Genomic DNA, 57,671 nt, shown 5'->3' with positions numbered 1-57,671 from the left:
ATAGCGGGGTGGGAGTCTGTGCGTCATTCAAATGAACTTCTCGTGCAAGCAGGTGGGATCCTTAAACTTTCTATGGACGATACAGGTGTGATGCCTTATATGCTTTCAAAACCGATAGAAATCCGTCAAGGGGATGTTGTAACCATGCGCCGGAAGGTGCGTATTAAACATGGGAATGACACATTTTCTGGTGGTGTTGCCATGTACCAAACGTCAGATGTGGCACTTGAACCGGAGCCAACTTCGGGAAGTTGGCAAACTTCATTTGGCGATGGTGTTTTTTTGGTGGAATATGCCTATGACCTAATCTATGAGCAAGAGCGACCTGGACGAGATGTGTTTCGGTTTTTAGCAGCAGATTGGGCATACAATGACAATTATGTTTTAGTACCATCTGTATACGATCAGTGGGTGGAAGAGGTGTTTACCTATGACACGAGAAACAATCAAATTTCCTATACAATAGACGACGACACCTACAAACTTTCCAGTTATAAACTAGACCTTGGAAATGTGAGATTTATGATGCATCCATTTGGGACAGGTAGAGGAAATTCTGTTGAAATTAAGGAAATAACCATAACAGTTGAAAATAAAAATATACGGTAATTGTGAGGGGAAAGTGAGTCAAAAAGAGTATGAAAAATGGCTGAATTACGCACTGTATCTTTTGACACTTAAGATGCGTACCGAAGCTGAAGTGAAACGAAAATTAAATGAAAAACAAGTCGAGGTGGAAACACAACGACTTGTTTTGGCTTTTTTAAATGACAATGGCCTTTTAGACGATGTGGCCTTTGCAAGGCTCTATATTGAGGCCAATGCCAACCGGTATGGCGCGTATCGCTTAAGAGCATATCTCAATCGGAAAGGGGTCAGTGAACGTGATCAGGAGGCAGCTTTTGAGTCGGCTGACATTGAAGCGTCACCAGAGGCGCGTGCCAGACATGTTTTGAGCCGAAAAGTTGAATCCCTTAATATTGACTGGAATCAAGTATCAAATGATTACGCTTATAGAAATAAGGTTTACGGAAAACTGGCCCGATTCTTAGCTGGTCGCGGGTTTTCCAGTGATATTGTTAAAACGGTGGTCCGAGAGCGGTTGTCCCATGAATTCTTCGATGAATTTTGAGTTTTGATTAAAGGCGCCATTGACAAATTCGCAGTGGAGCAATTCAAAATTATAGCGAGCCCTTGTGATGCCAACGTAGAATAGGCGACGTTCTTCTTCCAGAGCGTCGTTTTCAGTTTGCCTCAAGCCAGGAAACAGTTTAGGGTTTACATCAATCATATATACTGTATCAAATTCAAGTCCTTTTGAGCCATGAATTGTAGACAAAGTAATTTTACTGGATGTCTGCATATGCTCTTGAATTAGAGCGTCTAATTCTTGAACACGTTGAATCAATTCAACGGTTGTTTTTAAGGGTTTGGCAAGTGCTTTATAAGCATCTAAACGTGTTCTTGAATAGTGCATTGAAGTGCTGAGTCTTTCCGAATTCTTTTTTAGATAGTCCAGGTAGCCGAGCTCAGTTTCTATGAAATGAATGGCATCAAAAGGCCTTAGTTTAGCAAGGGCTTCAAAATTGGACTTAAGTTGTTCTTGCGTCCGGGTCTGATAGTCTTCAAGAAAAGGTGCTTGAATCAAGCAATCAAAAATATTGCGTCCTCTGTGATTGTCTTTGACGTACTGTAACATTTCTCTAGATATAAACCCATTCGTTTTAAAGGCAATGCGTTCAAAACTTTCCAAATCTTGAGGAATCATTGCAAGTGTTATAAAAGCAAGAATATCTTTAATCAGCCAATGGTTGAGTTCGCTTATAGGTGGGTCTTTAATGCTGAAATCAATGCCATTTCGAATAAGTTCATCCATAATGCTCAAAGCAGATATTTTGTTTCTGTATAAGACAGCTGCTGTTTGTCCATCTCCTTTTAATGCGTTTGCGAGGTAATGATTTCTAGTGTATAAGTCATCAAACCATACAACAGAAGGTAAATTAACAGAGGGGTTGTGGGCTGACATGGATTTGTGGTATCTGTTTTGATTTTTATCAATTATGCCAGACGCAACGGTAACAATATTTCCGTCAGATCTGAAATTTGTACTGAGATGGTACAACTTGGCTTTTGGATACTTTTGAGGAAATTCCAATAAGTATTGGGGATAAGCCCCTCGAAACCCGTAAATGGATTGGTCATCGTCTGCCACTAAAAAAAGATTTTCAGAAGGCCCGGCTAAAAGTTCAATCAATTCAAATTGAAGTTTAGAGGTGTCTTGAGCTTCATCAACTTGGATGTACGGGTATTTTTTATGAATAGACGCCAGAATCGTGGGGTTGTTTTTTAAGAGCTTAATGGCATAGTAGAGCATGTCGTCAAAATCGAAAAGATGGTTCCGATGCTTATAGAGATGATACGCTTCTGCCATCTTAAAAATAGAGTGCCATGTAAAATTGGGCAAATGCGCATCTGTTCGTTTGAGTTTTAAATTATAGATCAAGCTGATTTCACTTGAAAGAGATTCAAAAAAATCATCTGTTAGGAAGTCGTCTTCGTAGTGACGAAAAATTCCCGCCAGCAGTCGATATTTTTCAGACCCATCCTCTAAAAGCCTTTTACTTATATTTTTGGTTTTCAAGTAATGCGTATACAAGCGATAGGCAAATTTGTGGATGGTCATAAAGTCAAATTTTTCGGCTAAATTAGAGTCAATTTGGGCTTGGCACCGGGTTTTCATATCCGTCGCGGATGCTTTCGAAAAAGTTACAGTAAGAATTTCACCAGGGGAGACGCCATGGGTTTCAACGAGTTTTTTGAGTCTGTGGATTAAGACTGTTGTTTTTCCACTCCCGGGTATGGCTAGGGTTAAAGCTGGGCCTAGAAAATGTGAAACAGCAAGATTTTGTTCTGGTGTCAGATTGTTTTGAGTCATAAATTAGCGCCTCTTTCGATTGTTAAAATTTGTAAGATGTAAACGGATTGTGAATAGTTTAAAACAAATGTTTAATTTTTGCAAGTTGGGGTTGTTTAGAAGGGGTTTTAAGGTATAATGATAGTGGTTTTTTCTATTAAACTTTACTTTTTTGGCTAAATAAGGTACTATTATTTGGTTAATGCACTTATTTTGAATATTACTGGTGTGACCAGTAGAAATAGTTGGGAGGCAAAATCATGAGTTATGAGATTTTAAAGAAAGAAAACAGCCAAGTAACACTCAAAGTTGCAGTTTCTGAAGAAGCATTTCAAAAGGCTGTTCAGCAAGCGTACAACAAGAGTAAGAGCAAATTTTCAATCCCTGGATTCAGAAAAGGGAAAGCACCTAAAGGTATTATTGAGAAGCATTATGGGAAAGGTGTCTTCTTTGAAGATGCTATAAACGCTTTATTACCAGAATACTATGAAAAAGCACTCGAAGAATTGAATGTAGAACCTGTTGCAAGACCTGATATTGACATTGAAGAGATTGAAGATGGTCAAGGTATGGTGTTCACAGCAGTTGTTACTGTAGCACCTGAGTTTGAACTTAAAGGCTATAAAGGCATAGAAGTTGAAAAAGTTAGCACAGAAGTTACAGATGAAATGGTTGAAGAAGAAGTTGAAAAAACAAGAAATATGAACGCACGCTTGGTTGAAGTAGACAGACCTGTTCAAGATGGAGATACAACACTTATTGATTACAAAGGATTTGTAGGAGAAACTCAATTTGAAGGGGGAACTGCAGATAACCAAGAACTTGTTATAGGATCAAACAGCTTTATTCCTGGATTTGAAGCACAACTTATTGGTGCATCAGTAGGGGATGACGTGAAAGTGGCAGTAACTTTCCCAGAGACTTATCATTCAGAAGATCTTGCTGGCAAAGATGCTGTATTTATGGTAAAAATCAATGCGGTTAAAGTAAAAGAAATGCCAGAGCTGGATGATGAATTTGCGAAAGATGTGTCTGAATTTGATACATTAGCAGAATACAAAGAAAACTTAAAGAAAGAATTGGAAGTTTCAACGAAAGAGAGTGCTGAAGCGGCACAAAGGGATCGTGTTATTGAAGCGGTATGCAAACTTTTGGAAGTAGAGATTCCTGAAAAAATGATTGATGCTGAAGTAGATGGCATGCTTAGAGATTTTGATCAACAACTTCAATATCAAGGACTTAGCCTTGATCAATATGTTCAATTTACAGGCGGAAAGATAGACGATCTCAAGACGCAAATGCGTGGCGATGCAATTGAACGTGTTAAAACAAGTCTTGTGATTGAAAAAGTTGTTGAACAAGAAGCGATTGAAGTATCTGACGCTGATGTGGATGCAGAAATCGAGAGAATTGCTGAATCACAAAAAAGATCCGCAGATGAAGTTAAAAAACTTTTTGCTTCAGATGATTTTGAGTACTTAAAAACAAACTTGAAATCAAAGAAAGCAGTTGACTTTTTAGTAGCTGAAGCAAAACTTGTATAGACACCAGGAGGTGGGAAATGCCCAGTTATGTCCCTTATGTCATAGAACAAACCAGTAAAGGTGAGCGTTCTTATGATATTTATTCAAGACTTTTAAAAGACAGAATTATCTTTATTAGTGGTGAAATAGATGACTATATGTCAAATGTAGTCATTGCGCAATTGCTGTTCTTAGAATCAGAAGATCCAGATAAAGACATTAGTTTGTATATCAACAGCCCAGGGGGTTCTATAACTGCTGGGATGGCAATTTTTGATACAATGGAGTATATAAAACCAGACGTGTCCACAATTTGTGTGGGGATGGCTGCAAGTATGGGTGCATTTTTGCTTGCTGCAGGAGAAAAAGGCAAACGGTATGCACTCCCTAATGCTGAAGTTATGATTCATCAACCCTTAGGTGGTGCCCGAGGACAGGCTTCAGATATTAAAATTCAAGCAGATCGAATTTTAAAAATGAGAAAAGACTTGAATCGAATTTTGAGCGAAAAAACTGGTAAGTCTTTAAAGCAAATTGAAAAAGATACCGATCGTGATTTCTTCATGACATCAGAAGAAGCTGTTGCCTATGGATTAATTGATCAGGTTTTTGCTAAGCGAAAATAGTTGTGGAAATGAGGTAAAGGATGGAAAAACCGACTTTGAAGTGTTCCTTTTGCGGAAAAAGTCAAGAACAAGTGAAACGATTGATTGCTGGTCCAAATGTTTATATTTGTGATGAGTGCATTGAACTGTGCAATGAAATCTTAGAAGAGGAGTTAACCTTATACAAGGATGAAGCCTCAAATGATTGGATGATTGATGAATTACCTAAACCTTCGGAAATTAAGGAGATTCTAGACAGTTATGTCATTGGGCAGGAAAAAGCCAAGAAGACACTTTCAGTTGCCATGTACAATCACTATAAACGTATACAAACTGAGACTGGTGATGACGATGTGGAATTGCAAAAAAGCAATGTTCTTTTGATTGGACCAACAGGTTCAGGAAAGACACTTTTGGCACAAACTATGGCAAAAATTCTCAATGTGCCATTTGCCATAGCAGATGCAACGACTCTAACAGAGGCAGGTTATGTCGGTGAGGACGTTGAAAACATCATCCTAAAGCTTGTTCAGGCTGCAGATTACGATATTGAGAAAGCTCAAAAAGGGATTATTTATATTGACGAAATTGATAAAATAACGCGTAAGTCGGAAAACCCATCTATTACACGGGATGTTTCTGGAGAAGGCGTTCAACAAGCACTTCTAAAAATTATTGAAGGAACGGTTGCAAATGTGCCACCTCAAGGGGGCCGAAAGCATCCGCATCAAGAGTTTTTGCAAGTAGATACATCGGATATACTTTTTATTGTGGGCGGTGCCTTTGATGGCATGGCGTCGATTATAAATTCAAGAATTGGTGAAAAGGCCATGGGATTTGGTGCAAGTGTTCAAAGCAAGAAGAACTTGCCACTTGGCGAATTGTTTGACAAAATTGAACCTAAAGACCTTTTGAAATTTGGGCTGATTCCGGAATTTGTAGGTCGTGTTCCAGTGGTTGTATCCCTTCATGAATTAGATGAAGAAGCATTGGTTCGAATTCTTAAAGAGCCGAAAAATGCCATTGTAAAGCAGTATCAAAAAATGCTTGAAATGGATGATGTGGAACTGGAATTTGACGATGAAGCTTTGATAGAAGTTGCACGATTGGCAGTTGAACGTAAATCAGGTGCGCGCGGTCTTAGATCTATACTGGAAAGTATTATGATGGAAATAATGTATGAGATTCCTTCAAGGAAAGATATAAAAAAATGCATTGTGACAAAAGAAACCATCCGTAATCATCAAACGCCTACCTTGGTTTTGGTTGAATCCAAAAAGGAACCTACAAAAGCCAAAACAGATAAAGAAAGTGTTTCATAATAAAAGGAACGGGCGAGAGCTCGTTCTTTCGTTTAATTATATAAAATAGGGTATCTATAAAGAGTAGAAAGAGGTGATTGAATGGAACCGAATCAAAATAACATGAACCTACCCCTGATACCGTTGAGAGGATTGTCTATTTTCCCTTATATGGTTTTACATTTTGATGTGGGTAGAAAAAAGTCAATTAAAGCACTTGAAGCAGCAATGGCCAAAGACCAGAAAATTTTCCTAACGACACAGTTTGATATAGACAACGACGCGCCGGACTCTAAAGATTTTTATAAAATTGGTACGGTTTGTAAAATCAAACAGATGCTAAAGCTTCCAGGAGATGCCATTCGTGTTTTAGTGGAAGGGATTCAACGCGGTGAAGTGGAAACGTTTATTGATGAAACACCATACTTTAGAGCTGAAATTAAACCGTATATAGATGCCACAGAAGTGTCCAAAGAAACAAGAGCATTAATGCGGAGTGCGATTAATGCGTTTGAAAAATATATCTCTATTAGCAATCGCGTTAGTCCAGATGTGATTTTGTCAGTATCTACCATTGATGAACCGGGAAGACTTGCGGACATTATTGCAGCTCAAATTACTTTGAAAACAGATCAAAAGCAGCAGATTATTAATGCGCTTGATGTCAAATCAAGACTTGAACTCTTATTGACCATTATTTTGACTGAAATTGAAATTTTAGAAGTTGAAAAGAACATCAATGATAAGGTGAAAAGCCAAATTAACAAGTCTCAAAAAGAGTATTATTTGAGAGAGCAGATTAAGGCAATTCGAGATGAACTGGGTGAAGAAGAAGCGCAAGAAGATGAAATTGAAGATATGCGGGCTAAGCTTAAAAAATTGAAACTGTCGAAAAAAATCGAAAAGAAAGTTTCAAATGAAATCGATAGATATTCTAGACTTTCACCATCTTCTGCAGAAAGTGGTGTTATTCGATCTTATGTGAACTGGATTTTAGAGTTGCCATGGAAAAAAGAAACCAAAGACGAAATAGATTTGGTGAAAGCTCAAGGCATTTTGGATGAGGATCACTATGGACTTGAATCTGTTAAAGAACGGGTTGTTGAATACTTGGCTGTAAGAGATTTGACTCAGAGTATGAAGGGACCGATTATTTGTTTGGTTGGCCCTCCAGGTGTTGGGAAGACTTCAATTGCGAAATCAATTGCAAGGTCGTTGAACCGAGAATTCGTGCGGATGAGTCTTGGTGGTGTGCGCGATGAGGCGGAAATAAGAGGCCACAGAAGAACTTATATTGGCGCGATTCCAGGACGTATAATCAACGGCATCAAAGAAGCTGGAACTAAAAATCCGGTCTTCCTATTTGATGAAATTGATAAGTTGTCCAGCGATTTTAGAGGCGACCCAGCATCTGCGCTTCTTGAAGTCCTTGATCCGGAGCAAAACAAGGAATTTACAGACCATTATTTAGAAGTCCCATTTGACTTATCTAAAGTCATGTTTTTAACAACAGCAAACTCATTAAATACAATTCCAAGACCACTTCTTGACCGTATGGAAGTGATTCAGGTATCTGGCTATACAGAATTTGAAAAACTAAACATAGCCAAAAAATATCTTGTCCCTAAAAAAATGGAAGAACATGGTCTCAAAAAATCCAATTTAACGGTATCTGATGATGCACTTTTGGAGATTATTCGCAAATATACGAGAGAATCTGGTGTACGTGAACTTGAAAGAAAGATCGCAGATTTGAGCCGAAAAGCGGCTGTACGCATTGCAAAAGGTGAAGTAAAGTGCGTTCGTATAACAGATAAAAATATAGATAAGTACCTTGGCAAATCTAAATACCATTATGATTTGATTGCGGACGAAGACCAAATCGGAATTGTAACAGGTTTGGCTTGGACTGCAGTTGGTGGGGATACACTTTCTATAGAAGTGAATACCATGAAAGGCAAAGGGAAACTTCAACTCACAGGCCAGCTTGGCGATGTGATGAAGGAATCCGCGCAGGCTGGCTTATCCTACATTCGAACTGTTTCGAAAACCTATGGGATCGATGAGAATTTTCATGAAAAATTGGACATGCATGTTCATATCCCAGAAGGTGCAATTCCAAAAGATGGCCCTTCTGCGGGGATAACCATGGCGACGGCTATGATTTCTGCACTTTCTGGAATCCCAGTAGACCGTTATGTAGCGATGACGGGGGAAATAACCCTTAGAGGTCGTGTACTCCCAATTGGTGGGTTTAAAGAAAAAGCACTCGCAGCTAAAAGAGCCGGTATTCATAAGATTTTATTCCCTTATGAAAATTTAAAGGATTTGGAAGATATTCCGGAAACTGTACGTAAAGAAATTGAATTTGTTCCAGTTAAAACCATGGATGAAGTCTTAAAACATGCATTAAGCGGCGAACCGAATCAAGCAGAGGAGAAATCAAATGAAAATTAAAAACAGCAGTTTTGTAATTAGTGCTGTTTCAAAAAAGCAGTATCCGGAAGATGCCCTTCCAGAACTTGCCTTTGCAGGAAGAAGCAATGTTGGAAAATCATCATTAATCAATATGCTTCTGAACAGAAGAGGGCTTGCTAAAACAAGCTCTACACCTGGAAAGACTCAATTGGTTAATTTTTATGATATTGATGGCCTCTTTCGTTTTGTTGACTTACCGGGTTATGGCTTTGCAAAAGTATCAAAAACGCAAAAGGCGTCTTGGGGCAAAATTATTGAAACTTATTTGCAGTCCAGAGAAAATTTGTTGGAAGTTTTTCAGTTGGTTGACATTAGACATAAACCGTCTGGGGAAGACAAGCAAATGTATGACTGGATTAGAAACAGTGGGTTTAGTGGCATCGTTATCGCGACTAAAGCAGACAAGCTGGGCAAACAGCAAATAGCGAAACAGATGAAGGTTATTCGTAATGAACTTCAAATGACGCCTGAGGCTGTCATAATCCCTGTATCCGCATCAGATCGATCTGGGAAATACCAAGTATGGGATTTGATAAATCAAATTTTTGAAGTCAATGCGTTTGACATTCATTTGGAAAGACAAAATACATCTGAATAAGGAGAGTAATTATGGCACAGAATCCAATTGTTCAATTTGAACTTGAAAATGGCAAGCAGATTAAACTTGAGTTATACCCTGAAATTGCACCGAATACTGTGAACAACTTTATTAGTTTGGTCCAAAAAGGGTTTTATGATGGCTTGATTTTTCATCGCGTCATTAGAGGCTTTATGATTCAAGGCGGCTGTCCAGATGGAACTGGGATGGGTGGTCCTGGTTATGGCATTAAAGGTGAGTTTTTAATTAATGGTGTTCAGAACAACTTAAAGCATACAAAGGGCGTTTTATCTATGGCCCGTTCTCAAAATCCAAATTCGGCAGGAAGTCAGTTTTTTATTATGCATGAAGATTCACCGCACTTGGATGGACAATACGCTGCTTTTGGAAAGGTTATCGAAGGCATAGAAGTTGTTGATGAGATTGCAGAGGTTAAAACAGGATATGGGGATAGACCTAATGAAGACCAACGTATTTTAAAAGGTACTGTTGAGACTTTTGGTGAGACATACCCAGAGCCTGAAAAGATGTAGTTAAGAAAATGCATAAAAATAGCTGTTCCCAGTGGGAACAGCTATTTTTTCAGCATTTTTTATTTTTCGTTGCTACCAAGTACGTTTAAAATCTTGTGTTTAACCATACCGTAAATAGCATCTCTAGCAGGACCTAGATATTTTCTTGGGTCGAAGTTGCTTGGGTTTTCAGCAAACTCTTTACGGATGACGCCGGTCATGGCAAGTCTTAAATCCGAATCGATGTTGATTTTGCAAACGCCATATTGTGCAGCTTCTCTAAGCATTGGTTCAGGACATCCTTTTGCGTCTTTTAAGTCGCCACCGAACGCATTACACATTGCCACATATTCTGGAATAACAGAAGAGGCACCGTGTAAAACAAGTGGGAAGTCTGGAATTAGATTGGAGATTTTCTTTAAGCGCTCTATATCGATTTTAGGATCTGAATCTGCTGCGAATTTATAAGCCCCGTGGCTGGTTCCAATTGCAATGGCAAGAGAATCACAACCTGTACGCTTAACAAAGTCTACAGCTTGATCTGGATCGGTATATGTTGCGTCTTCAGCACTAACATTTACAGCATCTTCCACGCCGGCAAGTCTGCCGAGTTCGGCTTCAACAACAACACCTCTTGGGTGTGCGTATTCTACAACTTGCTTTGTAAGTGCAACATTTTCTTCATAGGAAAGATGTGAGCCGTCAATCATAACGGAAGTAAATCCGTCATCGATACACGCTTTACAAATTTCAAAATCTTCACCATGGTCTAAGTGAAGTGCAATGTCGAGTTCTGGATGCTCAATTAATGCAGCTTCCACGAGTTTTTTAAGGTAAACTGGACTTGCGTATTTTCTTGCACCTGCAGAAACTTGAAGGATTACAGGTGATTTTGTTTCAGCAGCAGCTTTAACGATTCCTTGGATGATTTCCATATTGTTTACGTTAAATGCACCAACTGCATATCCGCCTTCATAGGCTTTTTTAAACATTTCTTTAGTCGTTACTAATGGCACTTGATCACTCCTTTTTATGATTTAGTGCAAATCTTGACAACGCGGTATTACCAATATCCTGCTATATATGATATTATATAGCATGTTCATTGAAATTACAATTGGTATAACAGGAGTCTTATATGAAATTACCTATTCCATTTATTGAAAGAATGCAAAAACAGTTGGGGACCGATTTTCCCTTATTTATAGAATCCTATGACAAACCGGTTCACGTTGGACTTCGAGTCAACACATCCAAAATAAGCATAAGTCATTTCATAGAAATATTTCCTTATAAACTTATGCCAATACCATGGGTTACTGGTGGATTTTATTATAACCCCAACGATCCAGTTACAAAACACCCGTACTACCATGCAGGCCTTTATTACGTTCAAGAGCCCTCTGCAATGGCGCCAGCAGAAGTTTTAAATCCATCTGAAGGCAGTACATGCATAGACCTGTGTGCGGCACCTGGAGGCAAATCAACCCAGTTGGCAGTTAAGATAGGGCCCAAAGGTGTATTGGTTTCCAATGATATCAGCGACAAACGCATCAAGGCCATTGTTAGGAATGTAGAAAAATTCGGACTTGGAAATGTGGTTATTTTAAATGAATCGCCAGAACGAATCGCCAGTGTGATGGGAAATCGCTTTAATTATGTTCTAGTTGATGCCCCGTGTTCAGGAGAAGGGATGTTTAAAAAAGATCTTAAAGCTGTTCATGCGTGGGAGAATTTTGGGCCATCTCAATGCCAAATCTTGCAAAGGGAAATTGTTGACACTGTCCCTGATTTGATTCGAAAGAATAGCCGTTTGGTTTATTCAACTTGTACATTTGCCTTAGAAGAAAACGAAACTCAAATGGCATACTTAAAAGCGTCTTATTCGATTTTCAAGCCGGGCAAGTTCCCAGAACTGCCAATTGATATAGAAGGCGAATCTGCGCATATTTGGCCTCATAAACACAAGGGAGAAGGTCATTTTGTTGGATGCCTGGAAACGACAGAAATGGTTAATGAAGTGAAATTAGAGTTTTATGAGGCAAATCAACCGCCAACTCAACTTCAGGCCTTTTTCGACAGTCATATGCAAAAAACTGCGCCGGTTGGACATTTTGAAGTTATTAAAGATAGAGTTTATCTGAAACCTGACCATAAACTCCCTTTATCAGGCTTGAAAATCGCGAGAGAAGGTCTTTTGTTGGGTGAAATTAAGAGGGAAAAATTTATACCCCATCAAGCATTTGCACTTTATTTGAAGGCAGAAGATTTTGAGCCAAGAGTAGATTTCCCTTCAGATTCTTTGGAAGTTATAAAGTATTTAAAAGGAGAGACTTTGATACAAGACTTTAAAACAGATGGATTCCATTTGGTTACAACAGATGGATTTCCGCTTGGATGGGCAAAAATTTCAGGTGGTGTTCTGAAAAATATGTATCCGCCGTCTTGGCGGATGCTTTAGGAGGCGAAAAAAATGGGAGAAATGATTAGACTTGATAAATTGTTATCCAATATGGGGATAGGCTCTAGGAATGAGATGCGTGTTAGATTAAAGCAAGGTGGGGTTTCAGTGAATGGCACCGTTGTGAAATCTGGCAAGGAGAAAGTTGACCCGCAGGTTGACCAGATTCTTTATAATGGTATCCCCGTCGTATATCAGAAATTTGTCACACTTATGCTTAATAAACCAGCGGGTGTAATTAGTGCAACTCAAGATGCAATGCACCAAACAGTGCTGGATCTTTTAGATGAACCTTATGTCAATAGAAATTTATTTCCGGTTGGCCGATTGGATATAGATACAGTTGGGCTTTTGATTCTTACCAATGATGGGGCTTTATCTCATGAGGTATTGTCACCCAAAAAACATGTGCCTAAGCGATATCTGGCTCAAATCAATACACTTGTGACGCCTGAAGATGTTGTGGCATTTGAGTCCGGAATTACACTGGATGATGGCTACATGTGTAAACCAGCCATATTAGATAAGATAGAACCCCAATCAGATGGGACGTGTTTTGTTCAAGTGGTTTTATATGAAGGGAAATTTCATCAAGTAAAACGGATGTTTGAAAGTTTGGAAAAACACGTCATTTACTTGAAAAGAATTCAAATGGGTGGCTTAGAATTAGATCCTTTCTTGCTAGAAGGCCAGTATAGAGTGCTAGAGGACTTCGAAATTGAATTGCTGAAACAAAAATAAAAAAAGCGATTTGAGACGCTTAAAGCATCTCAGATCGCTTTTTAGCGTCCTTGGCCTGCCAATACTTTTATAAGTGTGTCCATATCATCCGTTTTGCTAAGTTTAAAGCTTCCAGACCGAAGTTTACTGTCAAAGCCCATTTGAATTAACCTTTGAACAAATGCGTTCACATCTGTGATGAATCCTTCAGCTTGAAGTTTTTCACCGATGCCATATCCTGTTGCGCCTTCGGGAACTGTAAAGGTCAGGAGTTCAGGTGCATCAGTTGGTGGTTCTGTTTCTGGGACCGTTGTTGCTTCAGTTGATTCTACAGGTTCTGTAGGGTCTGGTGTTACAACAATCACAGGGGATTCAGTGGATGGTGCATCTGAAGAAGATGTTTCGCTTGGCGACGTCATATCCACACTGAGCGTATCCGTAATCTTCCATGAAACAGAATAAAAAATAACGGCAATAATGAGTAGTGATAAAACAATGTCGCTTATGTCATAAAGAAAATCTTTTATTTTTTCGAACATGTTATGTGCCTCCTGAGTTCTTACTATCACTAGAATATCATAAATCATTTCATTCTCAAAGTATTGTTCTTTCCAAACAGATTACTTTCGTGTTACAATTTTATTGAGGTGTGCTATGTTTGGAAAATTGGAAACCAGTGATTTGAATGCAATTGTAAAATACATCAAGACCTATGAAAATGAAGTGGTTTATTTGGAAAAACCCATCGAAGAATTCAAGGCAGGAAATTTAAAAGGGACCTTATATGGTGAAATGCATGAAGGGGATTTAAGAGGTTTGTTTTATTTTTCAGATAAGAAAGTGTTGTGTATGCACTATAGTGATGAAAAGGTCCTTGGAAGTCTGGGCATCTTAAAAGCAGTTAAATTGCACAAACCTAAGTATATCAAAGGAGTTTTGTCGCAAATAGAGGCTATAGATCGATTGCTGTGTAGAGCAGTATCTGAGATGAAGTTGATGCATTCAAAATTGATGATTTGCAAATCATCTGAAAATCTACCCATGATAGAAACAGCCTATGTGTTGGTTGATGGCATGCATCTTACTCAGAAAACCAATGGGTTTATGGAAGAACTGCTTCAAGATTTAAAATTTTTTATTGAGGTGGAACGACATTTTGGACGTCCTGTAAAAGCCGTTAACGACATTTTAAAGGATTTCAAAAAAATGCTTCATTCTCAAAATTATCTATTATACCTTCATCAGAATAAAATTGTTGCACAGGGATTAATTGAAGAGGAGACCGATAGATTTGGAATTCTTGGGGGGATTTATGTCTCCAAAGCATATCGCGGACAAGGTCTTGGCCGTAATGTTTCTTCTTTCTTAACCAATCGTATTTTGGAACGGGGGAAAACGTCTTATTTGTTTGTTGTATCTGAAAATCTAACTGCGATTGGACTTTATGAAAAAATTGGGTATAAATTAGTATGTGATTATGGTGTTTTAACCATTGTTTATTGAAAGAGGCATTCATGAAGAAAATTATCATTAGCGAAAACGAAGCGGAACAGAGATTGGATCGCTTTTTAACGAAATATTTAAACGCCACGACGAGAAGCAATATTTTTAAAATGATTCGAAAAAAAGTTTTTAAGGTAAATGGTGTAAGAGTAAAGGAAGATTATTTTTTGAAGCTTGGAGATGAGCTAGAGATATTTTTGGCAGATGAGACCTTGGAAGGATTGATTAGAGAGGAAGAGATTCCTAGACCCGATCGACTTGGCCTAGATATTGTTTATGAAGATGCATCGCTTTTGATTCTTAACAAACCTAAAGGCATGTTAACGCACCCTGATAAGGATGAGTATAAAAATACACTTGCAACAAGTGTTCAGTTCTATCTTAAGGCCCTATGTACGCGAACATTTAGACCTGCACCAATCCATAGATTGGATAAAAACACAAGTGGTCTTGTGGTCTTTGCAAAAACATATGAAGCCCTTAAAAAGTATAATGAACTTATGCGAGATCGTGCTATTGAAAAATATTATCTGTGCGTCGTGGAAGGACATATAGATCAACCTGGTGAAGTCAAAGGGTACTTGGTTAAAGATCCTGAAAGAAATAAAGTGACGCTTTATAAGTGGGATTCGGATGACTCTAAATTTTGCCATACCAAGTACAAACCCATTCAGCATTTGTCGCATCATACTGTATTGGAAGTGGAACTGCTCACTGGAAGAAGCCATCAGATTAGAGCCAGCTTGGCTTGGATTGGGCATCCCATTGTGGGAGATGTCAAGTATGGTGGCCAGAAAACAAATGCGATAAACGCACAACTTTTACACAGTTATAGAATGGTTTTAGAAGGTGTTTCGTATAGTGCACCATCCAGTGAAATTGATGCATTTATTAAAATGAACCCATAAAGGATGATTAAATGATTTATTCCATGCAAGTGGTAAAAAAATTAATAGAACGGTATGATTATGGTGGGGCATTTGAAGTCTTAAAAGAAGTTGGACTTGAAAAGTCAAACGGAGGGGTAATTATAGATGCGTGCCGGTATGCGGTGAATTTCGATTTTGAAACAGCTCGAAAAAAGCTTAATACCCTTTCAGAAGCCATGATTAAAAATGAGGCATGTACCAAACTAAAAAAGGAATTTGATGCTTTAAATGAAGGCCAACCGGATGCGCTAATGTCCGAATTGCTTGAAAACTTGAAGTTTCAGATTGTTAATGAAGAATATATTGATTTTTTAGGACGGGTTTATCGGTTCAAAGAAGCAATATACAAGTATATGTTTATCCGGTCTCATATGAACAATCGTCCATTTTCTTTTCACATGAAGTTTGTTCAAAAGAAAGAAATTCTAAGAATATTGCGCAACCAATATCGAATCTTCAATGGAAATTTGACGTATGCTCTAAACGCTTATTTCAAAAAGCATGCAAAACCGGACAAAAACATAGATCATGTAATTGATGTCATGAATACTCAAAAGATGAATCAATTGATTGAGCTTAGACATGAATCCTTGGTCGGACATGGATTTAAGGGTGTAAGCATGGAGGAAATTCAACAAATATATGGAAACCCATATAGCATTTTAGATGATTTTAGAGAATGTTTGGAGTCTATGAACATAAAGTTGGATCGATACAAATATTCAAAGATAAACGATATGATTTTAAACTTTCTAGAAGCGGAATTTGAAGAGAAAGGGGGACGTAAACATGATTAAATTGAATCTTAAATCTTATGGCACAGTTGAAGTTGAGGCGGGCACAACCTATCAAGACTTAATAAAGGAGGTTGTTAAGGACAATGCGCCTCAAGTAGTTGCTGTTCGGTGCGGAAATGTGCTTAAAGAGTTGACACAAGAAGTTGAACCCTCTTGTGAAGTGTCGTTTGTGGATTTGAGTGAATCCGATGGGATTCGAATTTATCAAAGGGGCCTTTCTTTTATTATGATTCATGCGGCAATGTCTTGTTTTGATGGGATACGCGTCCGAATTGAACACTCACTGAGTAAAGGCTTATACTGTGAATTTGATTACCATAGACGGTTAACACATGAAGACTATTTTTTAATTAAAGAGAAAATGCAGAGTCTCATTGACCGTGACCTACCCTTTGTAAAGTTTACAAGCACACTTTCCGAAGCCTCTGAAGCATTTAAAAGACAGAATATGCATTCGAAAGTTGAACTTCTTAAATATCGGTCTAAAGATTACATTAGACTTTATGAATTGGAAGGCATTGTTAATTATTTTTATGGTTACATGGTCCCAAGCACTGGCTACATTCAAAATTTTGATCTGATCAAATATGATGAAGGTGTGATTCTAATGCACCCTACAGTACATTCGCCATTTGATTTGCCAGAATTTATTGAATCGCCTAAAATTGCAGACGTTTTCAAAGAATCTGAACGTTGGGCAGATATTATGAATATTGGTTACGTGAGTAATCTCAATGCTTTGATAGATGAAAACCGACATAGAGAATTAATCCAGATTGCAGAGGCCCTCCATGAGAAGAAAATCGCTTACATTGCAGATGAAATTACAAGAATGAATAAGCGGGTTATTCTGATTGCCGGACCATCGTCATCTGGGAAGACGACTTTTGCGAACCGGTTAAGGATACAGCTTAAGGTTAACCATCATGACCCAATTACACTTTCAACCGATAATTATTTTGTCAATCGCGAAAAGACGCCACGAGATGAAAATGGCAACTTTGATTTTGAGTCGTTGGCAGCTGTGGATGTGGACCAATTCAATGCGGATTTGATGGCGCTTTTAGATGGTGATTTGGTAAAATTGCCTGTATTTGATTTTCAAACCGGTACGCGGACTTATCCGAATCCACCCATTCAAATTAGGGAAGACCAGCCGATTATTATTGAAGGCATTCACGGGTTAAACGAGAAACTCACTTCTAAAATATTTAAAAGAGATAAATTTAAAATTTATGTAAGTGCCCTAACGCAACTCAACATTGATGAACACAATAGAGTTCCAACAACGCAAACACGTCTGTTGAGACGCATTGTCAGAGATAACCAATTTAGAGGCCATTCAGCTCGAAAAACCATTGGTATGTGGCCTTCCGTAAGACGGGGTGAAGAGTTATATATTTTTCCATTTCAAGAGATGGCGGATGAAGTTTTTAACACGTCCTTGCCATACGAGTTGGCTGTCCTAAAAAAACACGCGCTGACTTTATTAGAAGATATAAAACCAGATGAGCCGGAGTTTGCTGAAGCCCATATGCTCAGAAAATTTTTAGGCTACTTTCATTCAATTGATGAGGATGCACTTGTCCCTAGAATTTCAATTTTAAAAGAATTTATAGGTGGCAGTGGATTTGATTTGTAAACGGAGGACTTAAATGATTCAGCGCTTAAAGAAAACTCAAATGCATACTGTAGCGGTTTTAGCAGTCATACTTCTTTTGACGCTGAATCAAACGGTCCTTTTTACTGCGTTTGCCCCAGGGTTGACGGAATATCTGGTGACAATGCTTGGGATGGTTATCCTTGCCTTTGGTTTTTTAGTAAACGGACTTTATTTTAACAGTCAGATGGGGATAAAGAAATGGCATCACGTTACAGCCTATTCGACTTTTTTTATGGTCTTTAATTATGTGATTGGCCTTGTGTTTTTAAGTCGAGACAATTTATCAGAGATGGCATATTATCTGAGTATGGCAAGACTTTGGTTTGTAATTGGGAATGCGGTTTGGCTTTATGCGGACCGGCTGTCGCTAACTTTTAAAGACATAAAATACAAACATTTGGGCGTACTGGTCCTCTTGTTGTTGCAATTGATTGTTGTGCTCCTTGGGATGCCTTCTGTATGGGCAATAGAGACTGGCGCATTTTTGGCCGATGCCTTTACGGCTTCAATTCTTTTGATATATGTCCTAAACACTTTTTTTAGGGAAGATATGGCAGTGAGCAGAGGTTATTTTTATGCTTTTGTTGCTTTGTTTGTTGGACAAGTGGTTATGACACTGTCTGCTATGTCTGCTGAAACCCTTATTCAGGGACATTTGCTTTGGATTCTAGGGTCTGCATTTTATTGGAAAGAGATTCATGTTAGCAACTTGTTGGTGCCAAAACAAGAAACATTGCAACTTCAGAATCAATTTAATTTATATGCTAAAAATTTGAAGAAAATAATTGATAAGAAAACATTACAAGTACGCGAAGTTAACAAGAAACTTATAGATGAGTTAGAGTATGCAAAAATTATTCAGCAGTCACTCCTCCCTGATCGAAAGATGAACTATAGGGACGTAACATTTTATTCCGAATATTTCCCCTGTGAGCGCTTAAGTGGAGACTTTTACGACTTGTACCGATTGGATGACGACCACGTTGCACTTTATCTTTTAGATGTATCTGGCCACGGAATTTCAGCGGCATTAATGACAATGTTCAGCAGTAATTATTTAAAATCAAATGACCAGAATCTAATGCGGTATAGAGGGTTTAAACCTGAACGTAACTTGAGGCATTTTTATGATCAATTTAATCATATGAATTTTCCAGATGAGGTCCATATGGTGCTTTTCTATGCGACTTTGAATTTATCGACAAAAGTTTTAACGTATTGTTCCGGTGGAATGAATTGTGCGCCGATTAAATTCAGCAAATCAGGTGATGTACGTTATCTAGATGACTCTGAAGGATTTCCAATTTGCAGACTTGACGGTTTTTTCACACCTGAATTTAAGAGTGAGCAGATTCAACTTGAGAAAGGGGACCGCATTCTGTTCTTTACAGATGGACTAGTAGATATGGAAAAAAATGGGGTTTTTGACACAGATGAGTTGGTGGACTTTTTTAAGGCACATACGGCCCTCTCTGCAAATGAGTTGAACCGCGAAATCACACGCAGAATTGACCCTATAAAAAACCGATTAAATGATGATATCACATACATTCTTATGGAAGTATAGCTGGGACGTTTGTTGACGCAGGTGCGTCAAACGGATATAATGTGAATAGTAAAAATTAAAGAAGAGGATTTGATTATACATGAAAGATGCCATTGTTTTAAAAGACTTAGAACAGATTAAAGCTATTTCTCAACAGTACAGGTTAGATGTCATAGACGCATTTGACAATTTGCCAAAGACCGCAAAACAAGTTGCAGAAATAATGGGAGAACCCCACGGTAGAGTGAATTATCACATTAAAATGCTTGAAAAAGTAGGTATTTTGGAATTGGTAGAGGAAGTTTCTAAGCTAGGTGTTGTTGAGAAATATTATTGCCCTGTAGCCTATAAAATATTGATAGATAGCAGTGCAGTAACACTTGATGATGTTATGGACGACACCATAAGTAAAGTGTCGTTGGCCTTATTTGAATCAGTATCAAAAGACTTTTATGAGTCGATTGAGCTTTATACAGGCAATATATCCCGTAAAATAGCTTACTCTGCAGATTATTTTTTGACTGAAACGGAAGCGAAAACCTTGAATCATGAAATTTCAAGAATTGTCGAAGAATTCTTGAAGGATAAAACTGAGCCTAAGGCAGGCGCTGATCGATATACTGTAGCACACATGTTAATTCCCATGCCTGCCAAGAAAAATGTGGAGAATTCAAAATGAAACGTTTTAAGTGGATGATTTTTATTTTAATTGGTGTGAGCACTTTTCTTTATGGAGGGTGCTCCTCTTTTGATGTCGTAAAAGTTACCACGCCAACTGAAACGGTAGTGGATTCAACTGAACCCACACCTACACCAGTAGAATCTCTACCGCCAGAGATTATTGAAAATCCATCTATGCAAGTGGGAAAGCAAGTGCGTATTGGTGTGGATGGCGTGTCAAACACCATTAACCCTTTGAATCCGGTGGAAGATTTAGAAATTTGGGTTTCGGAGGCTATGTACGAAGGCCTTATTGGTTCAGATCAGTATGGGAAACCAGAACTTAGATTAGCAGAAACTTATTCTACAAGCGAGGATGGGCGAACATATACTTTTGTCTTAAAAGAAGGGCTGACCTATAGCAATGGGGATCGGGTTTTTGCAGACCACTATGTAAAAAGTTTAGAAAAAGCAGTGGAGAATACTTATTTTGAAGCCTATCACCCTTTGATTGAAGCGGTTGAGTCCATTGATGTTTTGGACAACCGAACACTTGAGGTCACTTTTGTCACAAGGAGTGTATACCATATTTGGCTTTTTGCCTATCCAATGTTGTCGGATGAAATGAGTGTCAATGGCCATCCTTTGGGATGTGGCCCATTTGTTGTAGATACCATTTATCTAAATGAAAGCATTGAGTTGCGTAAAAATCCTTTTTATTATCACGAAAACCAAATTAACCGGTTGAAATTTCAAGTTACTGACCCGACACAAAAAATGACTTCTTTAGAAAATGGTACACTAGATCTTATAAAATTGGACCCGCCTGAATCTAATGAAGCAGTTTTTGATTCAGTTTCTTATATCCGTGAACAGGCAGTTCCACAATTGAACTATACTTATATTGGGATGAATCATTTGGATCCCGTTACAGGAGATCTTTTGGTCCGTCAGGCACTTGGATACGCTGTTAAGCGTACAACTTTAATTGACAACGTATGGCATGAAAAGGCACTTCCTCTTGATGGTCCTCTTATGGAGCATCACGGACTATATCCCAAAGAACAAGTTTTAAACGATTATGCCTATGACCTTGAAAAGGCTGCGGCCTTGCTTGAACAATCAGGCTGGATATTGAACGTGGATAAGGGCATTCGAGAGAAGGAAGGCTCTGAGTTAATAATCGAAATTGCTGCGTTAAGCGATGTGGATTGGGCTTATGAGACAGCACTTTTACTGAAGTCGGATTGGGAGACTTTAGGCATTCGAGTTGTAATTAAGTGGATGGATTTTGAAAGTTTAAAAACCTACGCATTTGAAACTCAAGAAGCTCAAGTGTGGTTGATGTCGTGGGATACACCTGTTGACTACGACCAGGGACTTATCTTTCAGACACCTGAGTTTGTAGGTGGATTTAATAACACGCGTGCAAATGAACTTTTTGATAAAATCAGAACCAGTTCAGACCCTGAAGATCAGACTAGGTATTTGGGAGAATGGATAGGACTTGCAAATGAGGAACTTCCTTATATTTTTCTTGTAAATCCTATAGAAACTTGGGGTGTTAATACAAGAATAGAGAAGTTCGAATGGTCGCCTTACAATGGACTGATTCATGCGCTTTTGGATAGTGAAATTGAGGAAATAGAATGACTTCAATTGAAAAAATCTTTTCAAAACTTAAAATTGACTCCTATGGCATTTTAGAATTGACACCTTGTGTAAAAAAAACGATTTATGACCGTGAGGTACAACTCGAAAGTTGGCATCAAAAGCGTAAGATAAGTGAGTTTGAACCAGAAGGCAAAAATAGGTTTTTGGTTTTAAATCGCGACCATCCGGCGCAAACAATTGTGGCGATTGCCATTCCTTTTGATCTTAAGGGGATGGTTGGACAAAACACTCTTGGATGGGTTGATCCTTCTGCATGGGCAAGAGACTATCACGCGGTTTTAAAGCAGTTGCTTTTGGAAATCCACACCCATTTAAAGACAGTACTTAATAGACCACTTGAGACCCCAGAATATTGTGTAGATACAACACCTTATATTGACCGTGAGGTGGCCCTTTATACTGGACTTGGGAAATATGGGAAAAATCACTTTATGATTAATCCAAAACACGGGACACATTTTTATATTGGTTATTTGCTCTACAAGACACCTTTAAGGATAGGCCAAACGTCTCTTGATCTTACCAATATACGCTATGACGGATGTGAAACCTGTGATGCTTGTGTTCACGCATGCCCTAGTCAGATATGTTCGTTTGGAGAAATGGATGTGACCAAGTGTTTATCTGCCATTACACAAACCGGTTTTACAAGAACCGACTCAGACAGAGAGTTGCTTAAAAATCGTCTTTATGGGTGCAATACATGTCAACTTGTGTGCCCTGCAAATAAGGATAAAGGAGTTTATGAAGCACTTCAGATAGAGTCTAAAAACTACATTGATCCCTTTGAATTACTTTGTCAATCCAATAAAATGTTCAAGCGCCAGTATGGTGGACAAGGCTTTGCTTGGCGTCACGGGTGGATTTATAAACGAAATGCCTTAAACATTCTCGGGAATACGGGAGATTTGACAGTCTATAACCGGCTAAAAGAAATGACCTTTATGCGCAATGATGATAAACTTAAGTGGGATTATCAGTGGGCATTGAAAGCACTTGAAAAAGTGATATACTAAATATGAATAATTTTTTAGGAGGCAAAATATGTCTAATGTACATGAACTGAATTACCTGAAAGAACAAGTTCAAGAACTTAAAGATCAAGGTGTTTACCGTGTGTTACCAGTTCTTGAAGCTGCAAATGAAGCTGAAGTGCTACTCGATGGAAAAAAAGTCATCAACTTATCTTCAAATAATTATCTTGGATTTGCAAACCATCCAGAAATGAAAAAAGCTGCTATTGAAGCTGTAGAAAAGTATGGTGTGGGTTCAGGTGCTGTACGAACAATAATTGGAAATATGGATATTCATGAAATGCTTGAAGTGAAATTGGCTGAATTTAAACGCGAAGAAGCTGTCATGGTATTCCAATCCGGTTTTAACTGTAATGCGGGTGCGATACAAGCCATTACAAATAAGGGTGACCTCATCATTTCCGATGAACTTAACCATGCCAGCATTATTGATGGTGTACGTTTATCTAGAGCAGATAAAGCTGTGTTTAAGCATAGTGATATGCAAGATTTAGAGCGTGTACTTTCAGAGAAAAGAGATCATTATACAAACTGCTTAATTATAACAGATGGCGTTTTCAGCATGGATGGTGATATTGCAAAACTTCCTGAAATTGTTGAATTGGCTGAAAAATACAACTGTATGACATATGTAGATGATGCACACGGTTCAGGCGTTTTAGGAGAAAGTGGTCGGGGAACTGTGGATCACTTTGGACTTCATGGAAGAATTGATTTCACAATTGGAACACTTTCAAAAGCGATTGGTGTTATTGGCGGCTATGTGGCTGGTAAAAAAGTAATGAAAGAATGGCTCTTGCATAGAGGAAGACCACTTCTTTTTAGTACATCGCTACCACCAGCTGCAGTGGGTGCAATTACCAAAGCGGTAGAACTTTTAAGTACAACAACTGAGTATACAGACCGTCTATGGGAAAACGCAAAATTCTTCAAGGCTGAATTGGGCAAGTTAGGCTTTGATATTGGTCATTCTGAAACACCAATTACACCTGTAATTATTGGCGATGAAGCCCAGACTGTCGCTTTTTCTAAGCGTATGCTTGAAAAAGGTGTTTTTGTTTCCCCAATTGTATTCCCAACAGTGCCTAAAGGAACAGGCCGTGTTCGATGTATGGTAACTGCTGGACATACAGAAAAACAACTTTTAGATGCTGTTCGCGTGTTTGAAGAAGTAGGTAAGGAAATGGGACTTCTCTAAAAAATGTTTACAGCAAAGGGTCTAAAGGTATAAGGATAATATGATAATAAAATGGAGGATGAAGGATATGGAAAATAAACCGGGCATACTTTTGGAAAGTGGAACAGGCGAAGTGGAAATCCTGCATTTTACAGTAGCAGGTGTTCATTATGCGATTAACGTCGTAAAAGTCAAGGAACTCCTTCAAATTGAAAATATTTCTAAAATTCCAAATGCACACCCTGCAATATCTGGACTGTCTCTCATTCGAGGCGAAATGATATCCGTTGTGGACCTTTTGTATGTGCTTGAGGGTGAGAAAAACCCAAAGGTAAAAAATGGAATGACGCTCGTCTGTGAGTTTAACAAAATAAAAGTTGGATTTGCCATAGAAACGGTTCTTGGAATTAATCGAATTGGCTGGAATATGATTCACAAGCCGGATGATTTGACTTCAAATTCGCTGATTATTGGCAACATCAATTTGAATGATGAGATTATCATGTTATTGGATTTTGAAAAAATTGTTATGGACATTAATCCGAACACAGGCATCAACATAGATCGCATCAAGGATATTGAAGTTAAAGACCGGTCTAAGTTTAAAATTGCCTTGGCAGATGATTCACCAATGATTCGGAAGGTACTCCTAGACACTTTGACAAGAGCTGGCTTTACAAAATTGAAGTTTTTTGATGATGGTATGGAAGCCTTGGATTATTTGTCCATGTTGGTAGAAAAGAAAGCTGATGGGTTTTTGGAGGATGTAAATCTACTGATAACAGATATAGAGATGCCAAGACTTGATGGTCATGCATTAACTCGGCGCATAAAAGAACATCGCCATCTGAAAGAATTGCCGGTTATTATTTTTTCATCATTAATTACCGATGATTTGCTTCATAAAGGAGAAGCAGTGGGCGCAGATGCACAAATGAGTAAACCTGAAATTGAGAATCTTGTGAAATTGATAGATCAAATTTTAGGACAGTCGTAAATACAAACAAACCTTATATAAAATTTTAAAAAGATGTCAGATTTTCATTTGACATCTTTTTCTTTTCATGCCTTGACTGGCCAAATAGGATAAAGTATAATAAATCGAATGAAAAGTTTAGTAATAATAAACTAGCAAGGAGAAATGGTTGTGAATATTGGAGAAAAAATTAAACGTTTAAGATTGGAGAACAACCTCACTCAAGAAGAACTGGCCGATCGTTGCGAATTGTCCAAAGGATTTATTTCACAGTTAGAAAGAGACATGACATCGCCTTCTATAGCAAGTCTTGTTGACATATTGGAGAGTTTAGGCACGAATTTACAGTCTTTTTTTAGTGAGACTGTTGAAGAGAAAATTGTTTTTAAACCGGAAGATTTTTTTGAGAAGGAAGATGAAGTTTCTGGCTTTACTTTGGAATGGATTATCCCAAATGCTCAGAAAAACATGATGGAGCCAATCATGCTGACCTTAGCGCCAGAAGGCATGTATGAAATCCATGATCCGCATGAAGGCGAAGAATTTGGTTATGTTCTATCAGGGGCTGTAATTGTTAAACTGGGGCAAAAAAATTATGTGGCAAAATCTGGAGATACTTTTTACTATAAAGCTAACCGGTATCATCAGATTATCAATAAAGGGAAACGAGAAGCGAAAATCCTCATGGTGGGAACCCCACCAAATTTCTAGCATTGGAGGTAGCATTGAGCGATAAGATTATTAAAGGGGTCAGTGTGACCAAGGAGTACGGTGGTGTTGCCGTTGTAAAAGACATAGATTTTTGGGTCAAAAAGAATCAATTTTTAACCATTCTTGGACCAAGTGGATGCGGTAAAACAACAACACTTAGAATGATTGCCGGATTTGAACGCCCATCTGAAGGGCATATTTATTTTGAAGGCAGAGATATAACAGACTTACCACCATATATGCGTCCAATAAACACTGTGTTTCAGAAATACGCCTTATTTCCACATTTGAATATTTATGAAAACATAGCTTTTGGGCTTAGAATTCAAAAAATGTCTGAAAAGGATATTGAAATCAAAGTCTCAAAAATGTTAGAACTTGTAAATTTAAAAGGGTTCGAAAAAAGAAAAATCAACTCTCTATCAGGTGGGCAACAGCAAAGGATTGCAATAGCCAGAGCCTTGGTTAACGAGCCCAAACTCCTTCTTTTGGATGAACCTTTAGGCGCGCTTGACCTCAAACTTAGAAAAGAAATGCAAATAGAACTAAAAAATATGCAACGTGAGCTTGGCATCACCTTTGTTTATGTCACACATGATCAAGAAGAGGCCCTTACAATGTCTGATAAAATTATTGTTATGAATCAGGGAGAAATTCAGCAAATAGGATCTCCGACAGATATTTATAATGAACCTGAAAATGCCTTTGTGGCTAATTTTATAGGGGAAAGCAATATATTTGATGGACTGATGCATAAAGATTACGATGTTTCATTTAGTGACTATAGATTTGAATGTGTTGATGCTGGGTTTGGTGAAAATAGCCCTGTGGATGTGGTGATCCGCCCAGAAGATGTAAAACTTTCTGCAACTGGTGATGGACAGCTTAGTGGTGTTGTGGAATCGGTGGTTTTTAAAGGTGTACACTATGAAATGATGATTCAAGAGCAAGATCGGTCTTGGATGGTACATTCAACAGATATGTTCCCTGAAGGCAGTGAAGTGGGCATTCAAATTGATCCCGATGACATCCATATTATGTGCAAGGAGGCGTGAAGTGCTTAAAAAAATTGCTTCAGGACCTTATTTGGTATGGATTCTACTGTTTATTTTAATTCCAATTCTAATGATTGCTTTTTTTGGGATGGTTCGCATTGATCCTGAAACAGGAAATTATTTTTTTACAAGCGATAACTTTAAACGTGTTTTTGAAGGGGTTTACTTATCGGTGTGGACAAGATCAATTTTTATTGCACTGAAGGCGACTTTCATTTGTCTTGTTCTTGGTTATCCTATGGCAATGATTCTATCTAGAATGGATGTTAAGTATAGAACCATAGCGGTGATGCTTTTTGTTGTTCCAATGTGGATGAATTTTTTGTTAAGAACTTACGCCTGGATGACCATACTCGGGAAAAATGGTGTCCTAAATAAGATTTTGACTTTTTTTGGCTTGCCACAAATGACATTCCTTTATTCTGAAGGGGCTGTACTTTTAGGAATGGTCTATAATTTTTTGCCTTTTATGGTACTCCCGATCTATACAGTTTTGTCAAAAATGGACAATGGCCTCATTGAAGCCGCAGAAGATCTTGGTGCAAACAAATTTAACAGTTTTAGAAAGGTTATATTGCCACTTTCTATCCCTGGAATTGTCTCGGGAATATCTATGGTGTTTATGCCTGCAGTCAGTACTTTTGTGATTTCTAATTTATTGTACGGTGGCCAGTACATGCTGATTGGAAACTTGATTGAACAACAATTTCTCGTGGTAAATGATTGGCATTTTGGATCAGCGATTTCAATAATTCTTATGATTATTATATTGTTGACAATGGCAATTATGAACCACTTAAGTGGCAATGATCCAGAAGATGGAGGTGCAAATCTATGGTAAACAAGTGGATAAAACGCATTTACACAGCCATGATGTTTATATTCCTTTATGCACCCATTGCGGTATTAATTGTTTTTTCCTTTAATGATTCAAAATCGACAGCCAAATGGGAAGGATTCACTTTTGAATGGTATCAAGCGTTATTTGACAACAGTTATATTATGAAATCTTTGTATTATACGATACTTGTAGCACTTGTGTCGGCTGCCTTAGCGACATTGATTGGAACTTTTGCAGCATTTGGGATATATTACATGAAGGTTTGGAAGCAAAAACTTGTTTTGAATGTGAATTCCATTCCCATGTTGAATCCAGATATTGTAACGGGTGTATCCCTAATGACTTTATTCGTTGCTATGAATATCCAATTGGGACTGATGACAATGATTATTGCGCACGTAACCTTCAACATTCCTTATGTGGTGCTCTCGGTATTGCCAAAGTTTAGGCAGATGCCCGGTGAACTTATGGAAGCGGCACTTGATTTGGGGGCGACCCCTTGGTATGCGTTTAAAAAAGTGATTTTACCTGAAATTAAGCCCGGGATCATTACTGGGGCACTTATTGCCTTTACATTATCTATTGATGATTTTGTCATTAGTTTCTTCACGACTGGAAGTGGGGTTAGCAATTTATCCATCGCAATTTATTCTATGGCGAGACGAGGCATAAAACCTGAAATCAATGCCCTTTCCACCCTAATGTTTGGATCGGTGCTTGTTTTATTATTAATCATTAACAAAAGAACAAAAATAGAAGATATTTAGGAGGGTTTTTAAATGAAAAAGTTAATTTTACTGGCACTTGCTATGATGCTCTTGGTTACAGGGTGTGCAGGCGAAGAAAAAGGACAGGTTCTTAACGTTTACAATTGGGGCGATTATATTGATGAAGATATTTTTGAGATATTTGAATCTGAAACGGGTATTAAAATTAATTATGAAACCTATGCCACGAATGAAGAGATGTATACAAAAATTAAGACGGGCGGCACAAAATACGATATTGCCATTCCATCTGAATACATGATTGAAAAAATGATTCGGGAAGAAATGCTTCAAGAAATTGATTTGAGCAAGATCCCTAATATTAAAAACATCAACGACCGCTTTATGGATCTTTCTTTTGATCCAGGTAACCAATATTCTGTTCCGTACTTTTGGGGAACTGTAGGCATTATATACAATTCTGAAAGTATTCAAGAGCCTATCGATTCTTGGAGCGTACTTTGGGATGAAAAATACAAAGGTGAATTTACAATGATGGATTCACAAAGGGATTCAATAATGGTTGCACTTAAGGAACTTGGGTATTCTATGAATACAAGAAATCTTGATGAACTGGAAGAAGCAAAAGAACTTTTGGTTGCTCAAAAACCCCTTGTTTTAGCTTATGTAGGGGATAATGTTAAGGATATGCTTATTAGTGGAGAAGCTTCAATGGCTGTTGTTTGGTCTGGTGAAGCAAGTGCAGTTATCCAAGAATATCCAGAGTTTAAGTATGCACTTCCTAAAGAAGGTTCAAACCTTTGGTTTGACAATATTGTCATCCCAAAAGATGCTCAAAATAGTGATGCCGCACATGCGTTTATTGACTTCCTTTGTAGAGGGGATATCGGGTTCAAAAATGCAGACTATGTGGGCTATGCAACTGTGAATAATGAGACGATGAAATTACTAGATCCTGACCTCATGGATACAACATATGCTTATCCAAAAGATGAATGGATTGAAAATTTTGAAATTTTCAATGATCCTGGTGACTTTATCACGGAATATGATAGAATATGGACGGAGATTAAAGCAAACTAGAGGTGACTTATGATAATCGACGGAAGAGAGATTGCAAAAAAAATAAAAGAACGTGTAAAAAATTGTTGTGCCAATTGTACGAGAAAACCCAGTGTCGTGGCGATTATGCTAGGAGAAGATCCTTCTGCTGAAGCCTACCTTCGAATGCTGGAAAGAACTTGTAAAAGTGTTGATTTTGACTATACTTTAAAGCGATATGAAACGTCATTAACAGAAGCAGAACTATTAAAGATTATACAGGAAAATAATGAAGATCCTTTAATAGATGGCATAATTGTTCAAATGCCACTGCCGGGCCATATTAGCGAAGAACGCGTGATTATGGCCATTGATCCTAAAAAGGATTTAGACGGTTTTCACCCATTAAATGCTGGGCGGCTCTTTAAGGGGGAAAAGGCAACAAGACCCTGCACACCACTTGCTGTAATGACAATTTTTGACGAACTGGAGATTGACTTGAATGGCAAAGATATTGTCGTGATAGGGCGTAGCAATATTGTAGGAAAACCACTTGCTGTTATGCTAATGCACAAAAATGCAACTGTAACGCTTTGTCACTCACATACGGTGGATCTTGCGTCTCACACTAAAAAGGCGGACATTATCATTGTTGCTGTGGGAATTGCTAATTTTTTAACTTCAGAGATGGTAAGTGAGAAATCTATTGTAATTGATGTGGGCATGAACGAATTGGATGGAAAGCTTGTAGGTGATGTGGATTTTGAAGGTATCAAAGATCAAGTTCAAATGATCACACCAGTTCCAGGCGGCGTTGGGCCTGTAACAAATGCCGTCTTACTGCTCAATTTATTGGAAAATTTCGGGGGAATTTGTCAGTGAATTTTTTAGCGATATTATTAGCAATTGGCTCTGTAGCAGGAGCCATTGCTTTTTTAGGAAAAGACAAAACTGAAAATTCCAGAGATGTGTATGAGGATTATAAAGTAATTCTTGAAGCGATGACTGCCTATAAGGATGCACATAAGCAATATGCCAAATCACTTGACTTGTTAGAGGCTTATGTGGAAGATCAAATGATTACACAATATGCCTATTATCAGCTATCTTTGGATGGAAAATATTTGATTGTAGATGGGCTCACACCTGATGAGGCAAAGCAAATCGTCAACCTTGCAGGTGGAACATCTTATATAAATGGCAAATTGGCTTATTTGACCTTAAGGCGGTTCAATGATGTGAGTCAAGTGGTTCCTGTTGCACATTTTGCCATTAAACCGGATGAGAACATTACAACCACAACGCCATTGACTTATGATATTTCTGGGTGTGTTACAGAAAATAACGAAATTATTGAAAAAAAATGGGAAAATAAAAACCCTGTGTTTTTAGACCCTGGCATGTACACAATTCGTCTTAAGATAAAGGATAAAAATGGAAATTGGTCTGACTTTTATGAAAAGGAAATTCGTGTGATTGAAGAGCAGGGTATCCAAAGTATCAAAGGGTTTGATGGGTCACTTTTTCTTACGTATCGCAACGGACGGTCCCTGTCTTTAGGTAAAAATGAGTATGGTCAACTGGGTATTGGCTCTTTAACACCGGTTCCTGAACTTACATATAGCACAATGTATGATGGCGTTGTTCAAGTCGCTTGTGGAGAGGCGTTTAACGTATTTAGAATGTATGATGGCTCTGTGTATACAGCTGGAGATAACCGGCATGGCGAACTGGCATCAGGGGATAAGTCTGCGCATAAGTTAATGAATCAAATTTGGGGTCTTGAAAACGTCAAACAAGTTTCAGTTGGGAAAAAGTTTGGCGCTGCATTGGACTATAATGGAGATGTTTTTGTTTGGGGCGACAATTCAGATGACCAGCTTATGAATCCTGATTTTTTAGACTCGCCTTATCCCATAAAACTTCAAGGGGTTACTGGTGTTAAAGAAATTGCATGCGGGACAAACTTTGGATTGGCCTTACGCTATGATGGAACTGTTATTGGTTGGGGCGACAATTCTTATGGTCAATTGGCTTTGGGTTATAAAGGGGCCATAACTGAACCGATGATAACCCTATATAAAAATGCAAAACATGTTGCAGCTGGAGACCGGTTTTCTTTGGTTGTTACAGAAACAGGAAAAGTATACGGTGCAGGGAATAATGCCTATGGCCAATTGGGGTCTCGAGGGAAAAATGAATTTTTATTTCCTGAAGAAGTTCTCAAGGTTAAAGAAGTCAGCGAAGTTTCTGCATGTGAATCCCTTGTGGTTGCCTTAACCCAGACAGGAAAGGCACTGATCTGGGGGAATTTCAATGGGCCAAGTACCAAACCCATATATGAAGCTGTAGAAATCCCTGGTGTAATGTACATTAAAGCATTTGCAAATACAGGGAAAAAGTGTTATTTTGTAGATGGTAAATCGGATTTGATTACAGTATCAGATTTATCTGGAAAGTTTGAAAAAAGAAAAATACACGAGAATTTTAGCGAAATTCGTGAATTAATGGCAACGGAAACCGAATAATCCTGTATAATAATGTCAAGACGATTGGCTGGGAGGTTCGTATGAAGGAAAGAAGACGAGACAGTAGAGTACCCTATAATGCGGTGATGACAATTGATGAAGTGTATAATCAGGAAACGTCTCTTAAAGAAGAGCAAGTTGTTCAAATTAAGGTAACAGATATTTCAAAGGGTGGCATGGGGTTTGAAACAGATGCAGAACTGCCGCTTAATTTTTATTTTAATGCAAAAATTGATTTGGGAAATGAACGTTTCTTTTACAGTGTTTTAAGAATTATTCGTAAAAATCCCATTGAAAACGGTTACGATTATGGATGTGAATTTACAGGATTAGCAGATATTTTGTCCTTGTATATTGAAGACTTTGAGGAAGAAGTTCAAAAGAACTAATGAAATCTTGGGGGTGACTGGTTAAATCAGTTACCCTTTTTAATTAGGAGGTGGGTCGGTGAAAGATTTAAGAAATATATCTTTGGCTGAACTGGAAGCGTATATCATTGGCATTGGTGAGAAAAAATTTAGGGCAAAGCAAGTGTTTGATTGGGTGACTAAAGGAATTGCTACTTTTGATGCCATTCATAATTTGCCCCAAGGGTTGGTAAAACGGTTGGAAGAAGATTTTATTTTGGACAATTATAAAATTGTGGATCAATTGGCATCAGAAGACGGCACTTTAAAGGTGTTGGGCGCACTTTATGATGGCAATATAGTAGAATCAGTATTTATGACTTATAAGCATGGACACAGTTTATGCATTTCAACCCAGGTTGGGTGTAAAATGAAATGTTCTTTTTGTGCATCAACTTTAAATGGTGTGGTTCGGAATTTATCTGCTGGTGAGATGATGGGGCAAATTTTTGCACTTCAAAATCTAACGGGTAAGCGCATCGACAATGTCGTTCTTATGGGCAGTGGCGAGCCGCTGGATAATTATGATGAAACATTAAAATTCATACGTTTGGCAACATTTGAAAAAGGGCTGAATTTATCTGGCCGTAGCATTACCCTATCCACTTGTGGCTTAACGGATAAAATTCGGAGGTTGGCTGAAGAAAAACTGCAGATTACCCTGGCCATATCTCTTCATAACGCAATTGAAAGTGAACGTCTTGAGATTATGCCGGTTACACAAAAAAACAGCATACAAGACCTGATGCGCGCAGTAGACTACTATATATCTATGACCAATAGGCGGGTTACATTTGAATACGCTTTAATCCAAGGGGTCAATGATTCTGAAAAGCATGCACATGAGCTGGGGTGTCTATTAAAAGGAAAATTGGTTCACGTCAATTTGATTCCGATAAATGCAGTTCAGGAGTTTAATTTTCATCCGTCTACAAATTATCAAATTAATGGATTCAAAAAGATATTATTGGATAAATATAAAGTAAATACTACAGTTCGTCGTGAGTTGGGTTCGGATATCAACGCAGCATGCGGTCAACTGAGAAACAAACACCTTTAAAACGAATAATAAACCCTAAAAAAAAAATAATGTTTTGAAGGAGTTTGTGTCGTGTACCTAGAATAATACAATAAGTGCATAAAGATGAAGGAGGAGATTCAAATGGTTACACTAATTGCAGGTAAAAAAGGCTCTGGTAAAACAAAAGATATTGTTAAGAAGGCCAATGAAGCGCTGGAGTCCGGTAAAGGCAATATGATTTTTATCGATGATGATAAACGTGCCATGTATGATTTGCATCACGATGTGAGATTTGTCGATTTGTCTGAATTCCCCGTCAAGAGTTCATGTGAGTTTCTAGGGTTTATATGCGGTTTGATATCCAATGATTATGATATTGAAAAGATTTTTGTAGACAGCATTATGAATACTGTTAAAATGACAGAAGAAGAATTAGTAGAATGGTTTAACCGAATTGAAGAAGTTGCAAAAAAATATGAAATTGAATTTGTTGTCACTTTGAATTTTGAATCGGATCTTCCTGAGGCGCTGAACCGATTTAAGAAATGATTGTAAAGGGACTTGATATAGGTGATTTAAGATATGCTCGGCTGTGGTGTGGTTTTGTTTGCAGCCGGGCATTTTTTTGACTGCTAGAAATGCCCAAATACTGTGTTGCAGGATAACATTAAGTTCAGTTACGACGCTAAGGTCGCGCCTTCACTTCCTTTTATCCGCGCCTTGTCTTTGAACATTTCTAGCAGTCAAAATGGAGATAGAAATGCCAAAATACTGTGTTGCAGGATAACATTAACCTACAAATTTCTTGCCAAGGTATTTTAGAATCGTTTCTTGATCTGAAAAATCATCCACAAATATTTCAGTGTCAGTTTCTTCGAAATATACCATGATTTCAGTATTGCCGGCTTTAAAAGTTTTGGCAACAGTGTCTTCGTTGAGTTCCCGAATTTTATTTTTATGATGTTTAATCTTCTCATATTCTTTAACATAAATGGATCCTGTAAGGCCTATAATTTTTGTATATCGATTCATTTGATCTCCTCCTCAATTTATCCTATTATACCGAATCAAATCATTTTTTGAAAGAGATGCATAATAAAAAAAGTTTACGAAATCGATAGAATTTTTTAATTAATTGTGACGGATGTTTTGATATAATAGGGGTGAACTGATGAGAGCGACTGGAAGGAGATTTATATGAAGCGCAAAAAGAGAGTATTGGTGTGTGTCACGCAACAAAAATCGTGTGAACGGCTGATTGAATATGGTGTAAGTCTAGTCAACTCAGAAAAAGATGAATTGCATGTCATTCATGTTGTTAAAGAAAATTGGAAGTATTTTGGTCAATTGGAAGAAAAAGACGCATTGGACTATTTGTTTGAAGTGGCCAAAAAAAATAACGCCATGCTCACAGTATTGAAGGCTAGAGATATTGAAAACACTTTATCAAATTTTACAGCAAAACATAAAATAACAGATGTCGTTATGGGAGAGTCTCTTGAAAAGACAGAACAGCAAAACATGATTCATCGGTTACAGGATCAATTAGAAACAAATGTAAGGTTTAATGTCGTTCCTGTGAATTTAGAAGAACATTCAGACATTGTCGTTTTAGAAAATGTCATGTCATCTTAAATAGACGAATTTAATTAAATGCGGATCTAAAGCATCCCTTTCCACCACGGAAAGGGATGCTTTATTGTGGTGTGTATGATAAAATATAGGGGGCAAAATGACAGGAAATGAGGAATGGACAACATGAAGAAATACATAAGTGGACTAATATTAGTTAGCATAATTGCAATTACAGCAACTGTTTTAGGAGACTGGTTAATGAAGTGGTTTCAACTGGAGGCTTTGACCATAGCCATTATTATTGGCATGCTTGTTCGGAACACCTTAAGTTTACCGGAATCATTAAACCCAGGTATAAAATTTGCACTGAAAAAACTACTGATTTATGGAATTGTACTGTTGGGATTCAAACTAAATTTTGATGCCATTATGAGTCTTGGGTGGTCTGTAATTTTATGGATTGTACTGTATATGATTTTTGTGTTTTTTATGGTATATGTCTTGAATAAACGGTTTCAAATGGGTACTAAACTGGCGACTTTGATAGGTGTTGGATCAAGTGTATGTGGTGCAGCTGCAGTGATTGCTTTAGCACCGAGTATTGAAGCAGACGAAGAGGATGCTGTGATTGCAGTGTCTATTGTGAGTTTTTTAGGCGCAATTGGCGTTGTGGTTTATGCAATGGTTGCGAGCACCACTCAAATTACAGATGCGCAATTTGGTGTATGGTCCGGTATGACCCTTCATGGCGTTGCGCATGCACTTGCAGGTGCATTTTCAAAAAGCAGTCTTGCAGGTGAGATTGGAACTTTTGTTAAAATGACTCGAGTTTTGATGCTTGTCCCTGTTTCCTTGATTTTAGGTACATTTTTCGCAGGCGAAAAGACAACACAGAAACGGGCAAAGGTGCCTGCTTATGTTTGGCTGTTTATTCTTATGGGGGCTTTAAATGCCACTGGCATCGTTCCAATTCGATTTCAAGAAGTGGCAAAAACTTTAAGTGATGTGTTTATTTTGATGGCCATGACAGCAATGGGGCTTGGTGTGAATTTTAGAGATATTAAAGGCAAGGGCGGTAAAGCGGTGGTATTTGGTTTGGTTTTATTTGGAATCACCAGCAGCATTGCTTTTGTAATGATTGCTAAAGGATGGGTGATATGAACTATCTAAAATACAGTGCTTATTTGAAAGAAAAATATGGGGAAAAAGTATATAAAATTCCAATAAATTTGCCCGGAACATGTCCAAATCGTGATGGTGCCTGTGGCACAGGTGGGTGTGCCTTTTGTGGTGAAAGTGGTGCTGGATTTGAAGCTCAGTCTTCGATTCTACCGGTTAGGGAACAGCTTAAACGTAATATTGAGGTAATTTCACCCAAATATAAGGCCAATAAATTTATAGCGTATTTTCAAAATTATACTGGAACTTATATGGAACTTTCAACATTTCAAAAAACTGTAAATGAAGCCTTAATAGAATCGGTTGTAGGGGTCAGTATCTCCACAAGACCCGATTATGTTGGTGAACCATATTTGGAAGTCCTTGATAAAATAAAAGAAAAAGGGATTGACGTGGAAATTGAACTTGGACTTCAATCTATTAATATCAATACTTTAAACCGAATTAATAGGGGACACGGACTCGCTGAATTTATAGAGGCTGTAACCCGGATTAAACGACATGGCTTTACAATTTGTGCCCATCTTATAGGAAATTTACCTTGGGATACAGAGGCTGATTTTATCGAAGCGGGGCGTATCATGTCTGTCCTTGGTATTGACAGCTTAAAAATTCACTCTCTGTATATTTTAGAAGGGACAGAAATGGGTAAATGGTATAAAGAAGGTGCTTTTAATATAATTGACCCTGAAACGTACATTGACCGTGTGATTTATTTTTTAAGGTGCATCGATCCCAATATTGCCATACAAAGACTTTTTGCCAGAGGCCCAGAGGCGGAGACCTTGTTTTGCAATTGGGGGATGAGCTGGCGCAGACTTCAGAATCAATTGGATGCAAAAATGATAGCAGAGAATTATAAACAAGGAGATTTATATAAAATCGGAGGAGGCAATTGATGAAAGTAATTCGAGAATGGAAAACCATGCTGATCCCATATGAACAAGCGGTAGAAGAATTGAAAGTTAAATTAAAAGCAATTCGAAATCAGTATCGTGAATTAAATGAATACTCACCCATTGAATTTGTTACTGGTCGCGTCAAGAAAATTTCAAGTATTATTGAAAAAGCTGAGCGTAGAAATATTCCTTTGGATAACATCGAAGAAGAGATGGAAGATATTGCTGGACTCCGAATTATGTGTCAGTTTATTGATGACATCTATGAAGTTGTAAACTTACTGTATGACCGAAGCGGGAAAGATTTTACGGTTTTGTATGAAAAGGATTACATTAAAAATCCAAAAGAGAGTGGCTATAAGAGTTACCATGTGATTATAAAATATCCAGTTCAAACAGCACTTGGAACAAAAGAGATTTTGGTTGAACTTCAAATCAGAACTTTGGCCATGAATTTTTGGGCCATTATTGAGCACTCACTCAGTTATAAGTACAAGAGCAAAATTCCTGAGGATATTCGGGAAAGACTTAGAAATTCAGCTCTCGCAGCCACGAGGCTAGATGAGGAAATGACTGAAATCAGTAAAGAAGTACGAAATGCACAACTGATGTTTGAGGAAAAATCAAATACTGTGCGAGATATTATTACCAATATCCAACTTTTGTTTTCACAGGGGAAAGAAAAAGAGGCGATGGATTTTCAGAAACGTTTTGATCGAATTAAGAACGAAGACAATATGTTTGAGTTTGATTTGTTACTTTCTGAAATAAAACATGAACTTCCAAGGTATAATTTTTTCGAAAAAGGGAATCTCATATGAACAAATGGGAATCTAATGTTTACCTGAAAAAATTAAGACAAGCTGTAGACCACTTTCAACTGATCAAACCGGGAGATCGAATTTTGGTTGGGGTATCAGGGGGGAAGGACAGTACCCTTCTGCTATATGGACTTAGTCAGTTGCGTAAAGTCCATCCCTATAATTTTGAAGTAGAAGGGTTGATTGTAAATCATGGCATGCTAGGAAACATGGAGACTTACCTAACGTATTGCAAAGATTTGGGCCTTAAGCTCACTGTACATACGGAATTATATGCAGAATCACTCGGAGAAGAAAACGGGTTTTCGCCGTGCTATACCTGTTCGAGGTTAAGAAAAGGAATTGTCAAGCGTATTGCGCTTGAAAAAGAGTTTAATGCCATTGCTTATGGACACACTTTAGAGGATGTTGTGGAGACCTTTTTCATGAACATTGTTAAACAGGGGAAAATAGCGGGTATTCCGGCTCTAAGCCAAGAGTCGGAGTCAGACATCAAATTAATTAGACCTTTGATTCTTCTGGATGAAGTAGCAATTCAAAAAGCGATTGAAATTTTGGGAATTCCACTTATGCACGATACCTGTACCTTTGCACATGGGCGTGTTAGGGACGAGGCGGAAAAGGTTATACAAAGGATTGAAGAAACATATCCAGCCTTTTCTGAACAAGTGGTTAAGGCGTTACAAAATGTAGATTTAAACCGATTATTATAGAAATGGTGAACTATGGCACTTTATGCAATTGGAGATTTACATCTCAGTTTTGGAACAGATAAACCGATGGACAAATTCGGTGAAAATTGGACCTTACACTACGAAAAAATAAAAGCAGATTGGACATCAAGGGTAACGGAAACAGATGTTGTGGTCCTTCCTGGTGACAGTTCATGGGCAATGTCCTTTAGCGCTGCAGAAGCTGATCTGAGATGGGTAGATGGCTTGCCAGGACGTAAAATTATTTTTAAGGGCAATCATGACTATTGGTGGGTTTCAAAAAATAAGATGACAGGCATGTATAACAGCATTGAATTTATACACAATGATTTTGCGGTCTATGAGGATTATGCGATTTGTGGAACAAGAGGATGGATTTGCCCCAATGATGCTGTTTTTACTGAACAGGATGAAAAAATCTATAAACGTGAGGCTTTAAGGCTTGAAAATTCTATTCAGATGGCTCAAAAAGCGGGTTTTCAGAAGATACTGGGTGTTTTACATTATCCACCGACAAATGATTTAAAAGACCCTTCGCTGTTTACAGAACTCTTTGAAAAGTATGGCATAGAAGAAGTGATTTATGGCCATATACATGCGGCTGTAAATTTCAAGTATGGGGTAAAAGGTTGGTTTCGTGGTGTTAATTATCATTTGACGTCTTGTGATTTTTTGGATTTCAAATTGTTTAAATGGCTTTAGAAAGGTGTGACTGTTGAAGCGTGATGAAATTGGGACACTGTGTTTGAAAAGGTTGGAACTGATTGATCGATTGGACAGTGGGGAGTTGGACAAAGAAAATTTTATTTTAGAAAATTATAAAATGATAGCGGCATATGACCGGGTTGGATTTAACGTCTTAAGCGTTGACGAAGGCATAATGAAGTATCATTATTTCAATACACTTGCGAAAAAGAAAATGCTTGAAGCCGATGCGTTAGAATACAAGGATCCGAGACGGTCAAATCAGTTAAAAAACGAAGGCTTTGACTACTATATAAAAAAAGATCGAATTACTTTAAATATGTTGGCACTTGTTGATTATCAAGGGGTTAACGCTTATTATATCCACATGAATTCTAAATCTTTGGAAGGCAGTATCTATGAAATTGACTTTTTGGAATTTGACCGAGTGATTCTGCATTCAAAAGATCGGAAGATACTTCACAAGCTAAAGACAGCAGGCTGTTTTCAAGGTGTTTATCGTGACTCTTGTATTAAGGGGTATGTAAACACGAAAGTATATTAAAGAAGGAGGATGCCAGATGATTGAAATGAATCAAATTAAAGCGGGAATGACAGAAACCATTCAGAAAAGGGTAACGGAGTCGGACACATCCCTGAATTATGGGAGTGGAAAAATCGAGAATTTATTGGCGACGCCAAGGATTGTGTCACTCATGATTGAAGCGAGTTCCATGTTGATTGATCCTTTGCTGCCAGAAGGATTTGTTTCAGTAGGCAAGCATGTGGAGGTAGACCATTATAAGGCCACTTGCCTTGGGGCTACTGTTACAGTTGAAGTGCGTGTTGATTATGCTGCGTCTGGCAAGGTCATTCTTTCAATGAATGCTTATGATGAACATGGCAAGATTGCAGAAGGCAAGCACAGCCGTATGATTGTGAATTATAAAAAGTTGATGGAACGTGCAAATGAACGTGATATGGAGGCAAAAAAAGATTGAAGACACTAAATTTTAAAGACATCAAAGGGGTAATATTTGATTTAGATGGAACCTTAGTGGATTCAATGTGGATTTGGCGGCAAATTGATATTGAGTTTTTGGAAAAACGGGGTATTGACTTGCCCGATGAGTTGCAAAAGGAGATTGAGGGCAAGAGTTTTACAGAAACAGCCCACTATTTTAAAGACCGATTTCAACTGCCTGAAACCATTGAGTCCATTCAAAACGAATGGAATGAAATGGCACGACTGTTTTATAAAGAGCGGATTCCACTAAAAAATGGCGTTTTGGAATTTTTAGAAAAAGTACATTCAAAGGGTCTTTTAATGGGGATAGGCACCAGCAATTCAAGGGAACTTTTGGTTGAAATTTTAAAGTCAAAAGGGATTGAAAAGTACTTTAAGACCATACGGACTTCTTGTGAAGTCCCAAGAGGGAAACCCTATCCTGATATTTTTTTAAAGGTAGCGGAAGATATGGGGCTTGATCCTTCTGAATGTGTCGTATTTGAAGATACCCATGCTGGGGTTACAGCAGCAAAAAGCGCCGGTATGCAGGCAGTTGCCATTTACGACGCTTTGTCTGAGCCTTATACCGACGCTATAAAAGAATCCGCAGATCATTTTATGGATGACTTTATGGTATTTGAGCCACTTTTTTAAATTTAGGATAAATCTTGATTTCTTCATCGAGCATGAGCTTGATGAAGTTTTCTTTTTGTAAAGGCAGGGCATAAAAATAACCTTGAACATAATGAAAATCATCAGAGTTGAGGGATTCAGCTTCTTCTCGCGTTTCAATATTTTTCACAATCACTTGAATGCCAAGTGCGTTTATGATTTCCAAGAGTGAAGCGACAATCCGTTCATTTTCAAAAATAAGCTTGTAGTCAATCTTAATAAAATCCACAGCCATTTTTTTTAGAAAATTAATGGACATAAATTCTGTAGCAAAGTCATCTACAATCAACCGAAGGCCCATAGATTTTAACTTTTCAATTTGCCTTAAGGTGAAATCGTAATTGCTTTCAATGGATGTGCCTTTAATCTCCATACAAATAGAGGAGGGGTCTACAGATTTTTCAGATAAAATTCGATCAATATCATCCACTAAAGTTGGGCTGGTAAGGTCATGCATGTTGAGATTAAAAGTCACTAATATAAAGTCGTCAAGTGGTTTTAAACTCTCTGTTAAGTCACATGTGGCTTCAAAAACAGCCGCATTCAAGTTGGAAACTATGTCCAATTCGTTTGCAAGTCGAATCATTTTGGGTGTGGAAATTCTGTTTGCATCTTCTTCCCAAAATAAGGTGGTTTCTACCATTGCAACCTTTTCAGATTTTCGATTGTATATGGGTTGATAAAGAAAATCCAATTCTTTTTTTGTAACAGCTTCCTGAAGGGTGTTTTTTAAATCAACCAATTGATCTTTAAGCTCTTGAGATTCTTCTTTATAGAAAGCATATTGGCCTTTTCCTTTGCTTTTGGCATGATACATGGCCATATCAGCACAACTTATAATTTCGTCATAAGTGTTTGCATGAATTGGCAAAAGTGAAATGCCCATTGAGAATTTCATTGTAAAAGGATTGTCCATGACTGAAAGTGGGGTTGCAAAATCATCTTTTATCTTTTGTGCTATAAATTCAATGGAGTCCATGTCGCCAACGGTATCCAGAAGAATAATAAATTCATCACTTCCAAAACGATAGGCTTTGCCATAGCCTTCAACAGATTGAGACAGTTTAGAGGCAATGAGGATTAAAAGACCATCTCCAATTGCGTGACCATAATGATCGTTTATGGATTTAAAGTTGTCAAAATCAATAAATAAGACGCCACCTTTAATTATTTTTTTTGAAGGGGCTTCAATTAAATTTTCAAGATCTATTTTAAGTGAATGTCGATTGGGAAGTTTAGTGAGTTCATCATAGTACGCAAATTGCTCAATGTGCGCTTGATGATCTAAAAGTATCTTTTGCTGGTCGTTTAAATTTTTGATGTGCCGTTCTAAATCTAAATTTCTCGACTTTAGGGCTTCTTCTGACTGGACGTGTTTAAGATACAGAAAATTGAGTTCTTCTGTTTGACGTTTCAGAAATTTTTCGTTTTTTTTGCTCTGATAAGTCATCATGATAGCAATTCCCAAAGCAGTTGCTAAAATGGCATAAATTAAAATATCCGTCCCTGAAACCTCCATGGTGTCAGTCCCCCCCGTGATTAATCTTATCTAAAAGATTACCCGAAATAGATGCAATCAATCAGGGGATTTGGTATAATGAAGGGCAAATTAACATGAGGAGAATTGAATTTGAAGCGAAATGAACTTTTGGAAGTGAAAATTGAATATAATAAGTACCCCAATGTAGGAATTGGGACTTATAACAGCAAGAAAATCCATGTAAAAAACGCCATTGAAGGACAATGGGTCAGTGCCAGATACAAAAGGGCAAAAGGTGGGAAAGCCGAAGCAAAATTGGTGGAAGTTTTAGAGCGTAGCCCAATTGAACAGGCTTCTTTTTGTGAGCACTTTGACTTGTGCGGTGGCTGCATGTTGCAAACACTTAATTATGAAAATCAAAAGCAGCTTAAAAAGCGGATGGTAGAAAATCTTTTTCAAGAAGCTGGACTGGATATAACGTTTGAAACAATACACTCAAGTCCAGAAATTTTTGAGTACCGCAATAAGATGGAGTTCTCTTTTGGAGACGCTTACAAAGGTGGACCTTTAACGCTTGGGATGCACCGAAAAGGTAGACACAATGATGTGGTTACAGTAGACCATTGTCACTTGGCAGATGGCGATTATAGAGCAATTATTAGAAGTGTCCTCGATTATTTTTCAGCGTCTAAATATCCAAAATACAATAAGCATACACATGAAGGCTTTTTAAAGCATCTTGTCGTGCGAAAAGCTAAGAAAACCGGTGAAATCATGGTTGCTTTATCGGCGACAACACAGTTTGATTTTGATGGCGCTGAATTTGTGAGAGTGCTTGCTGGGATTCCTTTTGAAGGGACACTAACAAGTGTTTTATATGTAAAAAATGATGGTCTTGGCGATGTGGTTTCTGGGGATGTTGAAGTGTTATATGGACGAGATCATATTTTTGATGAGATTCACGGATTGAAATTTAAGATTACGCTGTATTCGTTTTTTCAGACCAATACACTCGGCGCGGAAATGCTCTATGAACAAGCCCTTGCCTTGATTCCAAATATAGAAGGAAAACTGTGCTTTGATTTGTTTAGTGGTACGGGTACAATTGGTCAAATCATGGCTCAAAGTGCCTCCAAGGTTGTTGGCATTGAAATTGTACCCGATGCAGTGACATCGGCCAACGAAAATGCCAAATTGAATAGGCTCGACAACTGCACCTTCCTTTGTGGGGATGTTTTTAAGGTGCTCGAGACAGTATCAGACAAACCAGATGTAATTGTCGTAGATCCTCCCCGTGTCGGCATGGGTGAAAATGCAGTTTTTAAAGTTGCGTCTTATGGCGTAAATGAAATTGTATATATTTCCTGTAATCCTAAGACTTTACTTGAAGACTTAATTATTTTTGAAAAGCAAGGGTACACTGCTGGGAAAGCAATGTTACTTGACACCTTTCCCTGGACCGGCCATGTAGAGACGGTGGTATTGATGTCAAGGGTGAAAGAGTGAGTGTGTGGAAAGGGCTTGATATAAGGGATTTTCGAGATTTGAGAATAAAAATCTGATGTATAAAATCATATAAATATCGGTTCATGGGAACAAGTCCAGAGGCATGATATTTTAGGTGACAGAGCGATTTGGATGTCGGTGTTTAACGAGTGGTCGATTTAGATAACACGAACTAACGAGTGGTCGATTTAGATGTTTTTTGAATTTGGCAGGGTTGTGTGGTCAGGTTGAATGTTGAAGTTATAAAGTTGTAGAATAGGCTAACCAACATTAGTAAAACATACTCATATGTTTATTAGTCGTGACGCTGAACGGAAGATGAATTCATGTTTATGGGAAATTAAGCAGTTCGACAAACCAGAGTTGAGGAGGAGTATTGATGCTGACAGAAAATAATTTAACTTGGAAAATGCGATTAAGAGAGTTGTTTATTGATTATATTTGCATTCTTATATATTTAATTATACTGTTTGGAATTACTATGGGGATATACTTGGTTGTTCTAAAAGGCATTCCGGAATTTAATGAATTGCAATCACAATTGGTGGCACTTCTCACTTCGGTTATCCCTATTGTTTTAATATTTTCTTTTTGGGATTATTCTAAAGGTAGTATCGGCAAACGAAAAGCAGGACTGGAATTGTATTACGCCAATAAAACCTTTGGTGCAAGTTTGGTACGAAATATTATTAAGTTTTTACCTTGGCAGTTAGGACACATAGGAACAATTCGTGGTATATATACAAACTTTGACACGGTAGCAATCATATTTACAATTTGCAGCATGGTATTGGCTATTGTGCTGTTGGTTATGGGGCTGGTAAGAAGGGATAAACGTCATTTGGGCGATCTAATTGCGGGAACGCAAACACAAGTACGATAAATTCCAATTTGTCAAAGAGTCTGTAATTATGGAGGTGTTGTCGTGGCTGATAATAAAAGAATACACTTTATTCCTCCGTTGCCACAGAAAAGAGAAAAACGAGTTGGCATTTATTGCCGTGTGAGCACGAGCAGTTCGGATCAGTTGAAAAGTCTAACCGCTCAGGTATCGGCACTAACAAGATTAACAGCTGCCAATCCCAAATGGCTATTAGTGGATGTATATATAGATATTGCTTCAAGCAAGACAGGTTCCTCTCGAAAAGAGTTTACCCGTATGCTGCAGGATTGTAAGTCACGTGATATAGAAATTATACTGACCAAGAGCATCAGCAGATTTGGCCGAGATACGGTAGAGATTCTTGATGCGTTGAACCAGCTAAGGGTTCTCGGAGTTCGTGTTATATTTGAACAGGAAGTACTTGATACAGCCGATACAGATAATGACTTGATGATTTCAATTATCGAGGCAGTTGCTCAGGCAGAAAATGAATCCCGCAGCGACAATATTAAATGGGGTATTAAACGACATGCAGCACAAGGCACTTCAAAGCTATATAACAGAAAGTGTTATGGATATATAAATGATGCAGAAGGTAAGCTGGTAATTGATAAGAAAGAAGCAAAAAATGTCCAAATGATATTTAACCTCTATCTTCAGGGTAAGAGTGTTTTAGGTATAGTGAAAGAACTGGAACGGTTGGAGATCAAGTCTCCTACCGGAAAGGCTAAATGGCCTAAGAGAACAATTGACGTTATGCTCAGTAACGAAAAATACACAGGAAATGTTCACTTACTGGATAATGGAAAACACGATGCATACTATCGGGCAGAGAATAACAATCCTGTGATAATATCTAAGGAAACATTCCAAGCGGTGCAGATTGAAAAACAGCACCGCAGCAATGTAATAAAGGGCGAGGAAGGAAGCCGTCGAAAGAGCAAAAAATACAGTTCGAAGCCTTAAAAAACGAAAATAGCCTAATCGAGAATTATTTCTTGAGAGGACAGGATGGATATCAAACCAGCATAAACACAGCATTTTCACTGTATTTATGAGAAAGTGCGAAATAGCCTAAAAACTTCACGTTGAGACGGTAGTATTGATGTCAAGGGTAAAAGAATAAGGGTAATAAGAAGCCTGTAAATAAAGGCTTTCCGGGGGTTTAGAGCAAAAATCTGATTTGTTAGAATCGTGAAAATATCTGTTCGTGGGAACAAGTCCAAAGGTATGATTTTGAACGTGACAGAGCGATTTAGATAACATGGGTTTGCGTGTGGTCGATTTAGATTACATCGGCTTGCAGTGGTCAATTTAGATGTTTTACATATTTACACCTTTGCAGTATGCTTGTTATAAAGGTGGGGGAGAATGGAGGTATTCCTATTGCAATTTTTTGATAGTTTATACAACTTGATTAACATCGATGTCAAAACAACAATTCTCATCTTGTTCTGGGGCAATTTGTTCTTTCTGATGATGGCATTTGCTTTTTTAATAAGCAACACTCACATATCTGAGAAGGAGCTGTTTAAAAAATTTATCTTTTCCAAACTGGTGCAGGCTCTGGGTTGGATTGCTTTCGCATTTCGGGGACAAATCCCTGAAATAGTTTCGGTAAACTTGGGTAATTCACTTCTTTATTTTGGGTTTTATCTTGAGTCCATGGCTTTGATTACGATAACAAAGGACATCACATCAATTATTAATCGGATTCAATTCGGGATAATGTTAGCTGGGGTTGTCACTTTCAATTTTATAGTTATATGTGGTGCATCACCTAGTTATTGGGTGGGTGTAGCGTCAGTAATTATAATATCCATATATCTGATCCCTGCCATTGCCTATGTTTTTAACAAAAACGGCAGCCAGTTCAAACGATTTCTGGGAAGTTTACAACTAATGATATGCATTGCGATGGTGTTCCGAGCAACAATAGGTTTTATGAATAAAAGTGTATCACTATTATCAAACAATTTTGTGCAATCGGTCACATTTTTGATTTTTATATTTTTAATGATGATTAACAGCAGCGGATTCATGTTAATGATATACGAAAGCGTTAATGACCAATTAAAAAAACTTGCCAACATGGATCCCTTGACACATGTAAAAAACCGAAGAAATTTTATGGAAACCGCTTCAACTTATTTTAGTTTTTGCAAGCGTCAGAATTTGCCATTGTCTTTTCTTTTCATCGATATCGACTATTTCAAAAAAATTAATGACCAATTTGGACATCAGGTAGGAGATGAAGCACTAATTCAAACTGCAGAAATTATATCAAAAAACATTCGCGAATCAGATGTTTGCGGCAGATATGGCGGGGAGGAGTTTGTCGTTTTGCTTCCCGATACCGATTGTCAGACGGGAATCGAAGTGGGTAACCGGATTAGAAAAATTATAGAAAATACTCCTTTTCATGAGAAGGACACCATAAAATTCACTGTTAGCATAGGATTGTTTTCTGATATTCCTAAAACAGATGGCGATTTGGATAAATTCATAGCCAACAGCGATAATGCCATGTATAAAGCAAAAAGGACAGGCAGAAACCGCTTGTGCGTCTATGATCCGACTTTTGTGACAGATTGATGATATTTTAAATCCTATGGGATATTAGACAATCAAGTGAAACAATAAAAAAGCTCTGCCGACCGTAATGGTTAGCAGAGTTTCGTGTTATATGGAATTATTACTCAATATCCACCATCAAGCCGGACTTAAATTCCACGGTGAATTTGTCCTCGTAGACAGTGACCTTTTCAATCAGCCGCCTGACAAGCGTCTCGTCATATTGGGCTAGGCCAATTGGTTGCTCCTTAAGAAATGCGCTCATGTCGGTGATACGTTTTTGCATTTCATCCCGGCCGAGGTTCTCGACCTGAGCCTTTTGCTTCTCCTCACGTAGGCGATAGATTTCATCGCCGACCTTCTCGTAGTCAGCCTTTGAGCTGGCGAGCTTCAAGAGCTCTGCTTGAAGTTCTGTAAGCCGTTTATCGATTGCGGTAAGGGTATGACTGTTTTCGTGACAAATTACGGTTTCAATATTTTTCTGCAGCGTGATGAGAAAATGGTCTTTATCACATAATGCTTGATTGATGGCCGTGACCATCACTTGCTCTAAGGTGCTCTCAAGTACCGTTCGGGCCTCGCAGAACAAGCCGGTGTTCTCTAAGCGGCTGACACACCGCCAAACAATTGATTTCTTGCCTCGGTTGTTCCAGTGAACCCTGCGGAACACCTCGCCGCAGCCACCACAGACAATCATGTTAGAGAAACAGTGGATGCAGCTGAAGGTCCTGCTCTTTCCGTTCGGGCTGGTGTGGACGATGCGGCGTTGGATGAGTTCCTCCTGCACCTGCATGAATATTTCACGCGGAATGATGGCCTCATGGCTGTTTTCCACATAATACTGTGGGACGACGCCATGGTTCTTTACTCGTGTCTTTGTGAGGAAGTCGGTGGTGTATGTTTTCTGTAAAAGGGCATCCCCAATATACTTTTCATTTCGTAGGATTTGATTGATATTGCTGGTATGCCATTTTTCATTTCCGGCACCATTAAGAATGCCGTCTGCTTCAAGACCACGCTTAATTGTAAGCGTCAAATAGCAAACACATACCCAGCCGTCATAAGTTTTGAGATAATCAACCCATGGAGGTTGATAAAATATGACTTATAACACAAAATACACAATCGAAGACAAAATTAGAATGGTGTCAGAGCAGAAAAATAGTGGCTTGGTTGCAAAAGACTGGTGCTTGAAAAACAATATAACACATGGTTCTTTTAAGAATTTTTCTCACGATATCAAAAAATACAACAATGCTAATAATGTAAAGACAGAGGCATTTAAAAAAGAAGGATCTTCCAAGGCAGTAACGTGGATCAGCTCGCCAATGATATCGCCAACGCAACCTAAGAATATTGACTTTTCTCAGTCGCAAGAATCTGTTGATTCAAATGTTCACTATACGATAGAGAAGGGGTTTTTCAAGATTCGAGTTCCAGAAGTCATTAAGGCCGAGTCCTTAAAAACCCTTTTGGACGTACTTAGCCGATGTTCTTAAAAGAGCATCACGCTAAACGCGTTCACATTGCATGCGGCTCTACGGACATGCGTTACCATATCAATAGTCTTGCATCAATAGTAAAGTACAAATTTGACCTTGATCCTTTTTCGTGTGAATTATTTGCCTTTTGCAATAAAGAACGCAACAAAATTAAAATACTTGTATGGGATCATAATGGATTTTGGCTTTATTACAAGCGCCTGGAAAAAGGGACCTTCAAATGACCAAAAGTTTCAGAGGCTACTATGTATACCTCTTTTTCTATGCGCCAATTTAACTGGTTGTTAGATGGCTTAGATCCTTTTAAAGTAAAATCACATCATGAAGTTTTCACGCGACAAATGTTTTAAAACTGCTTTTAAATGAGCAGTTTTTTCTTTTTTTGCTCTTCAAAATGTGTTATAATTAAGTATGGCAAAACCACATGAAAACATTGAAAATAAGAGCTTTTCTAACTCTTCTGATTTGGATAACACCGTCGCAAAGCTTCAACACGAGGTTGAAGTATTAAACCAAGAAAACAAGTGGCTGAAAGAGCAACTAGGTCTTTTAAAAAAAGAACAGTATGGTAAATCTAGCGAGAAAGTCAATCCAGATCAAATCAACTTTTTTAACGAAATAGAAGTTGAACAACGCTCAACTATTGAAGAACCTACCCTTGAACAGATTACTTATAAGCGACGCAAAGCAGCTAAGCGTGGCTTAAATCGTGATGCCTATAAAGACCTTCCCGTTGAAATTGAAACCTTTGAACTGCCACAAGAAGATTTAACTTGTGAATGTTGTAAGGGCGAGATGCATTCCATCGGTACGCAGGTCAAATCGACATTGGAGTTTGTTCCGGCGCGTCTTTTTATTAAAGAGGTACATAGGCATAAATATGCTTGTCGCCATTGCCAGATAAACGAAATGCAAACCCCCATTAAAATTGCTAAGGCTCCAGAGCCTTTAATTAAAGGGAGTGTTGTTTCTTCTAGTCTTTTGGCGCAGATTGTGAATCAGAAGTTCAACGGTGGTGTTCCTTTTGATCGACAAGAACGTCTTTATAGTGAAATGGGAATTGAACTCACAAAGCAAAATATGGCCAACTGGTCTATTAAAGTCTCCGAACTGTGGCTAGAACCGTTGTATGATCGGCTGAAATGTTTCTTAGTTAAAGAAAACTTTTTACATGCGGATGAAACGTCTCTTACGGTTTTGGATAAATCCTTTGAAGAGTCTTCAAAAAAAACATTTATGCGGGTATATGGTACGGGAGAGATGAGTCGTTACCGAATTGCTATGTACGACCATTGTATGGGTCGTTCAGGTTCTTTTGCCAAAGCTTTCTTAAAAGGGTTCAGTGGTTATCTACAAACCGATGATTTTGGCGGTTACAACAAAGTTGAAAATGTGATTAGGGTGGGCTGCCATGCACATGCGCGTAGATATTTTTACAAGGCCTACGAGGCGACTAAAAAACATGGCCCGGTTGAAAGCGGACGCGCCTATGAAGCGCTTATGTTTTTTAAAGCGCTCTTTAAGATCGAAGCCACCTTTCAAAAAGAAGGACTAACGGCCTTTGAGCGATATGAAAAACGCCTAGAAATTTCCAAGCCTGTTCTAGAGGCTTTTTTGGTGTGGCTAAAAGAAAACGAAAAAATAACATTGCCGAAAAGTTTGCTCGGCAAAGCAATTGCATATAGTTTGTCCAATTGGGAGCTGCTTACAAATTATCTTTTAGATGGCCAATGTGCGCTTTCAAATAATCGAGCGGAGCGAATTGTAAAACCATTTGTGATTTCAAGAAAGAACTTTTTGTTTTCAAAATCTGCGGTAGGCGCTAAAGCGAGTGCCCTATACTTTACTTTAATAGAAACTGCAAAACTCAACGGTTTAAACCCATATCTATATTTAAAGTACATTTTAGACCATCTTCCAAACACACCTCTTGCCTCTGATGACGCTGTTGATTTTTTACTCCCCTGGAGCGACTCAGTTAAAAGTATGTGTAAAGCCTAATGAGAGTTTGACCGATAGCCCATACATTTTCGATGTGTGGGCTATTTGACGCTTACATAAGCATGTACATGTATCCGGACAACTTAAAAGCGAAAGCGACTTTGTGGCTTTGGGAGCTTAGAGATATTGGAATCATTGGAGTTGGACTCCTGATTCCAAGCGTAATAACAGCAGCCTACGCATTTTTATCCATTCGATTCGAAGACACCAGCATTCTGGATTTCATCCGTTATGCCTGTGCCTTTTTTATTTTCAAACAACAGCTATATGAATGGAGGTTCTAAATTTGAAAAATAATCGACAGAAAGAAAAACAGAAGCAGTCCACAAGAGATCTCATCGGCATCGATGACCTCACGGACTACAGTATCAAAACGGCATACGGAGAGCTGGTTTATTTTATTATTCATCCCACCAATATCTCTGTGCTGTCTGAATCGACTGTCAGCGCAAGGATCTACGCCTTGATGACGGTGCTAAAAGGGATTGAGGTCATTGAAAAGAATGGTCTGCATGGTACGGAAGAAATGAATACAGCATTAGAAGGATCTGACCTTGAGTTGACTCTGGCGATTTTAACTGGATATATCCGGCAAGAACGATTTTGTGATGGACTGTGGGAATCAGCAGTTAAAGACAAAACATTTTTAAAGATTTTGAGAAGGCTTGAGAAGCTGCTGCTGGATGGTAACTAGAAACGTAAGCGTCAAATAGCCCACACATCGAAAATGTATGGGCTATTTGACGCTTACAATTGAAATATGAAAACCAGAAGTAAATAGCCCATGACTCTACAGTAGAGTTGTGGGTTTTCTTTTGTTTGCTGATTATAATAATATTTTAATAACTATTGTTCTTATCAACCAAATGGTTTATAATATTCTTAGCGTAAACTTGGAGGTGCTGTATGACTACGGCAGAAATGATTAAAGAACTGTGTGAGCAAATGAATATAAGTGTTTCCGAACTTGCTAGACGTATTGGCCAGACTCCTCAGAATTTCAATAAGAAATTGAAACGCGAAACGGTAACCTTAGATGAGTTGAAAGCCATTGCTGATGTGCTAGGTGTCAAGTTTGTGCAGGCATTTATTTTACCAGATGGAGAAGAAATAAATATATCTAACGAATAAAGGAGGCAGTCTAATATGATGATTAGTCCGGAAAGTTACTATGAAGAGTATCTCAAAGGAAAGACAAAGGAAGAAATAATGACCGCCATCCGAGGACTTAAGCAAGAAATAGGACGTCTAAAAAGTACACTGGAAAATCCTGACTATGATGATAACGCAATTATTCATCCGGATAAGTTTACCTGCATTTACTGGACTCGTGGGTACTTGGAAAAAGCTAAAGAGACCTTATGAGAGAATATGAAAGGGGCATTCAAATGAAAAAAAAGGATTTGATGCATGAAATTAAAAATCAATATATAGAAAAACAAGGGTATCACGATGTTACTCACACTCATCATCAAGGACATGAGTCAGCTTCACACGCTTCATGTATCACTGTAGTTCCGATCTTTAATCATTTAGAAGGAGAACAGATGGAGGAAATTATGAAAGTAACGAAATCGACCTCTTTTAAAAAGGGTGAAGTAATTTACCGAGAGGGAGATATATCCGACTTGTTATATATTGTAAGTAAAGGGAAAATTCGAATTTACCGTTTGTCTGAATCAGGAAAAGAACAATTAGTGAGAATATTAAATCCAGGCGATTTCACTGGAGAGCTTGCCTTGTTTCGCGAATCAATTCAGGAAGCATATGCAGAAGCAATGAGTGATACCGATGTATGTATGATTAGTAGAAATGATTTGCAAGAATTTTTATTAAAGTACCCTACTATATCTTTGAAGATTTTATCGGAATTCTCTAACCGATTAGAAGCATCAGAAAAACAAACAACGAGATTTGCCACAGAGAAGGTAGATACTAGATTAGCACTGTTTCTTGCAGAATGCATGGAAAGCGGAGATGCTCCAACGGAAATTGAATTGCCAATGAGTAAAAAGGATTTAGCCTCTTATCTAGGAACTACTCCAGAAACTATTAGTAGAAAGTTAGCTGACCTTGAAAATGAAGGATATATAAAACAAAAATCAGGTAGAAAGATTGAGATTTTGGATTTAGATGGATTGTTGTTGGTATAGTAAAACATTTAAAAAAGACTAAACTTGATTTAGATCAATTTAATTTCTTTCAATCTATAGTATTATATAATCAAGATAAAGAAAAAATAAAACAAGAAAGAAGGAAAAAAATATGTCAAGACAATTAAATTTTAATCAAGTAAAGGAAACTCATTTAAAAACATTAGCACAATATGTTCCAGTTGTAGCAAAAGTTCATGGAGGAAATCATCCAGAATTCTACCAGGTTCGTAAAGTATATGATGAACTTGCAAAGAAAGCAAAAGATGCGGGAGTAGAAAAGCCGGACTTAAAAGAGGAGTTTGTAAAATTACGTGAAATCACAGATAATTATACAGTTCCAGGTGATGTATGCGAAAGTTATGAAGCAGTATATAACATGTTAGCAGAATTAGATAAAGCATATGAAGCATAAAAGAAAATAAACAAAGCAATGAAAAGATATAAAAAATCTAATAGGGAGGAGTATGAATATGCAAAAATTTATATTAGGAAGAAAAAACCATATTACAATAGTAAGTGCAATTTTAATAATAATTGCATTTGTCAGTAAATTAGGCTTCGAAAACGAACAAATAGCCATATGGGCATTAGTAATTGCTTCAATTTTGGGAGTTTCACCTATTGCGATTCAAGCGTATCAAGCATTAAAAGTCAAAGTAGTTAGTATTGATGTTTTAGTTACCATTGCAGTTATCGGAGCCTTTATAGTTAGAAACTACGAAGAATCAGCAATTGTTACATTTTTATTTCTATTTGGAGCTTATCTAGAACAAAGGACACTTAATAAAACACGTTCTGCAATTAAAGAATTAACTCAAATGGCACCAGAAAGTGCCTTAAAACAAGTGGAAAATGGTGAGTTTGAAGAAGTAGAAATAGATGAAGTTGATGTAGGAGATATTTTGCTTGTTAAAACGGGTGCAAAAATCCCAGTTGACGGTACAGTGTTAACAGGAGAAGGGCATATTAATGAAGCAAGTATTACAGGAGAAGCGGTTCCTGTAAGTAAAAAGAAAGATTCGGGGGTATATGCCGGAACAATTTTAGAAAATGGAACTATTCAAATCACTGCTGATCGTGTAGGTGAGGATACTACTTTTGGTAAAATCATTGAATTGGTTGAAGAAGCACAGGATTCAAAATCAGAAGCAGAACGTTTCATTGATAGATTTTCTAAATACTACACACCAGCTGTTTTAGTTCTCTCTTTTATTGTATGGATATTTTCAAGGGATATTGAACTTGCAATTACAATATTAGTTTTAGGATGTCCAGGAGCATTGGTAATCGGTGTACCGGTTTCAAACGTCGCGGGGATTGGCAATGGAGCACGTCATGGAGTCCTTCTAAAAGGTAGCGAGGTTATTAGTGACTTTAGCAGACTAGATACCATGGTATTTGACAAAACAGGTACATTAACAATAGGAAATCCCAAAGTAGCTGATAAAGAAATTTATGCAGATAATGTATATGAAGTATTAGGGTATCTAGCAAGTGTTGAAAAGGAATCAGATCATCCATTAGCAAAAGCAGTTGTAGAATATATTGGAGATATAAAATCATATACAGTTGAAAAAACAGATGTTGTAAAAGGTGGAGGAATTGTAGCTCATGTAGAAGGTCATAAAGTTGCAGTCGGTAATGTGGCACTAATGGAGCAAGAAAATATTCTTTTAAGTGAAAAAGCTCGTGCAGATATTGCCAGATTTGAGAAAAATGGAAATTCACTTGTTTTAACATCAGTTGATGGTGAATTAAAAGCATTGATGGGTATTCGTGATCAAATTCGCCCGGGTGTAAAAGATGATCTTAAAAAGTTGAAAAAACTTGGTGTTAAAAATCTAGTAGTTCTTTCTGGTGATAACCAAGGAACAGTTGATTTAGTAGCACGTGAACTAGGACTTACAGAAGCTCATGGACATATGTTGCCAGAAGATAAAGCAACATATATTAAAGAATTACAAGAAAAAGGTCAAATTGTGGCATTTGTTGGAGATGGAGTAAATGATAGTCCTTCACTAGCTCTAGCACAAATTGGAATTGCTATGGGAAATGGAACAGATGTAGCAATCGAAACTTCAGATGTTGTTTTAATGAATTCAGATTTCAGCCGCTTGCCACATGCATTAGGTTTAACAAAAGCAACCGCTAATAACATGCTTCAAAATATTATTATTGCAGTAGGGGTTGTATTAGTCCTTCTTGCCAGCGTATTCTTTAGTGAATGGATGAACATGTCAATCGGTATGTTAGTACATGAAGTAAGTATATTAGTAGTGATTTTAAATGGTATGAGACTTCTTCGCTATAAATTAAGAAAATAAAAATAAATAAAATTCTTGATGTAAATCAATTTATTATAGATAATAATAGTATATAATACAATTAACATAAACTAAAGGAGAGATGAAAAATGCAAAAAGCAACAATTCAATTAGAAACATTAACATGTCCATCATGTATGCAAAAAATAGAAAATGGAGTTAAATCATTAGATGGAGTAGACAAAAAAAGCATAAAGGTGCTATTTAATTCAAGTAAAGTTAGAGTGGAATATGATGATGAAAAAGTATCTATAAAAGACATTGAACATGTTATCGACAAATTAGGTTATGAAGTATTAAAATCCCAGGTCAAAAATATTTAAGTAGCGAACCAATTAAGTTTGTATGGGAGATAGTGTTTGGGAAGCATTTTTTCCTAAGAACTGTATTAGAGGAGCTATGTAATAAATCCATACTTTGACTGATATGTTCTCACATACGAAAGCCCTCTGTGGATATGTTTCCACAGAGGGAATTTTCGATAAAAGCATTTGAGCCAATATTTCTTGACAGCTATGAATTCATCTCAAAACATGTTGAGTGCGTGGTAAAGTTGGAGAAGAGATAGAAGTGAGTAAATAGAGTTGTTGGAAGCCACTGGGTGTTGTGATGACATTTGGTGGTTTTTTGTATAAATAAATCACTAAAAAACGAACGCTTGTTCTTTGAAAGTGAATGAGATATAATAAACAAGATAGATTATCACCTAAATTTTATAATTTTAAATTTATCTCAGCAGAATATAAGACTAGAAAAGTTTTACATAATGCAATTATTAGCAAACAAAGTGGGGAATAAAGCGATGAAAAATAGAAGTGATGTAACAATACATTCATCGGCTGCAGAATATTTAACCTATATTGCAGCGGTTGGAGACAGTGATGAAAGCTTAGAAATGCGTTATGAAAATGAAAATATTTGGCTGACCCAAAAGATGATGGCAGCATTATATGACGTCTCAGTACCAGCGATTAATCAACATTTGAAAACAGTTTTCACTGACTTAGAACTTGATGAGAATGCAGTTATTAAGAAATACTTAATAACTGCTGCAGATGGAAAACAGTACAATACGAAACACTATAATCTACAGGCGATTATTGCTGTAGGTTTTAAAATAAACAACGACCGTGCTGTTCGTTTCCGGAAATGGGCGGGTCAAATCGTCAAGGACTACACAATTCAAGGATGGACGATGGATAAAGATCGGCTGAAAAAAGGCCATATGTTTACAGATGAGTATTTTGAGCGTCAACTACAAAGTATACGAGAAATACGACTCTCCGAACGCAAGTTTTATCAAAAAATTACAGATCTGTATGCGACATCTTTTGATTATGATAAGAATTCAAAGACTACAAGGTTATTTTTCCAAACAGTACAAAACAAAATGCATTGGGCGGTTCACAGACATACTGCTGCTGAATTGATTGTAGAACGAGCGAATGCAGATAAAGAACACATGGGTTTGACGACTTGGGAAACTGCGCCGGACGGAAAAATTGTTAAATCTGATGTTTTAATCGCAAAGAATTATTTAAATGACAAGGAAATATCCTATTTGGAGAGAATTGTTTCGCTATACCTAGACTATGCAGAATTACAGGTAGAGCGAAGAATTCCTATGAGCATGGAGGATTGGGCAAAGCGTCTTGATGGTTTCTTAGAGTTCAATGGTAATGAGTTATTGATTGGAGCTGGTAAAATTAGTGCTGAAGAAGCAAAACTCTATGCAGAAACAGAATTTGAAAAATATCGTATTGTTCAGGACAGGCTTTATAAAAGTGATTTTGATAGATTTTCAGCCCTAGAGTTTGGAAAAGACGATTAGAAAACATCTGAGCGAAAAAAGATTGTTTTCACCAAGGAACCAATGGGTCTTCACGACATCATTTTTGTCTACTCAAGGCACGTTGAAACCGTTATGAAGTTAGAGAAGCGATAAAAAGGAGCAAATGATGAATTTAGAGAGTTTATATTTCGAAGTTCAGAAAATTATAGACCAGGTTAATTTTCATACACTGTGGCGCGGATTTTCACCTAATAAATTCGCGCTTTATAATGATGTAAAATGTGTTTATAATGGAATTTTAACTAAAATAGCCGAGAAGTCCCCCGCCTCTAAGCCACCTTGCTCACGGAGTGAGAGTGCAGGTGGGGGATGAATCGGCTTGTTTTTGACCCTAAAAGATGATATGTCAGAATCGGTGGTAAAATACCCATAATAAACGGTTGAATTTTCCCCACAAACGACGTATATTCCTCTTAGAAAGGGGGAATATACAGGTGA

62 protein-coding genes (1 of these 62 running past the window's edge) are annotated in these 57,671 nt (G+C 37.7%); 55 read left to right on the top strand and 7 right to left on the bottom strand.

From position 1 onward, the window contains the following. Together JOC49_RS08640 and JOC49_RS08635 are read left to right on the top strand one after the other, a co-directional pair. Window positions 1-609, top strand: the 3' portion of a protein-coding gene (locus JOC49_RS08640; protein ID WP_204664374.1) for a hypothetical protein. The gene continues 141 nt to the left of window position 1, outside the view; only the last 609 of its 750 coding nucleotides appear in the window; the start codon falls outside the window, past its left edge; its stop codon occupies window positions 607-609. Between the two features lie 13 nt (window positions 610-622). Next, window positions 623-1,132 (top strand): RecX family transcriptional regulator, encoded by a 510-nt coding sequence (locus JOC49_RS08635; protein WP_204664372.1) that lies wholly within the window; start codon window positions 623-625, stop codon window positions 1,130-1,132. Here the strand turns inward: JOC49_RS08635 and JOC49_RS08630 are convergent. Next, entirely contained in the window at window positions 1,049-2,935 is a 1,887-nt protein-coding gene (locus JOC49_RS08630) for an ATP-dependent helicase (RefSeq protein ID WP_204664370.1), read from the bottom strand. The two genes, JOC49_RS08635 and JOC49_RS08630, sit on opposite strands and share 84 nt — an antisense overlap. A gap of 239 nt (window positions 2,936-3,174) precedes the next feature. Between JOC49_RS08630 and tig the strand changes: the two genes are divergently transcribed. The 6 genes from tig (at window position 3,175) to JOC49_RS08600 (ending at window position 9,952) form a co-directional block, all read left to right on the top strand. Then, entirely contained in the window at window positions 3,175-4,458 is a 1,284-nt protein-coding gene (gene tig / locus JOC49_RS08625) for a trigger factor (protein WP_204664368.1), read from the top strand. Window positions 4,459-4,475: 17 nt separating this feature from the next. Next, window positions 4,476-5,063 (top strand): ATP-dependent Clp endopeptidase proteolytic subunit ClpP, encoded by a 588-nt coding sequence (clpP, locus tag JOC49_RS08620; protein WP_204664366.1) that lies wholly within the window; start codon window positions 4,476-4,478, stop codon window positions 5,061-5,063. A gap of 20 nt (window positions 5,064-5,083) precedes the next feature. Next, on the top strand, window positions 5,084-6,364 hold the full coding sequence (gene clpX, locus JOC49_RS08615) for an ATP-dependent Clp protease ATP-binding subunit ClpX (RefSeq protein WP_204664364.1): 1,281 nt from the start codon (window positions 5,084-5,086) through the stop codon (window positions 6,362-6,364). A gap of 81 nt (window positions 6,365-6,445) precedes the next feature. Then, a complete protein-coding gene (gene lon, locus JOC49_RS08610; protein ID WP_204664363.1) occupies window positions 6,446-8,800 on the top strand; it encodes an endopeptidase La in 2,355 nt (784 codons plus the stop codon). Continuing rightward, complete coding sequence (gene yihA / locus JOC49_RS08605; RefSeq protein WP_204664361.1) at window positions 8,790-9,419, top strand: ribosome biogenesis GTP-binding protein YihA/YsxC; 630 nt, start codon at window positions 8,790-8,792, stop codon at window positions 9,417-9,419. Before lon ends, yihA begins: the two co-directional genes overlap by 11 nt. Before the next feature lie 11 nt (window positions 9,420-9,430). After that, a complete protein-coding gene (locus JOC49_RS08600) occupies window positions 9,431-9,952 on the top strand; it encodes a peptidylprolyl isomerase (protein WP_204664359.1) in 522 nt (173 codons plus the stop codon). 59 nt (window positions 9,953-10,011) lie between these two features. Here JOC49_RS08600 and fba read toward each other — a convergent pair whose 3' ends face one another. Then, the gene (gene fba, locus JOC49_RS08595) at window positions 10,012-10,947 is read right to left on the bottom strand and encodes a class II fructose-1,6-bisphosphate aldolase (RefSeq protein ID WP_204664357.1); all 936 of its coding nucleotides are present in this window, start codon (window positions 10,945-10,947) and stop codon (window positions 10,012-10,014) included. 122 nt (window positions 10,948-11,069) lie between these two features. On the opposite strand from fba, the gene JOC49_RS08590 reads away from it, so the two are divergent. Further along, complete coding sequence (locus JOC49_RS08590) at window positions 11,070-12,392, top strand: RsmF rRNA methyltransferase first C-terminal domain-containing protein (RefSeq protein ID WP_204664355.1); 1,323 nt, start codon at window positions 11,070-11,072, stop codon at window positions 12,390-12,392. 12 nt (window positions 12,393-12,404) lie between these two features. Next, entirely contained in the window at window positions 12,405-13,133 is a 729-nt protein-coding gene (locus JOC49_RS08585; RefSeq protein WP_207754709.1) for a pseudouridine synthase, read from the top strand. A gap of 41 nt (window positions 13,134-13,174) precedes the next feature. Here JOC49_RS08585 and JOC49_RS08580 read toward each other — a convergent pair whose 3' ends face one another. Continuing rightward, window positions 13,175-13,651, bottom strand: coding sequence for a hypothetical protein (locus tag JOC49_RS08580; RefSeq protein WP_204664353.1), 477 nt, complete (start codon window positions 13,649-13,651; stop codon window positions 13,175-13,177). 115 nt (window positions 13,652-13,766) lie between these two features. Between JOC49_RS08580 and JOC49_RS08575 the strand changes: the two genes are divergently transcribed. The 20 genes from JOC49_RS08575 to JOC49_RS08480 all read left to right on the top strand — a co-directional run bounded on the left by JOC49_RS08575 (window position 13,767) and on the right by JOC49_RS08480 (window position 33,952). After that, window positions 13,767-14,615: a GNAT family N-acetyltransferase gene (locus JOC49_RS08575; protein WP_204664351.1), complete on the top strand. Its 849-nt coding sequence runs from the start codon at window positions 13,767-13,769 to the stop codon at window positions 14,613-14,615. 11 nt (window positions 14,616-14,626) lie between these two features. Further along, a complete protein-coding gene (locus JOC49_RS08570; RefSeq protein ID WP_204664348.1) occupies window positions 14,627-15,523 on the top strand; it encodes an RluA family pseudouridine synthase in 897 nt (298 codons plus the stop codon). Window positions 15,524-15,534: 11 nt separating this feature from the next. Beyond that, window positions 15,535-16,341, top strand: a complete 807-nt coding sequence (locus JOC49_RS08565; RefSeq protein ID WP_204664346.1) for a hypothetical protein — start codon at window positions 15,535-15,537, stop codon at window positions 16,339-16,341. Further along, window positions 16,334-17,983, top strand: coding sequence for a nucleoside kinase (locus tag JOC49_RS08560; protein WP_243423659.1), 1,650 nt, complete (start codon window positions 16,334-16,336; stop codon window positions 17,981-17,983). Before JOC49_RS08565 ends, JOC49_RS08560 begins: the two co-directional genes overlap by 8 nt. Window positions 17,984-17,996: 13 nt before the next feature. Next, a complete protein-coding gene (locus JOC49_RS08555) occupies window positions 17,997-19,571 on the top strand; it encodes a PP2C family protein-serine/threonine phosphatase (RefSeq protein ID WP_204664343.1) in 1,575 nt (524 codons plus the stop codon). A 79-nt stretch (window positions 19,572-19,650) separates the two neighbouring features. After that, a complete protein-coding gene (locus tag JOC49_RS08550; RefSeq protein WP_204664341.1) occupies window positions 19,651-20,229 on the top strand; it encodes an ArsR/SmtB family transcription factor in 579 nt (192 codons plus the stop codon). Next, window positions 20,226-21,863, top strand: coding sequence for an ABC transporter substrate-binding protein (locus JOC49_RS08545; RefSeq protein WP_204664339.1), 1,638 nt, complete (start codon window positions 20,226-20,228; stop codon window positions 21,861-21,863). Before JOC49_RS08550 ends, JOC49_RS08545 begins: the two co-directional genes overlap by 4 nt. Next, window positions 21,860-22,900: an epoxyqueuosine reductase gene (locus tag JOC49_RS08540; protein WP_204664337.1), complete on the top strand. Its 1,041-nt coding sequence runs from the start codon at window positions 21,860-21,862 to the stop codon at window positions 22,898-22,900. The genes JOC49_RS08545 and JOC49_RS08540 overlap by 4 nt, the downstream gene beginning before the upstream one ends. Before the next feature lie 28 nt (window positions 22,901-22,928). After that, window positions 22,929-24,116: a glycine C-acetyltransferase gene (locus JOC49_RS08535; RefSeq protein WP_204664335.1), complete on the top strand. Its 1,188-nt coding sequence runs from the start codon at window positions 22,929-22,931 to the stop codon at window positions 24,114-24,116. A gap of 58 nt (window positions 24,117-24,174) precedes the next feature. Then, a complete protein-coding gene (locus tag JOC49_RS08530; protein WP_423875410.1) occupies window positions 24,175-25,092 on the top strand; it encodes a chemotaxis protein in 918 nt (305 codons plus the stop codon). A gap of 150 nt (window positions 25,093-25,242) precedes the next feature. Then, a complete protein-coding gene (locus JOC49_RS08525; protein ID WP_204664331.1) occupies window positions 25,243-25,782 on the top strand; it encodes a cupin domain-containing protein in 540 nt (179 codons plus the stop codon). 14 nt (window positions 25,783-25,796) lie between these two features. Continuing rightward, window positions 25,797-26,837, top strand: coding sequence for a spermidine/putrescine ABC transporter ATP-binding protein (gene potA, locus JOC49_RS08520; protein WP_204664329.1), 1,041 nt, complete (start codon window positions 25,797-25,799; stop codon window positions 26,835-26,837). Then, window positions 26,806-27,678 (top strand): ABC transporter permease, encoded by an 873-nt coding sequence (locus tag JOC49_RS08515; protein ID WP_204664327.1) that lies wholly within the window; start codon window positions 26,806-26,808, stop codon window positions 27,676-27,678. The genes potA and JOC49_RS08515 overlap by 32 nt, the downstream gene beginning before the upstream one ends. Further along, entirely contained in the window at window positions 27,672-28,445 is a 774-nt protein-coding gene (locus tag JOC49_RS08510) for an ABC transporter permease (protein ID WP_204664325.1), read from the top strand. Before JOC49_RS08515 ends, JOC49_RS08510 begins: the two co-directional genes overlap by 7 nt. Before the next feature lie 12 nt (window positions 28,446-28,457). Continuing rightward, the gene (locus tag JOC49_RS08505) at window positions 28,458-29,489 is read left to right on the top strand and encodes an ABC transporter substrate-binding protein (RefSeq protein WP_204664323.1); all 1,032 of its coding nucleotides are present in this window, start codon (window positions 28,458-28,460) and stop codon (window positions 29,487-29,489) included. 9 nt (window positions 29,490-29,498) lie between these two features. Continuing rightward, a complete protein-coding gene (locus JOC49_RS08500) occupies window positions 29,499-30,329 on the top strand; it encodes a bifunctional 5,10-methylenetetrahydrofolate dehydrogenase/5,10-methenyltetrahydrofolate cyclohydrolase (protein ID WP_204664321.1) in 831 nt (276 codons plus the stop codon). Continuing rightward, entirely contained in the window at window positions 30,326-31,975 is a 1,650-nt protein-coding gene (locus JOC49_RS08495) for an RCC1 domain-containing protein (RefSeq protein WP_204664319.1), read from the top strand. The genes JOC49_RS08500 and JOC49_RS08495 overlap by 4 nt, the downstream gene beginning before the upstream one ends. A 41-nt stretch (window positions 31,976-32,016) precedes the next feature. Then, entirely contained in the window at window positions 32,017-32,364 is a 348-nt protein-coding gene (locus tag JOC49_RS08490; RefSeq protein WP_204664317.1) for a PilZ domain-containing protein, read from the top strand. A 58-nt stretch (window positions 32,365-32,422) separates the two neighbouring features. Then, window positions 32,423-33,442, top strand: a complete 1,020-nt coding sequence (rlmN, locus tag JOC49_RS08485; RefSeq protein ID WP_204664315.1) for a dual-specificity RNA methyltransferase RlmN — start codon at window positions 32,423-32,425, stop codon at window positions 33,440-33,442. Between the two features lie 102 nt (window positions 33,443-33,544). Continuing rightward, a complete protein-coding gene (locus tag JOC49_RS08480; RefSeq protein WP_204664313.1) occupies window positions 33,545-33,952 on the top strand; it encodes a twitching motility protein PilT in 408 nt (135 codons plus the stop codon). A 240-nt stretch (window positions 33,953-34,192) separates the two neighbouring features. Here JOC49_RS08480 and JOC49_RS08475 read toward each other — a convergent pair whose 3' ends face one another. Further along, window positions 34,193-34,435, bottom strand: a complete 243-nt coding sequence (locus JOC49_RS08475) for a hypothetical protein (protein WP_204664311.1) — start codon at window positions 34,433-34,435, stop codon at window positions 34,193-34,195. A 165-nt stretch (window positions 34,436-34,600) separates the two neighbouring features. Here JOC49_RS08475 and JOC49_RS08470 point away from each other — a divergent pair, with 165 nt between their 5' ends. The 9 genes from JOC49_RS08470 to JOC49_RS08430 all read left to right on the top strand — a co-directional run bounded on the left by JOC49_RS08470 (window position 34,601) and on the right by JOC49_RS08430 (window position 40,937). Then, window positions 34,601-35,038, top strand: coding sequence for an adenine nucleotide alpha hydrolase family protein (locus tag JOC49_RS08470; protein ID WP_204664309.1), 438 nt, complete (start codon window positions 34,601-34,603; stop codon window positions 35,036-35,038). Window positions 35,039-35,161: 123 nt separating this feature from the next. After that, window positions 35,162-36,139 (top strand): YeiH family protein, encoded by a 978-nt coding sequence (locus tag JOC49_RS08465; RefSeq protein WP_204664307.1) that lies wholly within the window; start codon window positions 35,162-35,164, stop codon window positions 36,137-36,139. Beyond that, on the top strand, window positions 36,136-37,056 hold the full coding sequence (locus JOC49_RS08460) for a TIGR01212 family radical SAM protein (protein ID WP_204664305.1): 921 nt from the start codon (window positions 36,136-36,138) through the stop codon (window positions 37,054-37,056). Before JOC49_RS08465 ends, JOC49_RS08460 begins: the two co-directional genes overlap by 4 nt. After that, on the top strand, window positions 37,056-37,877 hold the full coding sequence (locus JOC49_RS08455; protein ID WP_204664303.1) for a GTP pyrophosphokinase: 822 nt from the start codon (window positions 37,056-37,058) through the stop codon (window positions 37,875-37,877). The genes JOC49_RS08460 and JOC49_RS08455 overlap by 1 nt, the downstream gene beginning before the upstream one ends. After that, on the top strand, window positions 37,874-38,590 hold the full coding sequence (locus JOC49_RS08450; protein WP_204664301.1) for a tRNA lysidine(34) synthetase: 717 nt from the start codon (window positions 37,874-37,876) through the stop codon (window positions 38,588-38,590). Before JOC49_RS08455 ends, JOC49_RS08450 begins: the two co-directional genes overlap by 4 nt. Window positions 38,591-38,602: 12 nt before the next feature. After that, window positions 38,603-39,292: a metallophosphoesterase gene (locus JOC49_RS08445; protein WP_204664299.1), complete on the top strand. Its 690-nt coding sequence runs from the start codon at window positions 38,603-38,605 to the stop codon at window positions 39,290-39,292. A gap of 13 nt (window positions 39,293-39,305) precedes the next feature. After that, entirely contained in the window at window positions 39,306-39,839 is a 534-nt protein-coding gene (locus JOC49_RS08440; protein WP_204664296.1) for a DUF6648 family protein, read from the top strand. A gap of 16 nt (window positions 39,840-39,855) precedes the next feature. Further along, a complete protein-coding gene (locus JOC49_RS08435) occupies window positions 39,856-40,275 on the top strand; it encodes a thioesterase family protein (protein ID WP_204664294.1) in 420 nt (139 codons plus the stop codon). Beyond that, window positions 40,272-40,937 (top strand): HAD family hydrolase, encoded by a 666-nt coding sequence (locus JOC49_RS08430; RefSeq protein ID WP_279381205.1) that lies wholly within the window; start codon window positions 40,272-40,274, stop codon window positions 40,935-40,937. Before JOC49_RS08435 ends, JOC49_RS08430 begins: the two co-directional genes overlap by 4 nt. On the opposite strand, the gene JOC49_RS08425 is transcribed toward JOC49_RS08430, so the two are convergent. Beyond that, the gene (locus tag JOC49_RS08425) at window positions 40,912-42,474 is read right to left on the bottom strand and encodes a putative bifunctional diguanylate cyclase/phosphodiesterase (RefSeq protein ID WP_204664292.1); all 1,563 of its coding nucleotides are present in this window, start codon (window positions 42,472-42,474) and stop codon (window positions 40,912-40,914) included. The genes JOC49_RS08430 and JOC49_RS08425 overlap by 26 nt on opposite strands. Before the next feature lie 111 nt (window positions 42,475-42,585). Between JOC49_RS08425 and rlmD the strand changes: the two genes are divergently transcribed. The 4 genes from rlmD (at window position 42,586) to JOC49_RS08405 (ending at window position 47,419) form a co-directional block, all read left to right on the top strand. Further along, window positions 42,586-43,941 carry a 23S rRNA (uracil(1939)-C(5))-methyltransferase RlmD gene (gene rlmD, locus JOC49_RS08420; RefSeq protein ID WP_204664290.1) on the top strand — a complete coding sequence of 452 codons (1,356 nt, stop codon included), beginning with the start codon at window positions 42,586-42,588 and terminating at the stop codon, window positions 43,939-43,941. Window positions 43,942-44,320: 379 nt separating this feature from the next. Further along, entirely contained in the window at window positions 44,321-44,824 is a 504-nt protein-coding gene (locus JOC49_RS08415) for an RDD family protein (protein WP_204664288.1), read from the top strand. A 42-nt stretch (window positions 44,825-44,866) separates the two neighbouring features. After that, entirely contained in the window at window positions 44,867-45,790 is a 924-nt protein-coding gene (locus tag JOC49_RS08410; protein WP_204664286.1) for a recombinase family protein, read from the top strand. Between the two features lie 420 nt (window positions 45,791-46,210). Further along, window positions 46,211-47,419, top strand: a complete 1,209-nt coding sequence (locus JOC49_RS08405) for a GGDEF domain-containing protein (RefSeq protein ID WP_204664284.1) — start codon at window positions 46,211-46,213, stop codon at window positions 47,417-47,419. Between the two features lie 100 nt (window positions 47,420-47,519). Here the strand turns inward: JOC49_RS08405 and JOC49_RS08400 are convergent, their stop codons facing one another. Next, window positions 47,520-48,434 (bottom strand): recombinase family protein, encoded by a 915-nt coding sequence (locus tag JOC49_RS08400; RefSeq protein WP_207754707.1) that lies wholly within the window; start codon window positions 48,432-48,434, stop codon window positions 47,520-47,522. 64 nt (window positions 48,435-48,498) lie between these two features. Between JOC49_RS08400 and JOC49_RS08395 the strand changes: the two genes are divergently transcribed. From JOC49_RS08395 to JOC49_RS08340, 12 genes are all read left to right on the top strand, one after another. After that, window positions 48,499-48,897 (top strand): hypothetical protein, encoded by a 399-nt coding sequence (locus JOC49_RS08395; protein ID WP_204664282.1) that lies wholly within the window; start codon window positions 48,499-48,501, stop codon window positions 48,895-48,897. Further along, a complete protein-coding gene (gene tnpB, locus JOC49_RS13525) occupies window positions 48,888-49,124 on the top strand; it encodes an IS66 family insertion sequence element accessory protein TnpB (protein ID WP_204664280.1) in 237 nt (78 codons plus the stop codon). Before JOC49_RS08395 ends, tnpB begins: the two co-directional genes overlap by 10 nt. A 187-nt stretch (window positions 49,125-49,311) precedes the next feature. Then, window positions 49,312-50,901, top strand: coding sequence for an IS66 family transposase (tnpC, locus tag JOC49_RS08385; protein WP_204664278.1), 1,590 nt, complete (start codon window positions 49,312-49,314; stop codon window positions 50,899-50,901). Between the two features lie 62 nt (window positions 50,902-50,963). Beyond that, window positions 50,964-51,185: a hypothetical protein gene (locus JOC49_RS08380; protein ID WP_204664386.1), complete on the top strand. Its 222-nt coding sequence runs from the start codon at window positions 50,964-50,966 to the stop codon at window positions 51,183-51,185. 2 nt (window positions 51,186-51,187) lie between these two features. Next, entirely contained in the window at window positions 51,188-51,595 is a 408-nt protein-coding gene (locus JOC49_RS13455; RefSeq protein ID WP_204664276.1) for a DUF6508 domain-containing protein, read from the top strand. A 212-nt stretch (window positions 51,596-51,807) separates the two neighbouring features. Beyond that, complete coding sequence (locus tag JOC49_RS08370; protein WP_204664274.1) at window positions 51,808-52,032, top strand: helix-turn-helix domain-containing protein; 225 nt, start codon at window positions 51,808-51,810, stop codon at window positions 52,030-52,032. Between the two features lie 15 nt (window positions 52,033-52,047). Beyond that, window positions 52,048-52,266: a hypothetical protein gene (locus JOC49_RS08365; RefSeq protein ID WP_125136550.1), complete on the top strand. Its 219-nt coding sequence runs from the start codon at window positions 52,048-52,050 to the stop codon at window positions 52,264-52,266. Further along, entirely contained in the window at window positions 52,263-53,054 is a 792-nt protein-coding gene (locus JOC49_RS08360) for a Crp/Fnr family transcriptional regulator (protein WP_243423657.1), read from the top strand. Before JOC49_RS08365 ends, JOC49_RS08360 begins: the two co-directional genes overlap by 4 nt. A 112-nt stretch (window positions 53,055-53,166) precedes the next feature. Beyond that, window positions 53,167-53,469 carry a hypothetical protein gene (locus tag JOC49_RS08355; RefSeq protein WP_047001639.1) on the top strand — a complete coding sequence of 101 codons (303 nt, stop codon included), beginning with the start codon at window positions 53,167-53,169 and terminating at the stop codon, window positions 53,467-53,469. Window positions 53,470-53,521: 52 nt separating this feature from the next. Next, on the top strand, window positions 53,522-55,381 hold the full coding sequence (locus tag JOC49_RS08350; RefSeq protein ID WP_204664272.1) for a heavy metal translocating P-type ATPase: 1,860 nt from the start codon (window positions 53,522-53,524) through the stop codon (window positions 55,379-55,381). A gap of 89 nt (window positions 55,382-55,470) precedes the next feature. Further along, window positions 55,471-55,704 (top strand): heavy-metal-associated domain-containing protein, encoded by a 234-nt coding sequence (locus JOC49_RS08345; RefSeq protein WP_204664270.1) that lies wholly within the window; start codon window positions 55,471-55,473, stop codon window positions 55,702-55,704. Window positions 55,705-56,147: 443 nt separating this feature from the next. After that, entirely contained in the window at window positions 56,148-57,212 is a 1,065-nt protein-coding gene (locus tag JOC49_RS08340; protein WP_423875401.1) for a virulence RhuM family protein, read from the top strand. Window positions 57,213-57,458: 246 nt separating this feature from the next. On the opposite strand, the gene JOC49_RS08335 is transcribed toward JOC49_RS08340, so the two are convergent. After that, a partial coding sequence (locus JOC49_RS08335; RefSeq protein ID WP_204664268.1) for a hypothetical protein occupies window positions 57,459-57,671 on the bottom strand: 213 nt, incomplete at its 5' end.

The organism is Fusibacter tunisiensis, from assembly GCF_016908355.1.
In the GTDB taxonomy this organism is placed as follows: Bacteria; Bacillota; Clostridia; order Peptostreptococcales; family Acidaminobacteraceae; genus Fusibacter_D; species Fusibacter_D tunisiensis.
The sequence above is the reverse complement of the archived record's forward strand: the minus strand, read 5'-3'. Positions and strand labels throughout refer to the sequence as shown.

What these genes read in the sequence shown, in the direction of transcription:
- JOC49_RS08630 (WP_204664370.1), bottom strand. Translation starts at nt 2,935, where the DNA reads ATGACTCAAAACAATCTGACACCAGAACAAAATCTTGCTGTTTCACAT.
- tig (WP_204664368.1), top strand. Translation starts at nt 3,175, where the DNA reads ATGAGTTATGAGATTTTAAAGAAAGAAAACAGCCAAGTAACACTCAAA.
- clpP (WP_204664366.1), top strand. Translation starts at nt 4,476, where the DNA reads ATGCCCAGTTATGTCCCTTATGTCATAGAACAAACCAGTAAAGGTGAG.
- clpX (WP_204664364.1), top strand. Translation starts at nt 5,084, where the DNA reads ATGGAAAAACCGACTTTGAAGTGTTCCTTTTGCGGAAAAAGTCAAGAA.
- lon (WP_204664363.1), top strand. Translation starts at nt 6,446, where the DNA reads ATGGAACCGAATCAAAATAACATGAACCTACCCCTGATACCGTTGAGA.
- yihA (WP_204664361.1), top strand. Translation starts at nt 8,790, where the DNA reads ATGAAAATTAAAAACAGCAGTTTTGTAATTAGTGCTGTTTCAAAAAAG.
- JOC49_RS08600 (WP_204664359.1), top strand. Translation starts at nt 9,431, where the DNA reads ATGGCACAGAATCCAATTGTTCAATTTGAACTTGAAAATGGCAAGCAG.
- JOC49_RS08590 (WP_204664355.1), top strand. Translation starts at nt 11,070, where the DNA reads ATGAAATTACCTATTCCATTTATTGAAAGAATGCAAAAACAGTTGGGG.
- JOC49_RS08585 (WP_207754709.1), top strand. Translation starts at nt 12,405, where the DNA reads ATGGGAGAAATGATTAGACTTGATAAATTGTTATCCAATATGGGGATA.
- JOC49_RS08580 (WP_204664353.1), bottom strand. Translation starts at nt 13,651, where the DNA reads ATGTTCGAAAAAATAAAAGATTTTCTTTATGACATAAGCGACATTGTT.
- JOC49_RS08575 (WP_204664351.1), top strand. Translation starts at nt 13,767, where the DNA reads ATGTTTGGAAAATTGGAAACCAGTGATTTGAATGCAATTGTAAAATAC.
- JOC49_RS08570 (WP_204664348.1), top strand. Translation starts at nt 14,627, where the DNA reads ATGAAGAAAATTATCATTAGCGAAAACGAAGCGGAACAGAGATTGGAT.
- JOC49_RS08565 (WP_204664346.1), top strand. Translation starts at nt 15,535, where the DNA reads ATGATTTATTCCATGCAAGTGGTAAAAAAATTAATAGAACGGTATGAT.
- JOC49_RS08560 (WP_243423659.1), top strand. Translation starts at nt 16,334, where the DNA reads ATGATTAAATTGAATCTTAAATCTTATGGCACAGTTGAAGTTGAGGCG.
- JOC49_RS08555 (WP_204664343.1), top strand. Translation starts at nt 17,997, where the DNA reads ATGATTCAGCGCTTAAAGAAAACTCAAATGCATACTGTAGCGGTTTTA.
- JOC49_RS08550 (WP_204664341.1), top strand. Translation starts at nt 19,651, where the DNA reads ATGAAAGATGCCATTGTTTTAAAAGACTTAGAACAGATTAAAGCTATT.
- JOC49_RS08545 (WP_204664339.1), top strand. Translation starts at nt 20,226, where the DNA reads ATGAAACGTTTTAAGTGGATGATTTTTATTTTAATTGGTGTGAGCACT.
- JOC49_RS08540 (WP_204664337.1), top strand. Translation starts at nt 21,860, where the DNA reads ATGACTTCAATTGAAAAAATCTTTTCAAAACTTAAAATTGACTCCTAT.
- JOC49_RS08535 (WP_204664335.1), top strand. Translation starts at nt 22,929, where the DNA reads ATGTCTAATGTACATGAACTGAATTACCTGAAAGAACAAGTTCAAGAA.
- JOC49_RS08530 (WP_423875410.1), top strand. Translation starts at nt 24,175, where the DNA reads ATGAAGGATATGGAAAATAAACCGGGCATACTTTTGGAAAGTGGAACA.
- JOC49_RS08515 (WP_204664327.1), top strand. Translation starts at nt 26,806, where the DNA reads ATGACATCCATATTATGTGCAAGGAGGCGTGAAGTGCTTAAAAAAATT.
- JOC49_RS08510 (WP_204664325.1), top strand. Translation starts at nt 27,672, where the DNA reads ATGGTAAACAAGTGGATAAAACGCATTTACACAGCCATGATGTTTATA.
- JOC49_RS08505 (WP_204664323.1), top strand. Translation starts at nt 28,458, where the DNA reads ATGAAAAAGTTAATTTTACTGGCACTTGCTATGATGCTCTTGGTTACA.
- JOC49_RS08500 (WP_204664321.1), top strand. Translation starts at nt 29,499, where the DNA reads ATGATAATCGACGGAAGAGAGATTGCAAAAAAAATAAAAGAACGTGTA.
- JOC49_RS08490 (WP_204664317.1), top strand. Translation starts at nt 32,017, where the DNA reads ATGAAGGAAAGAAGACGAGACAGTAGAGTACCCTATAATGCGGTGATG.
- JOC49_RS08480 (WP_204664313.1), top strand. Translation starts at nt 33,545, where the DNA reads ATGGTTACACTAATTGCAGGTAAAAAAGGCTCTGGTAAAACAAAAGAT.
- JOC49_RS08475 (WP_204664311.1), bottom strand. Translation starts at nt 34,435, where the DNA reads ATGAATCGATATACAAAAATTATAGGCCTTACAGGATCCATTTATGTT.
- JOC49_RS08470 (WP_204664309.1), top strand. Translation starts at nt 34,601, where the DNA reads ATGAAGCGCAAAAAGAGAGTATTGGTGTGTGTCACGCAACAAAAATCG.
- JOC49_RS08465 (WP_204664307.1), top strand. Translation starts at nt 35,162, where the DNA reads ATGAAGAAATACATAAGTGGACTAATATTAGTTAGCATAATTGCAATT.
- JOC49_RS08460 (WP_204664305.1), top strand. Translation starts at nt 36,136, where the DNA reads ATGAACTATCTAAAATACAGTGCTTATTTGAAAGAAAAATATGGGGAA.
- JOC49_RS08455 (WP_204664303.1), top strand. Translation starts at nt 37,056, where the DNA reads ATGAAAGTAATTCGAGAATGGAAAACCATGCTGATCCCATATGAACAA.
- JOC49_RS08450 (WP_204664301.1), top strand. Translation starts at nt 37,874, where the DNA reads ATGAACAAATGGGAATCTAATGTTTACCTGAAAAAATTAAGACAAGCT.
- JOC49_RS08445 (WP_204664299.1), top strand. Translation starts at nt 38,603, where the DNA reads ATGGCACTTTATGCAATTGGAGATTTACATCTCAGTTTTGGAACAGAT.
- JOC49_RS08435 (WP_204664294.1), top strand. Translation starts at nt 39,856, where the DNA reads ATGATTGAAATGAATCAAATTAAAGCGGGAATGACAGAAACCATTCAG.
- JOC49_RS08425 (WP_204664292.1), bottom strand. Translation starts at nt 42,474, where the DNA reads ATGGAGGTTTCAGGGACGGATATTTTAATTTATGCCATTTTAGCAACT.
- JOC49_RS08415 (WP_204664288.1), top strand. Translation starts at nt 44,321, where the DNA reads ATGCTGACAGAAAATAATTTAACTTGGAAAATGCGATTAAGAGAGTTG.
- JOC49_RS08395 (WP_204664282.1), top strand. Translation starts at nt 48,499, where the DNA reads ATGACTTATAACACAAAATACACAATCGAAGACAAAATTAGAATGGTG.
- tnpB (WP_204664280.1), top strand. Translation starts at nt 48,888, where the DNA reads ATGTTCTTAAAAGAGCATCACGCTAAACGCGTTCACATTGCATGCGGC.
- tnpC (WP_204664278.1), top strand. Translation starts at nt 49,312, where the DNA reads ATGGCAAAACCACATGAAAACATTGAAAATAAGAGCTTTTCTAACTCT.
- JOC49_RS08380 (WP_204664386.1), top strand. Translation starts at nt 50,964, where the DNA reads ATGTACATGTATCCGGACAACTTAAAAGCGAAAGCGACTTTGTGGCTT.
- JOC49_RS08370 (WP_204664274.1), top strand. Translation starts at nt 51,808, where the DNA reads ATGACTACGGCAGAAATGATTAAAGAACTGTGTGAGCAAATGAATATA.
- JOC49_RS08365 (WP_125136550.1), top strand. Translation starts at nt 52,048, where the DNA reads ATGATGATTAGTCCGGAAAGTTACTATGAAGAGTATCTCAAAGGAAAG.
- JOC49_RS08360 (WP_243423657.1), top strand. Translation starts at nt 52,263, where the DNA reads ATGAGAGAATATGAAAGGGGCATTCAAATGAAAAAAAAGGATTTGATG.
- JOC49_RS08355 (WP_047001639.1), top strand. Translation starts at nt 53,167, where the DNA reads ATGTCAAGACAATTAAATTTTAATCAAGTAAAGGAAACTCATTTAAAA.
- JOC49_RS08350 (WP_204664272.1), top strand. Translation starts at nt 53,522, where the DNA reads ATGAATATGCAAAAATTTATATTAGGAAGAAAAAACCATATTACAATA.
- JOC49_RS08345 (WP_204664270.1), top strand. Translation starts at nt 55,471, where the DNA reads ATGCAAAAAGCAACAATTCAATTAGAAACATTAACATGTCCATCATGT.
- JOC49_RS08340 (WP_423875401.1), top strand. Translation starts at nt 56,148, where the DNA reads ATGCAATTATTAGCAAACAAAGTGGGGAATAAAGCGATGAAAAATAGA.